Source organism: Paenibacillus sp. NPDC056722, assembly GCF_042790635.1.
GTDB lineage: Bacteria > Bacillota > Bacilli > Paenibacillales > Paenibacillaceae > Paenibacillus_AQ > Paenibacillus_AQ agri.
The window spans coordinates 401943-459613 of the sequence record NZ_JBHTYV010000001.1 but is presented as its reverse complement, the minus strand read 5'-3'; the positions used below and the strand labels follow the sequence as shown (position 1 = coordinate 459613).

At 49.2% G+C, this 57671-nt stretch carries 51 protein-coding genes (2 of these 51 cut by a window edge); 43 read left to right on the top strand and 8 right to left on the bottom strand.

What is annotated here, in order from left to right:
- The 11 genes from ACFRAM_RS02185 to ACFRAM_RS02135 form a co-directional block, all read left to right on the top strand.
- Window positions 1-825: the 3' portion of a polysaccharide deacetylase family protein gene (locus ACFRAM_RS02185; RefSeq protein ID WP_379464344.1), read on the top strand. The gene continues 159 nt to the left of window position 1, outside the view; only the last 825 of its 984 coding nucleotides appear in the window; its start codon lies beyond the left edge, outside the window; its stop codon occupies window positions 823-825.
- An 82-nt stretch (window positions 826-907) separates the two neighbouring features.
- On the top strand, window positions 908-2176 hold the full coding sequence (locus ACFRAM_RS02180) for a M16 family metallopeptidase (RefSeq protein WP_175371904.1): 1269 nt from the start codon (window positions 908-910) through the stop codon (window positions 2174-2176).
- Complete coding sequence (dut, locus tag ACFRAM_RS02175) at window positions 2145-2597, top strand: dUTP diphosphatase (RefSeq protein ID WP_217622374.1); 453 nt, start codon at window positions 2145-2147, stop codon at window positions 2595-2597. Before ACFRAM_RS02180 ends, dut begins: the two co-directional genes overlap by 32 nt.
- Window positions 2598-2888: 291 nt before the next feature.
- Window positions 2889-3785 (top strand): dipicolinate synthase subunit DpsA, encoded by an 897-nt coding sequence (gene dpsA / locus ACFRAM_RS02170; protein ID WP_175371903.1) that lies wholly within the window; start codon window positions 2889-2891, stop codon window positions 3783-3785.
- Window positions 3785-4381 (top strand): dipicolinate synthase subunit B, encoded by a 597-nt coding sequence (locus ACFRAM_RS02165; RefSeq protein WP_066362032.1) that lies wholly within the window; start codon window positions 3785-3787, stop codon window positions 4379-4381. The genes dpsA and ACFRAM_RS02165 overlap by 1 nt, the downstream gene beginning before the upstream one ends.
- A 280-nt stretch (window positions 4382-4661) precedes the next feature.
- Window positions 4662-5882, top strand: coding sequence for an aspartate kinase (gene dapG / locus ACFRAM_RS02160; RefSeq protein ID WP_175371902.1), 1221 nt, complete (start codon window positions 4662-4664; stop codon window positions 5880-5882).
- A 14-nt stretch (window positions 5883-5896) separates the two neighbouring features.
- Window positions 5897-6772 carry a 4-hydroxy-tetrahydrodipicolinate synthase gene (gene dapA, locus ACFRAM_RS02155; RefSeq protein WP_379464343.1) on the top strand — a complete coding sequence of 292 codons (876 nt, stop codon included), beginning with the start codon at window positions 5897-5899 and terminating at the stop codon, window positions 6770-6772.
- 630 nt (window positions 6773-7402) lie between these two features.
- Entirely contained in the window at window positions 7403-9082 is a 1680-nt protein-coding gene (locus ACFRAM_RS02150; RefSeq protein WP_175371900.1) for a ribonuclease J, read from the top strand.
- 309 nt (window positions 9083-9391) lie between these two features.
- Window positions 9392-10135: a ClpP family protease gene (locus ACFRAM_RS02145; RefSeq protein WP_379464739.1), complete on the top strand. Its 744-nt coding sequence runs from the start codon at window positions 9392-9394 to the stop codon at window positions 10133-10135.
- Window positions 10132-10344 (top strand): YlzJ-like family protein, encoded by a 213-nt coding sequence (locus ACFRAM_RS02140; RefSeq protein WP_175371899.1) that lies wholly within the window; start codon window positions 10132-10134, stop codon window positions 10342-10344. The genes ACFRAM_RS02145 and ACFRAM_RS02140 overlap by 4 nt, the downstream gene beginning before the upstream one ends.
- 78 nt (window positions 10345-10422) lie before the next feature.
- Entirely contained in the window at window positions 10423-13089 is a 2667-nt protein-coding gene (locus tag ACFRAM_RS02135) for an FtsK/SpoIIIE family DNA translocase (RefSeq protein WP_379464342.1), read from the top strand.
- A gap of 122 nt (window positions 13090-13211) precedes the next feature.
- On the opposite strand, the gene ACFRAM_RS02130 is transcribed toward ACFRAM_RS02135, so the two are convergent.
- Complete coding sequence (locus ACFRAM_RS02130) at window positions 13212-15176, bottom strand: ABC transporter substrate-binding protein (protein WP_379464341.1); 1965 nt, start codon at window positions 15174-15176, stop codon at window positions 13212-13214.
- Between the two features lie 169 nt (window positions 15177-15345).
- On the opposite strand from ACFRAM_RS02130, the gene sleB reads away from it, so the two are divergent.
- The 19 genes from sleB to ACFRAM_RS02035 all read left to right on the top strand — a co-directional run bounded on the left by sleB (window position 15346) and on the right by ACFRAM_RS02035 (window position 33126).
- Window positions 15346-16218, top strand: coding sequence for a spore cortex-lytic enzyme (gene sleB / locus ACFRAM_RS02125; RefSeq protein WP_379464340.1), 873 nt, complete (start codon window positions 15346-15348; stop codon window positions 16216-16218).
- Window positions 16219-16420: 202 nt separating this feature from the next.
- Entirely contained in the window at window positions 16421-17662 is a 1242-nt protein-coding gene (gene yfmF, locus ACFRAM_RS02120) for an EF-P 5-aminopentanol modification-associated protein YfmF (RefSeq protein WP_379464738.1), read from the top strand.
- Between the two features lie 2 nt (window positions 17663-17664).
- The gene (gene yfmH, locus ACFRAM_RS02115) at window positions 17665-18945 is read left to right on the top strand and encodes an EF-P 5-aminopentanol modification-associated protein YfmH (protein ID WP_379464339.1); all 1281 of its coding nucleotides are present in this window, start codon (window positions 17665-17667) and stop codon (window positions 18943-18945) included.
- Window positions 18945-19712, top strand: a complete 768-nt coding sequence (ymfI, locus tag ACFRAM_RS02110; RefSeq protein ID WP_379464338.1) for an elongation factor P 5-aminopentanone reductase — start codon at window positions 18945-18947, stop codon at window positions 19710-19712. Before yfmH ends, ymfI begins: the two co-directional genes overlap by 1 nt.
- 144 nt (window positions 19713-19856) lie before the next feature.
- Entirely contained in the window at window positions 19857-20120 is a 264-nt protein-coding gene (locus ACFRAM_RS02105) for a DUF3243 domain-containing protein (protein WP_175371893.1), read from the top strand.
- Between the two features lie 178 nt (window positions 20121-20298).
- Window positions 20299-21066 (top strand): DUF3388 domain-containing protein, encoded by a 768-nt coding sequence (locus ACFRAM_RS02100; protein WP_066361996.1) that lies wholly within the window; start codon window positions 20299-20301, stop codon window positions 21064-21066.
- A 26-nt stretch (window positions 21067-21092) separates the two neighbouring features.
- Window positions 21093-22079 carry a RodZ domain-containing protein gene (locus tag ACFRAM_RS02095; RefSeq protein ID WP_379464337.1) on the top strand — a complete coding sequence of 329 codons (987 nt, stop codon included), beginning with the start codon at window positions 21093-21095 and terminating at the stop codon, window positions 22077-22079.
- An 84-nt stretch (window positions 22080-22163) separates the two neighbouring features.
- A complete protein-coding gene (locus tag ACFRAM_RS02090; protein ID WP_175371890.1) occupies window positions 22164-22325 on the top strand; it encodes a hypothetical protein in 162 nt (53 codons plus the stop codon).
- 195 nt (window positions 22326-22520) lie between these two features.
- A complete protein-coding gene (locus tag ACFRAM_RS02085) occupies window positions 22521-23012 on the top strand; it encodes a YajQ family cyclic di-GMP-binding protein (RefSeq protein ID WP_066361986.1) in 492 nt (163 codons plus the stop codon).
- A 334-nt stretch (window positions 23013-23346) separates the two neighbouring features.
- Window positions 23347-23934 (top strand): CDP-diacylglycerol--glycerol-3-phosphate 3-phosphatidyltransferase, encoded by a 588-nt coding sequence (gene pgsA / locus ACFRAM_RS02080; protein ID WP_175371889.1) that lies wholly within the window; start codon window positions 23347-23349, stop codon window positions 23932-23934.
- Window positions 23935-23979: 45 nt separating this feature from the next.
- On the top strand, window positions 23980-25266 hold the full coding sequence (locus ACFRAM_RS02075) for a competence/damage-inducible protein A (RefSeq protein WP_379464336.1): 1287 nt from the start codon (window positions 23980-23982) through the stop codon (window positions 25264-25266).
- 270 nt (window positions 25267-25536) lie between these two features.
- Entirely contained in the window at window positions 25537-26601 is a 1065-nt protein-coding gene (recA, locus tag ACFRAM_RS02070; RefSeq protein WP_175371887.1) for a recombinase RecA, read from the top strand.
- 117 nt (window positions 26602-26718) lie between these two features.
- On the top strand, window positions 26719-27456 hold the full coding sequence (locus tag ACFRAM_RS02065) for a regulatory protein RecX (protein ID WP_379464335.1): 738 nt from the start codon (window positions 26719-26721) through the stop codon (window positions 27454-27456).
- A gap of 302 nt (window positions 27457-27758) precedes the next feature.
- Window positions 27759-29300 carry a ribonuclease Y gene (gene rny, locus ACFRAM_RS02060; RefSeq protein WP_175371885.1) on the top strand — a complete coding sequence of 514 codons (1542 nt, stop codon included), beginning with the start codon at window positions 27759-27761 and terminating at the stop codon, window positions 29298-29300.
- 87 nt (window positions 29301-29387) lie between these two features.
- A complete protein-coding gene (locus ACFRAM_RS02055; protein ID WP_175371982.1) occupies window positions 29388-30182 on the top strand; it encodes a TIGR00282 family metallophosphoesterase in 795 nt (264 codons plus the stop codon).
- 201 nt (window positions 30183-30383) lie between these two features.
- The gene (locus tag ACFRAM_RS02050) at window positions 30384-30644 is read left to right on the top strand and encodes a stage V sporulation protein S (RefSeq protein WP_036656334.1); all 261 of its coding nucleotides are present in this window, start codon (window positions 30384-30386) and stop codon (window positions 30642-30644) included.
- Between the two features lie 167 nt (window positions 30645-30811).
- A complete protein-coding gene (locus tag ACFRAM_RS02045; protein WP_379464334.1) occupies window positions 30812-31762 on the top strand; it encodes a dipeptidase in 951 nt (316 codons plus the stop codon).
- Between the two features lie 149 nt (window positions 31763-31911).
- Window positions 31912-32484 carry a phosphate propanoyltransferase gene (gene pduL / locus ACFRAM_RS02040; RefSeq protein WP_066361969.1) on the top strand — a complete coding sequence of 191 codons (573 nt, stop codon included), beginning with the start codon at window positions 31912-31914 and terminating at the stop codon, window positions 32482-32484.
- A 174-nt stretch (window positions 32485-32658) separates the two neighbouring features.
- Complete coding sequence (locus ACFRAM_RS02035) at window positions 32659-33126, top strand: DUF1801 domain-containing protein (protein ID WP_379464333.1); 468 nt, start codon at window positions 32659-32661, stop codon at window positions 33124-33126.
- A gap of 63 nt (window positions 33127-33189) precedes the next feature.
- Here the strand turns inward: ACFRAM_RS02035 and dapA (ACFRAM_RS02030) are convergent, their stop codons facing one another.
- Complete coding sequence (dapA, locus tag ACFRAM_RS02030) at window positions 33190-34083, bottom strand: 4-hydroxy-tetrahydrodipicolinate synthase (RefSeq protein WP_379464332.1); 894 nt, start codon at window positions 34081-34083, stop codon at window positions 33190-33192.
- Window positions 34084-34201: 118 nt separating this feature from the next.
- Between dapA (ACFRAM_RS02030) and ACFRAM_RS02025 the strand changes: the two genes are divergently transcribed.
- The gene (locus tag ACFRAM_RS02025) at window positions 34202-35098 is read left to right on the top strand and encodes a LysR family transcriptional regulator (RefSeq protein WP_175371882.1); all 897 of its coding nucleotides are present in this window, start codon (window positions 34202-34204) and stop codon (window positions 35096-35098) included.
- Between the two features lie 476 nt (window positions 35099-35574).
- The gene (htpG, locus tag ACFRAM_RS02020; protein WP_379464331.1) at window positions 35575-37455 is read left to right on the top strand and encodes a molecular chaperone HtpG; all 1881 of its coding nucleotides are present in this window, start codon (window positions 35575-35577) and stop codon (window positions 37453-37455) included.
- Between the two features lie 94 nt (window positions 37456-37549).
- Here the strand turns inward: htpG and ACFRAM_RS02015 are convergent, their stop codons facing one another.
- Complete coding sequence (locus ACFRAM_RS02015; RefSeq protein ID WP_379464330.1) at window positions 37550-38413, bottom strand: LysR family transcriptional regulator; 864 nt, start codon at window positions 38411-38413, stop codon at window positions 37550-37552.
- A 141-nt stretch (window positions 38414-38554) separates the two neighbouring features.
- Between ACFRAM_RS02015 and ACFRAM_RS02010 the strand changes: the two genes are divergently transcribed.
- Together ACFRAM_RS02010 and ACFRAM_RS02005 are read left to right on the top strand one after the other, a co-directional pair.
- The gene (locus tag ACFRAM_RS02010; protein ID WP_379464329.1) at window positions 38555-40285 is read left to right on the top strand and encodes an ABC transporter ATP-binding protein; all 1731 of its coding nucleotides are present in this window, start codon (window positions 38555-38557) and stop codon (window positions 40283-40285) included.
- A complete protein-coding gene (locus tag ACFRAM_RS02005) occupies window positions 40285-42024 on the top strand; it encodes an ABC transporter ATP-binding protein (protein WP_379464328.1) in 1740 nt (579 codons plus the stop codon). The genes ACFRAM_RS02010 and ACFRAM_RS02005 overlap by 1 nt, the downstream gene beginning before the upstream one ends.
- A gap of 82 nt (window positions 42025-42106) precedes the next feature.
- Here the strand turns inward: ACFRAM_RS02005 and ACFRAM_RS02000 are convergent, their stop codons facing one another.
- Together ACFRAM_RS02000 and ACFRAM_RS01995 are read right to left on the bottom strand one after the other, a co-directional pair.
- Window positions 42107-43732, bottom strand: coding sequence for a response regulator transcription factor (locus ACFRAM_RS02000; protein ID WP_379464327.1), 1626 nt, complete (start codon window positions 43730-43732; stop codon window positions 42107-42109).
- A 24-nt stretch (window positions 43733-43756) separates the two neighbouring features.
- Window positions 43757-45484, bottom strand: coding sequence for a sensor histidine kinase (locus tag ACFRAM_RS01995; RefSeq protein WP_379464326.1), 1728 nt, complete (start codon window positions 45482-45484; stop codon window positions 43757-43759).
- Between the two features lie 345 nt (window positions 45485-45829).
- Between ACFRAM_RS01995 and ACFRAM_RS01990 the strand changes: the two genes are divergently transcribed.
- Genes ACFRAM_RS01990 through ACFRAM_RS01980 form a run of 3 tightly spaced genes read left to right on the top strand, consistent with a single transcriptional unit; the run spans window position 45830 to window position 49327 of the window.
- On the top strand, window positions 45830-46753 hold the full coding sequence (locus tag ACFRAM_RS01990) for an ABC transporter permease (RefSeq protein WP_379464325.1): 924 nt from the start codon (window positions 45830-45832) through the stop codon (window positions 46751-46753).
- 15 nt (window positions 46754-46768) lie between these two features.
- Complete coding sequence (locus ACFRAM_RS01985) at window positions 46769-47686, top strand: carbohydrate ABC transporter permease (protein WP_379464324.1); 918 nt, start codon at window positions 46769-46771, stop codon at window positions 47684-47686.
- A 39-nt stretch (window positions 47687-47725) separates the two neighbouring features.
- Complete coding sequence (locus ACFRAM_RS01980) at window positions 47726-49327, top strand: extracellular solute-binding protein (protein ID WP_379464323.1); 1602 nt, start codon at window positions 47726-47728, stop codon at window positions 49325-49327.
- Window positions 49328-49435: 108 nt separating this feature from the next.
- Here ACFRAM_RS01980 and kduD read toward each other — a convergent pair whose 3' ends face one another.
- From kduD to kduI, 3 genes are read right to left on the bottom strand one after another with little or no spacing between them, the layout of a single operon-like run.
- The gene (gene kduD, locus ACFRAM_RS01975) at window positions 49436-50191 is read right to left on the bottom strand and encodes a 2-dehydro-3-deoxy-D-gluconate 5-dehydrogenase KduD (RefSeq protein WP_379464322.1); all 756 of its coding nucleotides are present in this window, start codon (window positions 50189-50191) and stop codon (window positions 49436-49438) included.
- Between the two features lie 49 nt (window positions 50192-50240).
- A complete protein-coding gene (locus tag ACFRAM_RS01970; RefSeq protein WP_379464321.1) occupies window positions 50241-51005 on the bottom strand; it encodes a DeoR/GlpR family DNA-binding transcription regulator in 765 nt (254 codons plus the stop codon).
- Between the two features lie 34 nt (window positions 51006-51039).
- Window positions 51040-51873 carry a 5-dehydro-4-deoxy-D-glucuronate isomerase gene (gene kduI, locus ACFRAM_RS01965; RefSeq protein WP_379464320.1) on the bottom strand — a complete coding sequence of 278 codons (834 nt, stop codon included), beginning with the start codon at window positions 51871-51873 and terminating at the stop codon, window positions 51040-51042.
- 319 nt (window positions 51874-52192) lie between these two features.
- Between kduI and ACFRAM_RS01960 the strand changes: the two genes are divergently transcribed.
- The 6 genes from ACFRAM_RS01960 to ACFRAM_RS01935 all read left to right on the top strand — a co-directional run.
- A complete protein-coding gene (locus tag ACFRAM_RS01960) occupies window positions 52193-52843 on the top strand; it encodes a hypothetical protein (RefSeq protein ID WP_379464319.1) in 651 nt (216 codons plus the stop codon).
- Window positions 52844-52910: 67 nt separating this feature from the next.
- Window positions 52911-53105, top strand: a complete 195-nt coding sequence (locus tag ACFRAM_RS01955; RefSeq protein WP_379464318.1) for a hypothetical protein — start codon at window positions 52911-52913, stop codon at window positions 53103-53105.
- Window positions 53106-53320: 215 nt separating this feature from the next.
- Complete coding sequence (aspA, locus tag ACFRAM_RS01950) at window positions 53321-54745, top strand: aspartate ammonia-lyase (RefSeq protein WP_379464317.1); 1425 nt, start codon at window positions 53321-53323, stop codon at window positions 54743-54745.
- Between the two features lie 133 nt (window positions 54746-54878).
- Complete coding sequence (gene fumC, locus ACFRAM_RS01945; protein WP_379464316.1) at window positions 54879-56255, top strand: class II fumarate hydratase; 1377 nt, start codon at window positions 54879-54881, stop codon at window positions 56253-56255.
- A 278-nt stretch (window positions 56256-56533) separates the two neighbouring features.
- Complete coding sequence (locus ACFRAM_RS01940; RefSeq protein ID WP_379464315.1) at window positions 56534-57340, top strand: DUF7638 domain-containing protein; 807 nt, start codon at window positions 56534-56536, stop codon at window positions 57338-57340.
- Between the two features lie 175 nt (window positions 57341-57515).
- Window positions 57516-57671, top strand: partial view of a class I SAM-dependent methyltransferase gene (locus ACFRAM_RS01935; protein ID WP_379464737.1) — the beginning only. Its footprint extends 1110 nt past the window's final position; the window shows 156 of its 1266 coding nt (coding positions 1-156); its start codon is at window positions 57516-57518; its stop codon lies beyond the right edge, outside the window.

The following is a 57671-nucleotide window of genomic DNA, read 5'->3' as shown; positions in this document are numbered from 1 at the left end:
CGAAGCCAGATCGAGGCCAATGCGGTCAAGCTCTCCGCTCCACCGGTGGATGCAGTGCTGGACAGGGTATGGAAAGCCATTCCCGGTTACAATGGTCTGGAAGTGGATGTGGAATCCACCTACAGGAATGCGCTTTTGCAGCCCAAAGAGCCGCTTAAATATGTATACCGACAAATCACGCCCAAAGTATCCTTGGATGATCTCGGGGCACAGCCAATCTTCAGGGGAAATCCAGGCAAGCCGATGGTCTCACTGATGATCAATGTGGCTTGGGGCAATGAATATATTATTCCGATGCTGGATATTTTGGATGAAGAAAAAGTGAAGGTGACGTTCTTTCTGGATGGGAGCTGGCTGAGCAAAAATCCGGAGCTGGCTGCAGAAATGCAAAAACGCGGTCATGAGATGGAGAACCATGCCTATACACATCCTAATATGAGCAGTTTGAGTCATGCGCGGGCCACAGCTGAAATTGAGAAAACGCAGAAGCTGCTGAAGCAGACGCTGGGGGTTACGAACAAATGGTTCGCTCCGCCGTCGGGGGATTTCAACCAGCAAACCGTAGAGATTGCTGCAAGTCTGGGACTCAAAACTGTGCTGTGGACCCTGGATACGGTGGATTGGCGCAATCCTTCTCCGGAATCTGTCATTGTCAAAATCACGTCTAAAGCAGAGCCGGGTACGCTGGTGCTCATGCACCCTACGGCGTCCTCCTCCAAGGCACTGAGAGGCATGATACAAGGCATCCGCAAGAAGGGGCTGAGTCTCGGCACGGTTAGTCAAACCTTGTCAGCGGAACGCATTCTGCCCCCAGAAGTTGAGTGAGCGTTCTATTTCTGGTACGATAAAAAGCACGTTGGAAATATCATTATAGATAGAAACAGGGTTACGCCAGGAGGGTTTTCAATTGGAAAAAATAGTGTTATCGAACGGTTTGCGGGTAGTCACTGAGACCATTCCTACGGGACGCTCCGTTTCCTTCGGGATCTGGGTCAAGACGGGGTCCAGGAATGAGAAGCCTGAGAACAACGGGATCTCCCATTTTGTTGAACATATGCTTTTTAAGGGGACGGACCGTTATAGCGCCAAGGATATTGCAGAGAAGTTCGATGCGATCGGCGGCAATGTCAACGCATTTACCTCGAAAGAATATACATGTTATTATGCAAAAGTGTTGGATGAGCATTTGCCGATAGCGGTGGATGTGCTTGCTGATATGTTTTTCCGTTCCAAGTTCGATGCTGAAGAACTGGCTAAGGAGAAGAATGTGATTCTGGAGGAAATCGCCATGTGCGAGGATACTCCGGATGATTTAGTGCATGATCTGATGTGCGAAGCGGCCTACCAGGACCACCCGCTGGCTTATTCCATTCTGGGACTGAAGGAACGCTTGCTGGAGATGACGCCAGATCACCTCCGCGCCTATATGAAGGAACAGTACACGATAGAGAATACAGTGATCAGTGTGGCCGGGAATATCAACGACGAACTGATTGATCTGCTGGAGCAGCATTTCGGTTCGTTCGACAACCACGGAACGTCTGCAGCGCTGACTGTGCCGGATTTCCATGGAGAACTGCTGTTTCATCGTAAAAAAACAGAGCAGAATCATATCTGTATCTCGCTTCCAGGCGTTCGCTCCGGCGACCCGTTGCAATATGCAATGGTGCTGATCAACAACGCGGTTGGCGGAGGGATGAGTTCGCGAATGTTCCAGGAAATCCGGGAAAAGCGCGGTCTGGCTTACTCTGTATATTCCTACCACAGCTCCCAGGCAGATAGTGGCTTGTTCACCGTGTATGCCGGGACTGCTCCTAAACAGACCAAAGAGGTCTTGGAGCTAACCAAAGAAATGTTGTATGAACTTGCGGATAAGGGGCTCAGTGAAGATGAGCTGGACAAAGGCAAGGAGCAAATGAAGGGCAGCCTCATTCTCAGCCTTGAGAGCACCAGCAGCAGAATGAACCGTATCGGTAAAAATGAGCTGATGCTCGGCAGACATGATACGCTCGATGATATGATTGCCAAGATCCAGCAGGTGACGATGAATGACATCAACGCTGTACTGGACAACATGTTCGCCGAGCCGTTGGCCATGGCCATGGTGGGCTCTACAGATAAAGCTATAGTTAATGTTAGGAGAGATGATCTTGTCTTACTTCGTTCAAATTCATAAACAACCAGGGAATGAGGATGTATCCCTACCACGTAAAATGTCAGAACAGGCCTCCGGTTACGATCTCTATGCTGCTGTTGACAGTGATGTCGTACTTGAGCCGGGTGCACGCGCGTTAATTCCGACGGGCATTTCGCTCGCCATGCCGGATGGACTGGAGGCGCAGATTCGCCCACGCAGTGGTTTGGCTCTGAAGCACGGTATTACCTGCTTGAATACGCCTGGCACCATTGATGCCGATTACCGCGGAGAAATCAAGGTGCTGCTGATCAATTTAGGCCAGGAGCCGTTTGCCATTGCTCGTAATGAGCGTATCGCCCAAATGGTCTTCCAAGCGGTGCCGGCAGTGACACTGGTTGAAGTAGAGGAACTGTCTGCAACCGTTCGTGGTGAAGGCGGATTCGGGCATACAGGGAAATAAACGATAAACAAGATACAATAATAGCTACATATTTGAAAAAGCTTACGGGAGCTGTGCTGTTTAAAGCTCATTCCGTGAGCTTTTTTTGCGTTGTTAGCGGACTTATTGAGATAGCTCAGGACATTAAGTCGGCGTATCCCTCAACGTATCAACCCTGCGTGTCAACTACTGTTTGTCTTTTGCAAAATTCAGGTTTTACAGGTATTTCTACTCCGCTTTTCACCCATCCCGAATGCCCAGCATAAGATGCCTTATAGCCTTGGAGTGTAATGTGAAAGGAGCGTCATCCCTATGCTTACTGGCGTCAGGATCGTGTTCCTGGGCGGGGACGCAAGACAATTGGAAGTGATTCGGAAGTGTGTGGAAATGGATGCAACGGTAAGCGTTGCCGGGTTCGATAAATGGGAAGCCCCTTGCCCGGGGGCGAGCCTGGAACAAATGTCAGTGGCGCTGCTGGGAAATGCCGATGTGCTCGTGCTGCCAACTGTGAGCTGTGATGATGAAGGCAATATTAGTGCGCTTTTCTCTTCTGAGCCACTTAAACTGCTGGAGGAGCACGTAGCTGCTTTGCCGCCACATTGTAGCATCTATACCGGAATGGCGAAAAACTATCTGCGCAGGCTGTGTACTAAACATGAATTGAAGCTGATCGAACTGCTTGGCCGTGATGATGTGGCGATTTATAACTCCATTCCCACGGCGGAAGGAGCACTGGTCATGGCGATTCAGAATACGGATTTTACCATTCATGGATCCAAATCCATGGTTCTGGGAATTGGAAGAACTGGTTTTACGATGGCACGGAGCCTCCAGGGGCTCGGGGCAAAGGTGAAAGTAGGCGTTCGGAGACAGGAGCATTATGCAAGGGCGGAGGAAATGGGCTGGGAGCCTTTTATGACAGACAATTTAGTGGCCCATGTTTCGGAGGCGGATCTGATCTTCAATACGATTCCGGACATGATCATTACGGCCCAGGTCCTGTCCCGGATCCCCAGACATTGCTTAATCGTTGATTTGGCCTCTGCCCCGGGTGGTTGTGATTTTCGCTATGCGGAGAAACGAGGAATCAAGGCATTACTGGCTCCCGGGCTGCCGGGAATCGTTGCCCCACGGAGTGCCGGAATCATCATGGCGAATGCACTGGTACAGTCGATATCGGACGGGACTTTGAACAGGGGGGATGTATAATGAACTGGCACGGAAAAACAGTAGGGTATGCCATTACCGGCTCACATTGCACTTTTGCCGAGGTAATGCCGCAGATCCAACGCTTTATAGATGATGGTGCGAACGTGGTACCCATCGTTTCAGGATCGGTACTGGCAACGGACACACGGTTTGGCACATCGGAAAGTTGGCTAAAACAGTTGAAAGATATAACGGGGAATGATATCATTTCTACAATTGTTGAAGCGGAACCGCTGGGTCCTTCCAAGCTGCTGGATGTGCTGACGATTGCGCCCTGCACAGGCAATACCACAAGCAAGCTGGCTAACGCCATGACGGACAGTCCTGTATTAATGGCGGCGAAATCGCAGATGCGCAACGGCCGTCCGCTTGTGCTGGCGATCTCCACCAATGACGGACTGGGTCTGAATGCTGCCAATATTGCGAAGCTGCTTGTGACCAAAAATATTTATTTTGTACCGTTCGGCCAGGATAGTCCCCACGGCAAGCCTAACTCACTTGTGGCCCGGATGGAACTTATTCCGGAGGCCTGCTATGCCGCTCTGCAGGGAAATCAGTTGCAGCCCATGATCATCGAACGGTTTCATTCAGCATAATTAAAGAAACGATTTGAGACTGCCTTTAACTTTTGAAGGGGAGATGCACAAGGGATGTGGTGAATGTTGATGCCACGGACCATCGACGATTGTTGATTTCATCGCTTGACAATTATACAGCTCGGCTGCTGCCGTCCTCATTTACGAGGGCGGTACAACCATTTTTCAAACAATATACCGTTGAATCACGACTTTCGCAGCGAACATTGCTCTTCTAAAAGAGCCTGCTTTCTGCGTATTTATTAGTGTGCTTGCTTCGATAGTAATGGAGGAATAATACATGGGTATTTTGGTGCAAAAATTTGGTGGAACGTCACTCTCCACGCCTCAGGCGAGAGAGCATGTCATCCGTCATGTCAAACGGGAACTGGCTAGCGGGTATAATCTGGTGATTGTGGTCTCGGCCATGGGACGACGTGGGGAGCCCTATGCCACAGATACACTGCTGGATTGGGCTGTTCAGAACGGTAACGCGCTTGGTGACCGTGAGAAGGATCTGCTGATGTGCTGTGGGGAGATTATCTCCGCCACGACGCTCTGCGGGTTACTGGAGAATGAGGGTATTCCTTCAACGGTGCTGACCGGAGCCCAAGCAGGGTTCGTGACGGACAACAGCTATGGCAATGCCAGAATTCTGGATGTGCGGCCGGAGCGTATTCTTCGTGAACTCAGAGACCAGAAAGTAGTCATTGTAACCGGGTTTCAGGGACAGACAGAAGCCGGAGATTTCACAACGCTTGGACGAGGCGGAAGCGATACATCGGCAACTGCGCTCGGGGCGGCGCTACGTGCAGATATGGTCGATATCTACACCGATGTGAACGGAATTCTGACAGCAGACCCTCGTATAGTCGAGGATGCTAAGCCTTTGACCATTGTCAGCTATACGGAGATCTGCAATATGGCCCATCAGGGAGCGAAGGTTATTCATCCACGGGCTGTGGAAATCGCCATGCAGGCGCAAATTCCCGTGCGTGTGCGTTCTACCTTCTCCGATACGGAAGGGACTTTGGTTACGCATCCTGAGGGCTTCAATGATGTGCAGGCAGGTATCGTAGACCGTTTTGTTACCGGGATCGCTTATGTCAGCAATGTGACGCAGATTTCGGTGGAATGTCCGGATGGAAACGGGACGGGAATGCAGCTGCAGATTTTCAAAAGCATGGCGGACAACGGAATCAGCGTTGATTTTATTAATGTCACTCCTACCGAAGCTCTCTATACGGTCTTTGATGATCATTCTGAGAAAGCTATCGCAGCGCTGCAGGAGCTGGGTCTTCGTCCGAAGAGCTTGTCCGGGTGTGCCAAGGTATCCGTCATTGGCGGCGGGATTAATGGTGTTCCCGGCATTATGGCGCAGATCGTGGAGGCGCTCAGTTCGCAGAACATTCAGATTTTGCAGTCAGCGGATTCCAACACAACCATTTGGGTGCTCGTGAAGAAGGAAGACATGGTACAGTCGCTGCGAGCGCTGCATGCCAAGTTTGAATTACACCGTTAAAGGAGGAATTCAAAATGGATTTCGGGAGATTGATTACAGCAATGGTCACCCCCTTCGACGAAGCGGGAGAAATCAATTGGGAAGAAACTTCGCGGCTCGTTGATTATTTGATTGAAGAGCAGAAATCCGAGGGTCTGGTCGTTTGCGGGACAACTGGCGAATCTCCGACCTTAAGTGATGAGGAGAAGCTGAAGCTTTTTGAATTCGTATTGGAAAAAGCTCGTGGACGCTGCAAAATTATTGCTGGTACAGGCAGTAACAACACGAAGCACTCTGTTCATCTGACGAAGGAAGCGGAGCGGATCGGCGTAGATGGCGTACTGGTGGTAGTGCCGTATTACAACAAGCCTAACCAGGAAGGGCTGTATCAGCATTTTGCGGCCATTGCCAGGGAGACGGAACTTCCGGTTATTCTGTACAATGTGCCTAGTCGGACTGGAGTCAGTCTAAGCGCGGCTACAACGCTGAGGCTTGCAGAAATACCGAATATCGTTGCCACCAAGGAATGTGCTTCGGTAGACCAGATTACCTGGATAGTCGCGGCTTGTCCGGAGGATTTCCATGTGTACACTGGCGATGATTCTGCAGGGCTGGCAGCACTGGCTGTGGGTGGTCATGGCATTATCAGTGTGGCAAGCCACATTGTCGGCTCCGAGATGTTGGAGATGATTGAGACGTATAATTCAGGGAATGTACGGCGTGCTGGGGAGCTTCATCGGAAGCTGTTCCCGGTTTTCAAGGGCTTGTTCGAGTCCCCCCAGCCATTGCCGAATCCCGCAGCTGTGAAATACGCACTGGGTCTTAAAGGTGTGAATGTGGGCTCCGTAAGACTTCCGCTTATTGGCCCGACAGAGGAAGAGGCCGCGTTTATTGAAGCTCTCCTGAACTGATAGTCGTGAAAGGAGACAACAGCGGCTGGAAGTCCAAACATTTTCCCGCGATGAGGATTTAACCTTAAGTAAGAATCATAAGTTCAATCTTTAGATTTGTAACAAAAGATGACTATCTTCAACCGGTTCTCCATGTGGGGAGCCGGTTTTTTACAATATGAAGGGCGTTTTTTTATAAAATAATGGCGATGTTTTGAGGAAAGAATAGAGATACGGATTGGACGACTTGTCTTTTGCCAAAAAAATCATGTATAATGATGTTAAGTGACTGGGTGCGGTTAAAATTAAATATGCGGTAATCTTCCGTCAATGTTATACATTGTGAGACAGGATAGGTCCTTGAATAAGTCTGTTCAGAGCATGGCAGGGGCTTCGCGCAAGGGGCGCGGCGGTGAATTTTGACGGTTTGACCGCTTCAATGGTGCACTTCATTGCCCGGGTTCGGGAGCTTTCGCATTGCATGTTTATATAAGGTCTTACGGAATTTTCCTGTCGATTGAGTGGAAGCTATCGGCTGTTTGAAGAATGTATTCATTTACAGAATGTATTCAACGCCGCTGAAATAATGAAGTTTCAGTATTTAAAAAATAAAATGTATGACGTCCAACATCATAGGAGGGTTAGATTCATTTGTCCAAGAAAAATAACAATGATAAATTAACGATTTTCGCTTTGGGCGGAGTCGGAGAAATTGGTAAGAATATGTATGTCGTTCAATATGGTTCCGACATCGTCGTAGTTGATGCGGGTTTGAAGTTCCCGGAAGAGGATATGCTCGGCATTGATATCGTCATTCCGGATATCTCGTATTTGACAGAGAACCGCGACAAGGTAAGAGGAATCGTGCTGACACACGGACACGAAGATCACATCGGCGGTCTTCCTTATGTCCTGAAGAATTTGAACGTTCCGGTATACGGAACCAGACTGACTTTGGGCCTTGTCGAGAACAAGCTTAAAGAAGCTAATCTGCTGGGTGAAACCAAACGGATTCTGATCAACGAAGATTCAGAGATCCAACTGGGGAACTCACTGAAGGCAACCTTCTTTAGAACCAACCATAGTATTCCCGACTCTGTCGGCGTATGCATCGAAACACCAGAAGGTAATGTCGTGCACACAGGTGACTTCAAATTCGACCACACCCCAGTCAATGGTCAATTTGCGAACCTGCACCGGATGGCTGAAATCGGCCGCAAGGGCGTACTCGCTCTGATGTCCGACAGTACCAATGCTGAGAAACCGGGATTTACACCTTCGGAGAAGAATGTCGGCATCGTGCTTGAAGATATTTTCCGCAAGGCAGAGCAACGTGTTGTGGTTGCAACTTTTGCTTCCAACGTACACCGTATCCAGCAAGTTGTGAACGCCGCTGAATCCACTGGACGTAAAATTACAGTTATCGGACGCAGCATGGTTAATGTTGTATCTATCGCTTCTGAGCTTGGTTATTTGCATGTACCGGATGGTATGCTGATTGAGCCTGAAGAAATGAACCGGATGGCTGCTAACCGCGTAGTGGTATTGTGCACGGGTAGCCAAGGCGAGCCAATGTCAGCATTGACTCGTATGGCACGCTCCAGCCACCGTAAGGTGGATATCCTGCCGGGAGATACCGTTATTATTGCGGCAACTCCGGTACCGGGTAATGAGAAGTACGTAGGCCGTACCATTGATGAACTGTTCCGTCTTGGTGCCAACGTTATTTATAGCGGCTCCAATTCCGGCGTTCACGTATCCGGTCACGGTAGCCAGGAAGAGCTGAAACTAATGCTTAACCTGATGCAGCCGAAGTATTTCTTGCCGATCCACGGTGAATTCCGTATGCAACGCAGACATGCGCTTCTGGCAGAGTCCGTGGGTGTAGACCCAGCGAACATTTTCATCACAGAAATTGGTGAAGTTGTTGAGATCCAGGGCGGAGCAGCACGCAAAGCAGGTAAAGTAACTGCCGGCAACGTACTGATCGATGGTCTGGGTGTAGGTGATGTGGGTAACATCGTATTGCGTGACCGCAAGCTGCTGTCTCAGGATGGTATTCTTGTAGTTGTAGTTACCCTAAGCAAGCAAAACGGGGCGATTGTCTCCGGACCTGACATTATCTCGCGCGGATTCGTATATGTGCGGGAATCGGAAGGACTTCTGGATGAAGCGAACCGGATCGTCTCCAGCACGCTTCAACGCCTGATGAGTGAGAAGGTCAATGAGTGGGCATCCCTCAAGACCAGTGTTAAAGATTCGCTCGGCCGTTTCCTCTATGAGCAAACACGCCGCAGACCGATGATCCTGCCAATTATCATGGAAGTGTAATATACATTTTCTTTCAGTATAACTTATAAATCAAGCCTCTTTCTCCCGGAAATATTGGACGGTTTCCAGGGTGAAAGAGGCTTTTTTGCGCCCATTTCAGCAAAATTTATTACGGTGATGCTTTTTTTTACTGTCTTGCGTTGCAGTTTCATGCCTTGGTATGGGTCTGTATTTAAAGCCGCTGAATAACAGGGTGCCCTGAAATGTCATACTAGGATAGTTAATATGACTGAAGCACTTAACGGAAAGGGCGTGTCAGGAATCATGAATAATATGACAGGTAGCAATGCGGGGAGCAATGAGGAAACCATGCCAGGGCAGGATGCACCAGAGCCAGGGCAGGCACTTCCTCCCGGTGCCGTAGGAACATTGAAGGAACTGGGACAGACGGCTGTTCCGGTAGCGGAACCGGATATTTTTTGCATCACCATTATCGGGCAAATTGAAGGGCATATTGTCATGCCTCCGCATAATAAAACAACCAAATATGAGCATATCATTCCGCAACTTGTAGCCGCTGAGCAGAACAAAAGTATCCATGGCCTGCTGATTATTCTCAATACCGTAGGCGGCGATGTCGAGGCTGGACTGGCTATTGCGGAAATGATTGCTTCGCTGACCAAGCCGACGGTGACGGTTGTGATTGGTGGCGGACATAGCATCGGCGTTCCGATTGCTGTAGCCTCCAGTTATTCAATCATCGCGGAGAGTGCTACGATGACTATTCATCCGATTCGCATGAACGGACTTGTCATCGGCGTGCCCCAAACTTTTGAGTACATGGAGAAAATGCAGGAGCGTGTAGTCAAATTCGTCACTTCCCATTCCCGTATTACGGAGGAACAATTTAAAGATCTGATGTTCAAAACAGGAGAACTCAACCGGGATATAGGAACAGCTGTCGGCGGGTTGGATGCAGTGCGATACGGGCTGATGGATGAGGTTGGAGGAATTGGTGCGGCCCTTAGTCGTCTTAATAGCATGATTGCGGAACGATCAGGTCCCACGACGGCGGGTACGAACGCACCGCTGCATGGAGGGATACCACAATGACCTTGTTTACAGTGATGCCTATGGAGCAGGTGTGGGAGGGCGCATTAACTACCGGTTCAGGACAGCTTGAAGTCCACTATCAGGGCATGCTTATGCAGGTGGAGCCTCTAGACGAAGGACGTGCGCGAATTGTAAGGCTGCTGAATTGTCCGCTTGCCACATATCTTGATTCTTCGCTCGCCCCCGGAGCGATTATTTCATTAACATAATTACTCAATATATGACAAAACAGAACATAGGTACGCCACGCCATTATATGGTATAATGTTGTTCCGGGGGTGTATGGTGTGGCTAAACGTAAACAGAAGAAGAAAAAAGCGCTGCTGGGCAGTGTTCTAAAATATGAAATCTATGGAATTATGCTCATCACCATATCTGTCATTGCATTATCCGGAGAGGCTGCAGTGGGACGTTCTCTTTCCAGCCTGGCCGGCTATTTGCTTGGCAGATTTTATTTTGTGCTGCCACTGGTTGGCATATTTTTAGGTCTAATGGTGATGATTCACAGGAGATGGCCATCTACCTGGAACAGTCGCCATACCGGTGTACTGCTTCTTGTAATGTCTATGACCTTGATGAGCACTATTTCTGCGATGGAGCAGAAGCTTGGACCGCTAAATATGCTGCATCCAGGGAATGTGTTCACCCAAATACATAATGACCTTAATGGCTCACTTACTCCTGCAGCTAATAGCAGCAGTGTATATATGCTGGGTAAAGATATCAGTGGAGGATATCTGGGCGGTCTCGAATATGCGACTCTTTTGTGGCTCTTCGGAAGTCTCGGAGCCAAGCTGTTAATGATTGTGATGCTGGCGATCAGCTTCATGTTAATCACCAATCTGTCCTATGTAGAGCTGTTTATGCTGTTGCGTGTTCGTGCGGTTAAGCTTGCTGAGGATCTGCGCAAGCGTGCGGCTAACCGTCCGCAGGCTGTGCCTGTATCGGCCAAGCCTTCCCGGGCCAAAGCTTCTGCTCCGCGTCAAGTTCCTCAAGAGATCGAGGATGACGAGGAGGATGAGCAGCAGCTGCCGAGACGGAAGGCACCGCTGTTGTTCCAGAAGATCTCGCAGTGGACCTCTGGTGCTTCGCGTGAGCAAGGGACGGGAATTCCAGTAAAAGGCGAAGATATTGAATATAATCCTGCTGACGGTCCGATTATCTCAGGGCTATCCTCAGGGGTACCTGTTTCTCCGTATGACGAAGTGGAGGAGGATTTCGACGATGAGGCCTTTGACACACCAATTATTCGTGATTTCTTCCAGCATATCCGTACGGAAGGCTTGAACGACGAGGATCGTGAGGAGTGGAGCGAATTCTCTCCGGCAGCAAGAAACGGTATCAAGACAGGTTTACAGGAGCCGGAAATTATTGCTGATCCCGAGGCAGATGTCAGCGAGACATTCAGAGCTAATGCCGCAGAGGGATCGCCGGGCCTTGCCGAAGTAGAGGGGCTTGTGACCGCGCCAGTTTCGGATATGACCGAAGAGGGAGGAACTCTGCCTGCTTCTCCGCCACCACCACCTCCGAAGCCGTACAAGCTGCCTTCATTCAGGCTCTTGTCGAAACCGAATAATGGCGGCAAAGCTGGAGACCAGAATGATTATATGCAGACAGCCCGCAAGCTGGAAGCTACGCTGGAGAGCTTCGGAGTTCGAGCCAAGGTGTTAGAAGTGGTACGCGGTCCTGCGGTTACGCGTTACGAGATACAGCCGGATATCGGGGTGAAGGTGAGCCGAATCGTAAACCTCACGGATGATATCGCATTGGCTCTGGCGGCTAAGGATATTCGTATGGAGGCACCGATTCCGGGTAAATCTGCGATCGGGATTGAGGTGCCGAATCCGGAAGTATCCGTGGTCACCATGCGCGAGGTCATGGAGACCCAGACCTTCACCGAAGCAGAGTCCAAGCTATCCATTGCCTTTGGACGGGATATTTCCGGACAGACGATTATCGGCAATCTGGCGAAGATGCCCCACTTGCTGGTGGCCGGTGCCACCGGCTCTGGTAAATCGGTTTGTATTAACGGTATTATTACCAGTATTTTATATAAAGCGAAGCCTAATGAAGTTAAGTTCCTGATGGTCGATCCCAAGATGGTGGAACTGAATATTTACAACGGGATACCGCATCTTATGGCTCCGGTTGTCACTGATCCGAAGCGGGCTAGCCTGGCCTTGAAGAAAATTGTAGTGGAGATGGAAAAACGGTATGAGCTGTTTTCCAAATCCGGTACCCGGAACATGGAAGGCTATAACAATCTGATGAAGGACAATCCGGCCGCTGTACTGCCGTATATCGTTGTTATTGTGGACGAGCTTGCCGATCTCATGATGGTAGCCGCGAACGATGTGGAGGATGCCATCTGCCGGCTGGCACAAATGGCCCGGGCGGCGGGAATACACTTGATCATCGCGACCCAGCGTCCTTCAGTGGATGTTATTACTGGTGTGATCAAAGCGAATATTCCATCACGGATCGCCTTTGGCGTATCCTCACAGGTGGATTCGCGGACCATTCTTGATATGGCTGGCGCAGAGAAGCTGCTAGGTCGGGGAGACATGTTGTTTATGCCGATGGGCTCCTCCAAGCCTATTCGCGTTCAGGGAGCCTTTATGAGCGATCAAGAGGTGGAAACGATTGTACATTACGTCAGCAGTCAGGGTGAAGCCACCTATGATGAATCCATTGTGCCTGAGATCGATGATAGCGGAGCCCAAGAGGATGAACCGCAAGATGAATTGTACGACCAAGCGGTACAAATTGTTCTTGAAGCCAAGCAAGCATCCGTATCCCTGCTTCAGCGCCGCATGAGAGTCGGCTACACCCGCGCTGCGCGCTTAATTGACTCTATGGAGGCCCGCGGGGTGATCGGCCCTTACGAGGGCAGCAAGCCGCGTGAGGTGCTGGTCTCGTTGGAACAGTATCAGCATAACCGGATCAGTTCATAACAGAACTGTTGACGCATTGAACAACAACATGAGAAAGCCCGCTCCAGGACAGGATAACCTGTTCTGAAGCGGGCCTTTTTTAACCTTTATAGGAAGCAACGTTGTTACCCTGTTAAGCAAGTTTATTTTACTGTAGCTAGAAGACTGTTCACGATATAGTCAAGCTGGGCATTAAGGGAGTAAATATCATTGTAGTATGACAATCCGAAATCGATTGGGAGCAAATGTCCATTTTTGACCGCTGGAATGCTGTTCCAGAGCGGGTCACTTGTAAGATCAGCCATGCCATTATAGGACGAACGGAAAATATAGTCACCGCTATACTTGGCAAGTACCTCGAACGATATTGATTCCGCTTCTGCACCTGTTGAAACATCAATTTTCTGCTGAATCAATTCAGGTGCTTTCATGCCCAAATATTCGTACACCACCTGTGAACCCCGGCCGAACTGCCTGCTGTTAACAACAGCCATGCTGCGGTCTTTACCGCCTTCCATAATGGACACGGTCTTGTCCAGAATTCCAGCAGCTTGCAGCTTTTGTTTGCTCTCTTCAACCTTTTTATGGAAATCATCGAAGAGGCTTTGGGCTTCATCTTTTTTGCCTACGACTTCACCAATCATAGCCACGCGTTCCTCTGCAGTCATTTTTTCATAAGGGATGAGAACAGTAGGTGCAATTTGGTGCAGTGCCTGGTAAGTCTCTTCGGATGGCACGATGATCAGATCAGGATTGAGATCAAGTACCGCCTCCGGGCTGGCTTCGAACCAGGTACCCAGCTTCTGCACATCTTTAAGTTCATTTTCAAAAGCTGCACCCTCAGATACATCGGAGACGCCAACCGGTTTAATGCCCAGTGCCAGTACATCGCCCAGCAAGTATAGAACGACGATCCGCTGCGGATGAAGGGGCACTTCAATATCGCCCTTAATCGTAGATACGGTGCGGGTCTGTGCTTCAGCAGGCGTATTCTGGTCAGTATTTCCTGAGTCCGCTACAGCCGTGGCAGATGCTGAAGGGGAGGGGGAAGCTGTGTTATTAGCTGGTGCCGGCGAGCAAGCGCCGAGCAGGATGCTGAAGCATAACATCAGCATTAGCAAGAGGGATGGTTTAGTATTTCTGTACATGTGTGACTCTCCTTTTGTTCTATATTGATCATGATTATCATTATCAATATATCGGAGGAAGAGAGGTGAAACAATGTCATTTCGGGCCTGTCCCAATGTCATATCCGGCCATATATGTGGCGCAGAGGCATTATTTTTGAAGCGAACGGGAGAGATTCCGAAATGTTTCTTGAACATTTTTCCAAAAGAATACGCATCTGAATATCCCGTACCGAGTGCGATTTGCTCAAGGGTGGCGTCCGTCTTCAGCAATAGAGTTCGGGCTTGCTTCATGCGGATCTCGGTCAAGTAGCGGGAAGGGCTGCATTGTAGCTGAGCCCGGAACAAGCGGGATAATGTTCTTGGACTGCTGCCGATAGCTTCAGCCAATTGTTCTATACTTAGAGGCTCATGATAATTTTCCTCCATATATCGTATGGCCAGGTTCAGCAAGTCCGGCTTCATAAGCTTGATTCCCTGAACATGGAGCTGCCATGCAAGTTCGTACACCCACTGATAGAAAAGCGTTTTGACTTGAAGCTGCTCCAGCAGACCGCCACTGTCCCAATTGCTTAACATACTCTCTGTCTTTTGATACAACGAGGTCGCGCTTGTTGGTTCAAAGCCGTATTGGCAGTGAAACGGATTATTTTGTTCCATCAGAGCAACCAGTTCCTTACCTGCTGGAAGCGCAAGGATCGCTCTATATAAAATTAAAACATATTCAAATTCAAGTTCGTCCTCCTCAAGAAAAAGCTCAACGAGCGTTCCCTTTCCGCCATGAAGAACATGGGCGTGGTTGAATTGATACGAATGTTTATCCAGCATCACACGGGCTCCGCCGCGTGCTGCGTACAGGAAAGCGCTGGATGGTAAACGATAGGGAGGTGCGTTATCCCCGGCGTTAAGTGTAGTGCGGCGAATATCCATGATTTTAATGTGGGCATGATTCCACAATATTAAATGATCTTTCAGGTGCATGTAGTCTTTTACCCCCAGGTTACTTTATTCCAGTATAGATGATAACCATTCTCATTAGCAACGAATTCCTGACCCTTCTCCATTGCCATGCATAGGAAGAGCTGACAGTCGTCATAATAACTTTAGCCATCCATGCAGAACTTACAAGAGAAAGGTAGAGCGATGCCCTATGAAGAATAAGAAGCTATGGTTACTTGCCGTACTGACCCTTGCTATAACCACCGCCCCTTTTGCAAACAGCATCATGTTCAGTCAAAAGAGCGCCGCAGCACGTAACGTGGAGAGCAACAGCGCTTCTCCTTCCCAAGAGGTGAGCAACTATGAGCAGGAAGCTTTACCGGCTTTTAGCACAACAACTGTTAAATACGGAGCTTCCGGCAAAGATGTATACGAGCTGCAGGGCCGCTTGAAATTCCTGGGTTATTATGCAGGAGCGATAGACAGCCAATTTGGATCTACAACTCTGGAATCTGTGAAGTGGTTTCAGTGGAAATTCGGTATGCCGGCTGATGGTGTTGTAGGTGCCAAAACTAAACTGAAGCTGTATAACGCGACAAAGGACTGGAGGCCAACGGAACCGCCAACCGGTACTGCCTCCAAGGCTCCGAGTGGTGGAGGGGGCGAGGGGAAAGCAGATAATAATTCGAATAATACTGCAGAACTGTCGTCGGGCAACACGATGGGCCTCTCGGAAAATGATCTTAAGATTATGGCGAATGCCGTATACGGGGAATCCCGCGGTGAGCCTTTTGAAGGTCAGGTCGCAGTTGCTGCCGTTATTCTGAACCGTGTGAAGTCACCAAGCTTTCCTAACACGCCGTCCGGTGTAATCTTTCAGCCTGGTGCATTCACAGCCGTAGCCGACGGCCAGATTTATCTGGAGCCGAATGAACAAGCGCGCAAAGCTGTGCAGCAGGCCCTCAATGGCTGGGACCCATCCGGGGGATGTCTGTATTATTTCAACCCGAAGACGGCGACCTCCAAATGGATTTGGACTCGTCCGCAGGTGAAGACCATCGGGCAGCACATCTTTTGTATGTAAAAGAGCACTGACCGCCCGCTAATGCAGGCTTAAGCTGAATAATCCGTAAGAGCAACCGGAGCCTAACCTTCGGTTGCTTCCTTACTTTGGAATGGTTTAGAATGGAAAGTACTTCATAAACATGATGTATAGCATTTATCTACGCCGTAAAGGAGTTTTGGACTTGACTAATAATGGTTTTCAACATGGCAGCGTCGCAGGCATGCGTATTCACGTATTGCCGACGAAGGCGTTCAAGACCTTCGCCATCTCACTTTATGCCGGCGTTCCGCTCAAAGAAGATACCGTAACTCCAACAGCGCTGGTTCCTTTCGTGCTGCGTAGAGGTACGGCCTCCTACCCGGAGACGACTCAGTTCCGTGAGCAGCTGGAAGAGCTGTATGGCGCGGGTTTCGGTTTTGATGTATACAAAAGAGGCGATTACCAGATCGTGCAGTTCCGGATGGATACGATCAATGATTCCTTTGTCCAAAGTAAGGAAAGCCTTCTGGGTGAGTCCTTTGCGTTTCTGGGCGAAGTTTTGACGAAGCCCGCGCTGGAGAACGGAACTTTCCGTCCGTCCTATGTTGCTACAGAGCGGGAAACGGTCCGCAAGAAGCTGGAAGCTATCGTGAACGATAAAATCCGCTATGCGGCTGAACGCTGTATCGAAGAAATGTGCCGCAATGAACCTTACCGCTTGCACCCGCTGGGACAACGCGCTGATCTAGACGGCATTACGCCGGAGAGTCTGTATAAGTCATACAACTCTTGGCTGGATGGAGCGATCCTGGATCTTTATGTGGTAGGAGATACGACCCCGGAAGAGGTAGAGAAGCTGGTTAAGCGTCATTTCGGCCGTAGCGATGCTGCTGTCGCAGCGTATTCTTCCAATTTCACTCCGGTATCCGTAAGTGAAGTCCGTACGATAGAGGAGAAGCTGGATGTCAGTCAAGGCAAGCTGAATATGGGGTTGCGCACTTCAATTACTTATAAGGACGATACTTATGCGTCAGCCTTGATGTATAACGGGATTTTGGGCGGCTACCCGCATTCCAAGCTCTTCGTTAATGTGCGTGAGAAGGAGAGTCTCGCTTATTACGCTTCTTCCCGTTATGACGGACATAAAGGGATCGGAACGATTCAGTCCGGTATTGAGATTCAGAATTACAGCAAAGCGGTAGATATTATCCGCCAACAGCTTGACGAGCTGAAACGCGGTAACATTAGCGATCTGGAACTGAATCAGACCAAAGCAATGATTCGCAATTTGCTCTCGGAGATTCAGGATTCCGCTTTTGAGCTGATTTCATTTGATTTTAACCGCCAGTTTTCCGGAAAAGACCGGTCTGCGCAGGAACTGCTGACGCAAGTGGAACAAATCGGATCTGGCGATGTTAAGGCCGCTGCGGAATCGTTCCAACTCGACACGATTTATTTCCTGACAGGGCAGAAGGAGGAATAGCGGTGGAACAGTTACGTTACGACAAGCTTCAAGAGACATTGTATCATGAGGTGATGGACAATGGACTGCAGGTGTATGTACTGCCTAAGCCAGGGTTCCGTAAAACCTACGCGACATTTGCCACTAAATACGGATCGGTGGATAATCATTTCCGGGTAGCCGGCGGGGAAGAAACCACGGTTCCTGATGGGATTGCCCACTTTTTGGAGCATAAAATGTTCGAGGAGCCGGAAGGCGATATTTTTGCTACCTTTGCCTCCAACGGTGCTTCCGCGAACGCATTTACAAGCTTTGACCAGACGGTCTATTTGTTCTCGGCAACGGAGAATATCGAGACTAACCTCAGCACTTTAGTTGATTTTGTGCAGCGGCCTTATTTCACAGATGAGAACGTGGAGAAGGAAAAAGGCATCATCGGACAGGAAATCAATATGTACGCTGACAATCCGGACTGGCGCGTCTATTTTGGCCTTATAGAAGCCATGTATGACAAGCATCCGGTTCATATTGATATCGCCGGGACCATTGATTCTATCTCAACCATTACAAAAGAGACATTGTATACGTGCTACAATTCGTTTTACCATCCGAGCAATATGTTGTTGTTCGTCGTAGGTGGTGTTGAGCCTGAGAAAGTTTTCGAGCTCATCCGCAGCAATCAAGCGGGGAAATCTTATGATATACAGGGCGATATTGAACGCATCTTTGAAAAAGAACCGGAGCAGGTAGCCACCAAGCGCAAAGAGAGCAAACTGGCTGTCTCCATGCCGAAGTGCCTGTTCGGTTTCAAAGAGAAGGAACTCGGTCTTACTGGTGAAGCTGCTGTTCGGCGAGATTTGACAACCAAGCTGATGCTGGATCTGCTGCTGGGCAGCAGTACGGCATTGTACCAGAAGCTGTATGACGAGGAATTGATCTCCGACAGCTTTGGTCATGAGTTCAACAGCTCGCCGCAATATGCATTCTCTGCTATCGGCGGCGATACGAAGGACCCTGATTTGCTGCTCAAGCGGATCAAGGAAGAGATTGAACCGTTGCTGCAATCCGGGTTTGCCGAGAAGGATTTTGAGCGGGCACGTAAAAAGAAAATCGGCGGCTATCTCCGTATGCTGAATTCTCCGGAAAATATTGCTCATGAATTCACCCGCTACCAGTTCCGTGGTGGAGATCTCTTTGAAGTGCTTCCGCTGTATGAATCCATCACATTGGATGAAGTCAATGCACGTCTGCGCAGTCACGTAGATTGGGAACAGCTGGCGGTTTCGCTGGTGGTGAGCCCTTAATGCCGTTTCAGGGAGAGAACAGCAAGCCGATTGGAGAAATGACTGTGCTTATTACCGGCGGAAGCGGGGGAATCGGCGGCGCTATTGCCGAACGCTTTGCATCGGTGGGCATGAATATTGTAATCCATTATATGAACTCTCATGAAGCGGCGAATGACGTTGCCCGCCGCTGCATGGCCCTGGGGGCAAGAGTTATGACAGTGACTGCGGACGTCAAAGACCGCAGTCAGCTTTTGCGTATGGCAGAAAGACTGGAGAGCTGCGGACTTCAGCCAGACATCCTCGTTAACAATGCCGGCAAAGCTCATTACGGGATGCTGGCAGACCTTTCCGAAGAGGAATGGGAAGAGATTATGGCGGTTAATTTGAAGGGGACTTTCCTCTGTAGTCAAATTTTTATGCCGTATATGGTATCACAGCGTTTTGGACGAATTATCAATGTGTCCTCCGTGTGGGGGATTTCCGGTGCCTCCTGTGAGGTGGCCTACTCGGCCAGCAAAGGCGGGATCAATGCTTTCACCAAGGCGCTGGCCAAAGAGCTGGCGCCTTCCGGTGTCACGGTGAATGCTGTGGCGCCAGGAGCGGTGGATACGGCGATGCTAGCCAATCTGGAGAAGGAAGAGGTACGCATGCTGGAGGAAGAAATTCCTGTTGGACGGCTTGGCGCGCCTGATGAAATCGCTTCGCTGGTGTATTTTCTGGCGCTACCTGAATCCGGGTATATTACAGGACAAGTTATCAGCCCGAACGGGGGCTGGATTACCTAAAAGTCTCGGGCTTGGAGAAAAGCTCCAGCATAAGAACTTTGCATCCGAGACATATTATTACTGTTGATTTTAAATCTCACGCAAGACGGCGGTTCTTTCGCGTTAAACGAAGGGACTGACCGTAACCATGAAGGAGGATTTAAGATGTCAACAGAGAATACGGTAATCAAAAACTTCGATACCTGGAAAAAATTTCTGGGTGAACGGGTCGTTCAGGCCGAGAAGATCGGGATGAGTGAAGATACCATCTCCAAGCTGGCTTTTGAAATCGGGGAATTCCTCGACAACAAGGTAGATCCAGCGAACTCTTCGAACCGGGCGATCAAAGAGCTGTGGGATGTCGGCAATGACGAAGAGAAGCAAACAATTGCTAAACTCATGGTCAGACTGGCGAAAAAACACGCATAAGCTCGCGGAAAAAGCTCCCCTCGGGGAGCTTTTCTGTAATTATTACAGTACTGACCTTGCCTTTCATTTTTTTTTTATATATCATTAACATGACCCGTGTAATGCAGCACCTTGTCGATTCAGAGGTTTTTTTGACGTCTGGACAGGTGCAGGGAAAAGGAATCTATGAGGTGTACAAGTGGAACATAAACAGTGGTATATGGAATATAAGATACATAAGAACAGACCTGGTCTGCTCGGTGATATCGCTTCTATGCTCGGGATGCTGGAAGTCAACATTATTACGATTAACGGTGTAGAAGGCAAGACTCGGGGGATGCTGCTCGAGACGAACGATGAAGAGAAGATAATGCTGATGGGCGAGATGCTCAAGAAGGTTGATAATATTACCGTTACGGCTTTGCGTCCTCCACGGCTCGTGGACAAGCTGGCTGTTCGGCATGGACGATATATAGATCGGGATTCGGATGACCGCAAGACGTTCAGGTTTACGAGGGATGAGCTGGGGCTTCTGGTGGATTTTCTCGGAGAGCTGTTTAAGCGTGAAGGCAATCAAGTAATAGGACTGCGTGGGATGCCTCGTGTAGGCAAGACGGAGTCCATTATTGCTGGGAGCGTCTGTGCGATGAAGAGATGGACCTTTGTGTCTTCGACACTATTACGGCAGACCGTGCGCAGCCAACTTGCAGAGGATGAGATGAACCCTCATAATGTGTTTATTATTGACGGTATCGTCAGTACGATCCGTTCCAATGAGAAGCATTACAATCTGCTGCAGAACGTGATGAGCATGCCGAGTACGAAGGTTATTGAGCATCCGGATATTTTTGTGCGTGAATCGGAGTACAGCTTTGATGATTTTGATATCATTATTGAACTGCGAAATTCTCCTACTGAGGAGATTTTGTACGAGACATTCACCGGAAGCTACAATGAGGACCTATAAACATGAGAGAACAAGGAGGTGATGGTATGTCGGAACTGGGCCGGCAATTGAAGGAGGCGCGCCTGCAAAAAGGTATGAGTCTTGACGATGTCCAGGAAGTTACGAAGATCAGAAAGAAATATTTGGAAGCCATCGAGGCGGGGGATTATAAGGTGCTCCCTGGAAGTTTTTATGTCCGGGCGTTCATCAAAACTTATGCGGAAGCAGTTGGGGTTAACCCTGACGAGCTGCTAGAGGAGCATGGCAATGTACCAGCACCTCCAGTGGAAACCACCCCAATGGAAACGGTCATTCAAAAGCGCAGCCGCAGACCTGAGACGGAACGCAACGCCAAGTGGTTGCCGACGCTATTAATGTGGACTTTTCCAGTCCTGATTATTGTTGTCATCTATATGTACGCATCTAATCTGAATAAAGGCGAAAGCAATCAGGTGGATCCGACTAAGGTAACGGATGCTCAGCAGGACCCGGCGACGGCTCAGACTCCACCGCCGGCAGCGGGCAATACAGCGAAGCCTACGGCCACCGAGGGCACTACCAGCGTGGAACCTACGCCAGAGCCTACATTGCAGCCTACCCCTTCGCCAACGCCGCCTCCACAGGCTGTTACGGTCACTGAGGATCGCAAATCAGGCAAGAGCACAGTCTTTAAGGTATCTGCACCTCCAGGAAGTGCGGTGCAGGTGAAGATTGCAGCTAACGGAGTCAGCTGGCTTGAAGTCTACAAAGGCTCTAACTCCAAGGGTGAGAAGCTTTCCTTCGGCAATACTGCTGCGGGAGATAATATGACATTTACACTTGATAGCACAGGAATGTACATCAAATCCGGCTATTCGCCAGCAACAATTATTACGGTCAATGGTCAACAGGTGACAGACGGTAAGTCTTCGTCCCGCATTTTGCTTGAGCTGGATGAAGCATCCGGCAGTAATGGTTCTGCGAACAGCGGTACAACGGATAGCGGTGCAACGGATAGCGGTGCAACGAATTCGGAAACCACTTCAACGCAGTAAACGGCAGGAATGCATAGGCTTTGGCTTTATGGGGAACATAAGAAGGATTTACAGTTCTCACGCCAAAGCGAGGTGTATTCTATCATGACTGTCAGCTGGATTGTAGCAGGGCTAGGTGTAATCGTTACGCTCCTGGGATATTACCTGACACCAAATGCCTGGGGTTATGGAATCCTCGGGTTCGGACTGGCGCATATTGTGCTGGGGATTCTGGACATGTTTCGGTCACCTTCCCGCAGCAGATAGGTCCTGCACTCAGGGAATCAAGCGTCTCCCGAGCCTTCGATGCCTCCGGGAGGCGTGTTTTTGTAGGGAATGGCAAAGCTCCACACTGTGGGGCTGTTTTGCATGTCGGGTCATTGTTTTCTTCCATAATTAGACTTGGACAAATCTTTCTCATATAATAATAAAAGAATAAATGTAAGCAAAGGACGTGAAGTAATGGCTTCGGAAAGTTCGTTTGACATTGTATCAAAAATGGACATGCAGGAATTAACCAATGCTGTTCATCAGACAGAGAAGGAAATCGATAATCGGTTTGACTTCAAAAACAGCAAAAGCAGTTTGAAACTTGAGAAAGATGCGCTTATTATTTCCTCTGAGGATGAATATAAGCTGAACGCTGTCATCGACATTTTGCAGTCCAAGATGGTGAAGCGCGGCATTACTCTCAAGAACCTGGATTTCGGAAAGGTAGAGCCTGCGTCACTGGGAACAGTACGTCAACGCCTGGGCCTGAAGCAGGGGATTGATCAGGATAACGCGAAGAAGATCAATATTCTGATTCGTGATTCCAAGCTGAAGGTGAAGAGCCAAATCCAGGGTGATCAAATCCGGGTAACTGGTAAAAGCCGTGATGATCTGCAACAAATCATCCAAATTCTGCGCAAAGCTGATTTGCCGCTCGATTTGCAGTTTAACAATTTAAAGTAAGATACCTGTGCCCCGCTGTGCTGTACCAGCACGCAAGCTTGCGGGGTGCTTTCTGTTTTTGGAAGAGCGGGTATAAACATCCCGGATTCGCATCATCATAACAAGACGGGTAATGGTTACTTTTGTGGCTCAATTTACATATGGATATTGCAGCAGTTTTTTTGAATAGATAGAGAGAGTAGAATCCAGCCAACTGTCCATGATGTCCACAGCATTCCAGGGATAAATGAGATGGGGCAGCCGCTATTGCCTGCGGCCGTTTTATGGCTATAATATACTTGCGTAAGAAATGGTTAGAACAAGATTTGGATGATTGATTAGGGGAGGAACTTCAGTGAATTTGCCCAACCGCATCACGCTTGCTCGTATTTGTCTTATCCCTATTATGATGTTTTTTTTGCTGGTGGATTACAGCTTCTATCCGGAGCCGCTACACTGGGGCTCATTCCAGCTTTCTGTTAACCATCTGGTAGCGGCGGTGATTTTCTTGCTGGCAGCTAGCACGGATGGAATAGATGGCTATATCGCCCGAAAATATAATATGGTCACTAATCTTGGTAAGCTGCTTGATCCGCTCGCGGATAAGCTGCTGGTTACCGCTGTGCTTATTTCGCTAGTGGAGCTGGGCAGATGCGATTCCTGGATCGCCATTGTCATTATTAGCCGCGAATTTGCAGTCACTGGGCTTCGTCAGGTTGCACTGCTGGAAGGCAAGGTAGTAGCTGCCAGCAAATGGGGCAAGATCAAGACGATTGTTCAAATTGTCGCCATCTCACTGCTGCTGCTTAACAATTTCCCGTTTCAGTTCATCAGCATTCCGGTCGACGATATTGCTATCTGGGCCGCAACGTTGATCACCATCTATTCGGGGATCGATTATTTTATCAAGAACAAGGATTTGCTACAGCTCCATAAAGCATAATAATCGAACGGTTCACTCTATATAATCAGGAGGCTTCAGCCCGTTATGAAAGCAGAAATCATCGCAGTCGGCACTGAGCTTTTGCTCGGCCAGATCGTCAACAGCAACGCCCAGTTCTTATCAACGGAGCTTGCTGCGCTAGGAATCGATGTTTATTTTCAGACGGTAGTCGGAGACAATAGCAACCGCCTGCAGCAAGCGATCGAAATTGCCCGGAGCCGTGCGGATCTGATCCTCTTCACCGGCGGTATCGGCCCCACCGAAGACGATCTTACCAAAGACGCTCTGGCTGCGGCGCTGGGTCGTGGTTTGCATATCGATACCTTGGCCATGGATCATGTACAGCGCTTTTTTGACGCACGTAAGGTCGTAATGACAGAGAACAACCGCAAGCAAGCTTTGATTATTGAAGGCACAACTCCACTTCCCAATGAGATTGGCTTGGCCGTGGGCGTAGCTCTGGCGCATGAGGATAAGTATTATATTGTTCTGCCTGGACCTCCGCGTGAGATGAAGCCAATGTTCACGGACAAGGCCAAACCATGGCTACTGCAGCATGCGCTGACGGACGAAATGCCGATTTACTCGAAAATGCTCAAGTTTGCCGGTATCGGTGAATCCTTGCTGGAGGACAAGCTGATTGATTTGATCCGCAATCAGACGGATCCAACGATTGCTCCCTATGCCAAGGAGGGCGAGGTGACGGTCCGCATTTCCACCAAGGCCCCTTCAGAGCATGACGCGCTGAAGAAGCTGGATGTTCTGGAAAAGCAGATCAAGGATATCCTTCCGGAACATATGTATGCGAACATTGACGTACCTCTGGAACAATTGATTGTGGACTGGATGGCGGATGCAGGGCTGACTTTGAGTGCGGCGGAGAGCTGCACTGGCGGCCTGCTGATGGAAAGCATTACGAATATTCCCGGCAGCGCGTCGATGTTCGCCGGTGGCATCGTTTGTTATTCTAACGATATCAAGAAGAAGCTCCTGAACGTACCGAGTGATTTTCTGGAGGGCACCAATGCTCCGGGCGCCGTTAGCCGTGAGGTTGCTGAGGTGCTGGCCGAGCAGGTGAGAATGATTGCGGACAGCGATTTCGGACTGTCGGTTACCGGCGTTGCCGGACCGGGTTATTCTGAACGCAAGCCGGTGGGACTCGTCTTTATCGGAATTGCCGAGCGGAACCGCCAGACTGAAGTGTATGAGCTGAATCTGCAGGGTACACGCGAGAATATCCGGCTGCGTTCGGTAAAAGCACTGCTGTATCGTCTCTGGCGCAGGCTGGAGGAGCGGCAGGTGGAGACTCCGCTGGAAGGCTCCGACTTGTAATCTCTTTGGAAGACGTTGTATAATTGACACATACGGAAGAACCGTGGCGCAGAGCTTTCTATGCCGCGGTTTTTTGTTTGAGAATCATGGTAAGATGATTCTCCTGGCCGCGAAGCTCTTATTATTTGCAACCGGAAGGGGGCTTACAATAAAAGGGAGAGATAGGCCGAAAGTCAAAAAAAACGAATGTATGTTCGAAAAAAAGCTTGGCAAGGTCTTCAAAACACGTTATTATATATATTATAAACAACAGTGAAGGAAGTGGTCTGATTGTCAGATCGTCGTGCGGCGCTTGAGATGGCGCTTCGTCAAATAGAAAAGCAATTCGGTAAAGGTTCTGTAATGAAACTAGGCGAATCCACCCACATGCAAGTGGAAGTTGTACCTAGTGGAGCTTTGGCACTGGATATCGCATTGGGGATTGGCGGATTTCCGAAGGGACGTATTATCGAAGTATACGGACCGGAGTCTTCCGGTAAGACCACAGTTGCGCTTCATGCAATTGCAGAAGTACAAAAGCTTGGGGGACAAGCTGCATTTATTGATGCGGAGCATGCACTTGACCCGAGATATGCTAACAAGCTGGGCGTGAACATAGATGAATTGCTGCTTTCGCAGCCGGATACAGGCGAACAGGCGTTGGAAATTGCTGAAGCGCTTGTCCGCAGTGGAGCGGTAGATATCATTGTTGTTGACTCCGTGGCAGCTTTGGTGCCAAAGGCAGAGATTGAAGGCGACATGGGAGATTCTCACGTAGGTCTGCAGGCTCGTCTAATGTCTCAAGCTCTGCGGAAGCTGTCTGGTGCGATCAACAAATCGAACACCATTGCGATCTTTATTAACCAGCTTCGTGAGAAGATTGGTGTTATGTTCGGTAACCCTGAGACAACTCCTGGTGGCCGGGCTCTGAAATTCTATTCATCCGTTCGGCTTGATGTACGTCGCGTAGAGAGTATCAAGATGGGCAACGATGTTGTGGGTAACCGGACGAAAATCAAGGTTGTTAAGAACAAGGTAGCGCCTCCGTTCAAGCAGGCGGATGTTGATATTATGTACGGTGAAGGGATTTCCAAGGAAGGCAGTCTTGTGGATATCGGTACAGAGATGGATATCGTAAACAAGAGTGGTGCCTGGTATTCCTATGAAGGCGAACGTCTTGGTCAGGGACGGGAGAACGCTAAGCAGTTCCTGAAAGAACATCAGGACATCGCCCTCGTGATTGAGAACAAGATTCGTGAAGCCAGCAATCTGACGACGATTGTGGCTGCTCCAAGTGAATCTGAGATTGCAGCAGAGCAGGAAGAAGAAGAAAATCTGCTGATGGAAATCGAATAGTCTGAATTGAATATTCGCTAAGTATAGGCGCCCTGTGAACGACATAACAGGGTGTCTTTTCATAATCATAAGACGTTGAAGAAGGTATACGATAATTGCAATGAGGTGACAAGCAACATGGTTATACAACTTGATTCGGAGCCGGAAGAGCAGGGGGAGCAGGTGTTATCTGATTTTCCGGATGATGGGGTGCTTGAAATCACGCGGGTAGAGCGGCAGAAGAAGTCGGATCACCGCTACATCATTCATTTCGGCCCGTATACGATGACCGTTCATGAAGATGTCATGATTAAATACCGGATGATCACGGGCAATTCTTTTATCAAGGCTGATCTGGAGGAGATTGTAGTTGCGGATGAGCGCCAGCGCGCTTATGTAGAAGGTCTCCGCTATCTGGAGCGCAAGCCGCGAACTGCGCAGGAGATGGCCCGCCGTTTACGGCAGAAGGAAATAGGAGAGACTATTATTGCGGAAGTGGTGCAGCGGCTGCAGGAGGAACGTTTTATTGATGATCCGCTGTACGCCAAGCAGTGGGCGGAGCAGCGCCTCACGAACCAGCGCAAGGGTAAGATGTGGATTCGGCAGGAGCTGCGTGAGAAAGGAATCGATAAGTCACTGATTGCAGAAGCGCTGGAGAATATCAGCCCGGAGGACGAATTGGCGAGTGCACTCCAGACAGGACGAAAGAAGTGGAATATGATTCGCGGGGAAGTCGTCGACAAAAGGCGCAAGACGGGAGCCTTCCTTATGCGGCGCGGTTTTCCGGGAGAAATGGTGCGCCAGGTGATCAACATCTTGCTCGAAGAAGAGAATGCAGAAGGGCAAGAAGAGGATCCATACTTCATGGATTACTAGACTTGACTTTACTTAAGGGATGAGCTCTCTTGACAATGTCTTTTTATAAATAATAAAATATAACATGAATCGGCAAAAGTAAGAACCCTTTTTCCTTCCCAAAAAGGTGATTCTGTTTGCGGTTCGCATACAACTCATATGATATGTAATCGCCGGATATGGCGGGCAGTGTGCATGTGCAGCATGTGCAGTATGGCAATCGGTGAGGTTACCGGTTTTTTGTATGGTGATGAAACGGATAGTTGAACAACTGCACAAATTCCCAAGGCATACCTTGGAGGAACCAACGAGGAGGTGAACAGATGCCAACTTGGGCCTGGATCATTATCGTTCTCGTTGTAGCTGCCTTATTCTTTGGGTTCGGTTATTTTATTCGTAAATCCCTTGCAGAAGCTAAAATTTCAAGCGCTGAGAAAGAAGCCGTAGTCATCGTGGAAAACGCGAGGAAAGAGGCAGAAGCGCTGAAGAAGGAAACGGTATTGGAAGCTAAGGACGAAGTCCACAGAATCCGTACCGAGGCTGATAAAGAAACTCGTGAACGTCGGAACGAAATCCAACGACAAGAGAGACGTTTGCTGCAAAAGGAAGAATCGCTGGATAAAAAAATGGAATCGCTCGAGCGAAAAGAAGAACAAGTAGCTAACAAAGAGAAACGAATCGATGAAACCCAACAACAAATTGATGTCATTTACAAGAACCAAGTTACTGAATTGGAGCGTATTTCCAATCTGAGCATCGACGATGCAAGAAGCATTATTCTCAGCAATGTAGAACAGGAAGTTCGCCACGAAACCGCACAAATGATCAAGGAAATCGAACAGCAGGCGAAGGAAGAAGCGGATAAGAAATCCCGCGAGATCATTACGCTCGCCATTCAACGCTGTGCAGCTGATCACGTTGCGGAGACAACCGTCTCGGTTGTTACGCTGCCGAATGAAGAGATGAAGGGACGGATTATCGGTCGTGAAGGCCGCAACATCCGGGCACTGGAGACTCTCACCGGTATTGACCTCATTATTGATGATACGCCGGAAGCAGTTATTCTATCAGGATTTGATCCAATCCGTCGCGAAGTGGCCCGTACGGCACTTGAGAAGCTGGTTGCAGATGGACGTATCCATCCAGCCCGCATTGAAGAGATGGTGGAGAAATCCCGCAAAGAAGTGGACGAACGGATTCGTGAATACGGTGAGCAGGCTACCTTCGAGGTGGGTGTTCACGGCTTGCATCCAGACCTGATCAAGATTCTGGGCCGCTTGAAATTCCGTACAAGCTATGGACAGAATGTATTGAAGCACTCCATGGAGGTCGCTTATCTGACAGGGCTTATGGCCGGTGAGCTTGGGGAAGACATCGTGCTTGCAAAACGTGCCGGATTGCTCCATGATATCGGCAAAGCGCTGGATCATGAAGTAGAAGGCTCACACGTAGAAATCGGCGTCGAACTGGCGAAGAAGTACAAGGAACATCCGGTAGTTATCAACAGTATTGCGTCCCACCATGGTGACTGTGAAGCCACTTCGGTGATTGCAATGTTGGTTGGTGCGGCTGACGCTCTGTCGGCAGCAAGACCTGGCGCTCGTCGGGAAACACTGGAAACGTACATCAAGCGTCTGGAGAAACTTGAAGAAATTTCTGAATCTTTCGAAGGTGTTGAGAAATCATACGCCATTCAGGCGGGCCGTGAGGTTCGCGTAATGGTACAACCTGAGAAGATTGACGATGCGGAAGCTTTCCGTCTGGCTCGTGATATTACGAAGATGATTGAGAATGAACTGGATTATCCGGGACATATCAAAGTCACTGTAATCCGTGAGACTCGGGCGGTAGAATACGCTAAATAAGCAAATGAAGAATAGTGGCCCCCAAACGGGGCCATTTTTCTGTAAATACGAGTTTCAAACCAAGTGCAAGTCTAGGAGGAGAGTCTTATTAAAGTACTATTTATTGGTGATATCGTCGGCAATACCGGAAGAAAAGCGTTACGTGAAATGCTGCCTTCCCTGAAAAGCAAATACCAACCCCACATCATTATCGTCAACGGTGAGAATGCGGCTGCCGGCCGTGGGATAACGTCGGCTATTGCCAACGAATTCTTCAACTGGGGTGTCCACGGCATCACGATGGGTAACCATACATGGGATAACCGTGATATCTTTGAGTTTATTGATGATGAGCCCCGGCTGATTCGTCCGGCGAACTTTCCTCCCGGCACACCAGGACGTGGATATACGGTAGTAAAAGCTAACGGCAAGCAACTAGCGATTGTGAACTTGCAGGGACGCACCTTTTTGCCGGCTATCGACTGTCCGTTCCGCACGGGCGATGAGATTGTGGAAGAGCTGCGCAGACAGCACAAATGCATCCTGGTTGATTTCCATGCGGAAGCGACCTCCGAGAAGATTGCCATGGGCTATCACATGGATGGACGTGCGTCGATCGTTGTCGGGACCCATACGCATGTGCAGAGCAATGACGATGTAATTTTACCTGGGGGAACTGCGTACTTGACCGATGCAGGCATGGTTGGTTCAAGAGAAGGAATATTGGGTATGGAAAAAGAAGCGGTCCTATACAAATTCAAGACGCAGCTTCCGTCACGCTTCGTCGTGGACGAAGGGAAGTGGCAGCTGCACGGTTTATTTGCAGAACTTGACGAGGCTACTGGAGCGGCTACCAAACTGGAGAAGATCCGCATGCGCGAAGGCGATTGGATCATGGATTAAGAGGAACGGTCAAAATGTAAGATGAATCGGGCGAAAGCAACGTTTTAGGATGAAGTGTGATCTTTTTTATATCGAAAAAGAGTATCTTTTGTACCAATTTGAGTAGAAGTAGCCCGCAAAAAGAAGGAATTATTTCTTCTCCCGCGAATAACATCTACAGAGTGGAAGAACACCATCATTTTTCCCAGGGGAGGTACTTACATGGATGTATTAAAAGTATCAGCTAAATCCAATCCAAATTCCGTCGCCGGTGCATTAGCAGGTGTTCTCCGTGAACGTGGAACGGCCGAATTGCAGGCAATAGGAGCTGGAGCACTGAATCAGGCAGTGAAAGCTGTAGCCATCGCCCGGGGATTTGTGGCACCAAGCGGTGTTGATTTGATTTGCATTCCTGCCTTTACCGACATAGTTATTGATGGAGAAGATCGGACGGCGATTAAACTTATTGTTGAACCGAGATAATAGAGATTGATCTGTTTAAAGCCTGTTTACTTTGGTAAACAGGCTTTTTTGCTGCATATTTACAGATAACACCCCGGGCCTCGGCATAGAATCTGAAGGAGGCTCCATCGTCCGGAAAGTGGAGGGTGGCAGCAGAAAGTGAGGGGAATGCTGTGAGGAAAGCAGACATGAAAGTGGCAGATTTCCACTGCGATGTACTGAGTAAAATGCAGAATTTCGGCGATATTGACTTTCGGAAGGATCCGCGTCTGGATGTAACAGCCGAGCGGCTGGCAGCAGGGAATGTGAATCTGCAATGTTTTGCTATCTATTTGTCGGAGCACAGGGGGAAGCTGGGGTTTGAGCGGATATTGGGTCAGATCGATCTTTTCCGTGAAAAAGTAGTAAGGTCAGGAGGCTTGCAGTGGCTTCGCTGGAAAGAGGAAGTGGGAAGTCAGGTCCTTGGAGCGACTAGCGCAGGAATGCTCTCTGTGGAGGGCGTAGACGGTCTGGAGGGCAATCTGTTCTATGCCCAGCTTTGCTTTGAGTTAGGGGTGCGATTTCTGGGGGTCACCTGGAATTATGCTAACTGGGCTGCAGATGGGGTACTTGAGCGACGAAATGGAGGATTTACGGAAAAAGGCAGGAAGCTCGTGGAGTGGTGCAATCAAAGCGGAATGCTGCTGGATGTATCGCATCTCTCTCCATCGGGTTTCTGGGAGCTTACAGAGCTGAGCGATCGGCCGTTTATTGCCTCTCATTCCAATGCAGCGGCGATATGTGGACATCCACGCAATCTGGTTGATGAACAGATTAAAGCTCTAATTGCAATGGATGGAAGAATGGGGCTGACCTTTTTTCCGTGGTTTGTAGAAGATGGAGGGAAGGCTGGACGAGAAGACCTGCTGAAGCATATTGAACATGTATGCAGTCTTGGCGGGGAACGGATTCTGATGTTCGGCTCGGATTTTGACGGGATTGACACATGGGTGGAGGGCCTGGAGCATCCGGGAAAATACCCGGAATTTGCGGAGCTGCTGCTCCGGCATTATCCTGAAGAGCTTGTAAGCGGGTGGTTGTACGGGAACGCTATGACTTTTTTAGGAGAGAATTTGCCTTCAAAGGGGGAGCAAGCGTAGTCCAGAATTGGAATTTATTGTTTCTCTATGTGTCCAATACAAGAAATTATCTTAAAAAGTGACAAGGTTCCTTTAGGTTTTGGGTATTTAGTTGTATAATGTTCTGTGGCTTGTACAGATACTAGAGAAAATTCAAGGAGTGACTTACAATGAGCAAGACTGTACCCGTAGGTGTGTCGGCTAGACATATTCACCTTACGCAAGAGCACGTGGAGGCTTTGTTTGGCCCAGGCTACCAATTGACTGAGTTCAAACCCCTCTCCCAACCCGGCCAATTCGCTGCGAATGAAACTGTAGCGGTAATCGGCACCAAAGGCAAATTTGACAAAGTAAGAATTCTTGGACCAGCTCGTCCGGCTTCCCAATTGGAAGTGTCCCGTACTGATGCATTCGCGCTTGGCGTGAAGGCTCCTGTTCGTGAATCCGGCAATATCGAAGGCACACCGGGCATTACCCTGAAGGGCCCTGCTGGCGAAGTGGAACTGGAAACCGGCGTTATTGTGGCAGCTCGCCATATTCATTTTCATACTTCCGATGCTGAAGCTTGGGGCATCGCTGACAAGCAACTGCTGAAGGTTCGCCTTGGCGGCGAGCGCGGTCTCGTGCTGGAGAACGTAATCGCGCGTGTATCCGACAGCTTTGCACTGGATATGCACATTGATACGGACGAAGCCAATGCAGCCGGTGCCAACAATGGCGATACTGCTGAAATTGTCGACTAGTCTTAATACGTATACAGTTTGAAGAAGCGGGGGAGTAATCCTCCGCTTTTTTGGTGTTCTTTTTTACGAAAATAGTAGCCCGTGTACAATTAATCGTTATTTTTAGTTTGGTACAAGGTTTGGTATGATAGAGCGGATGGTCACAATTGAAGTTACGAGAATGGAGGGTACATAATGAAGTATGATGCCAGCAGTCCGGAGGACTATATTCGTCAACTGCCAGAGGAGCGAAAGCAGGCCATAGAGGCGCTGAGAAAAACGGTATTAGGCAATCTGCCGGAAGGCTTCCAAGAGACTATGGGCTATGACATGATCGGTTATGTCGTCCCACACAGCATCTATCCATCTGGTTATCATGCCAAGCCCGAGGAGCCCCTACCGTTTATCAGCTTAGCTTCCCAGAAGAACCATATCGCTTTTTATCATATGGGCATATATATCTTTCCCGAGGTGTTGACCTGGTTTAAGGAAGAGTATCCGAAGCATGTCCAGACCAAACTTGATATGGGAAAAAGCTGCATACGCTTCAAAAATCCAGCGGTCATTCCTTACAATCTGCTCGCGGAGCTGTGCCGCAAGATTACACTGACAGATTATCTACAAAAATATGAGGACGGATTACGTACGCTCAAGAAAAAATAAAGGCTGCCTTCAGCCGTCAGAAACGGAGCGGGCAGCCTTTCAATATGGCTGATTGCGTAACTGTTAAAACCCGGATACAAGCGCTCCGGCCTGATACGCACGAAGTTCTTCCTGCAGTCCGGTGCTGATGGACATCAGCGGAAGGCGAAGGGTATCGGAACCAATGACTCCAGTATGGCTAAGCAGCCATTTGATGGGAGCGGGATTGGATTCTTTGAATAGCAGAGAGATCAGTGGAGTCTGGCGTTCGAAGGCTTCTTTGGCCTGCTCGAGTTGTCCGGAAGCAAAATACTCGTAGATCTCGATGAATTCTGCCGGACGTACATTCGCCGAAGCCAGCATTCCGCCAGCAGCGCCGCGTCCCAGCATATCCAAGAAATGCTGATCATCGCCGCACAGAATGGGCTTGGAGCCGTATTTGGTCAGCTCGGTGACCAGCAGTGGCGAACCTGAGCAGTCTTTTAGACCAACAACATTGTCCATCTCCAGAATCGTCCGTGCTGTATCGACAGTCATGCCAACACCGGTTCTTCCGGGAATATCATAGGCCATGATCGGTACGCCAACCTCTGCAGCCTTGCGGAAATGCTCAATAATGCCTTGCTGCGAGGGACGGCTGTAATAAGGAACTACAACGAGTGCGGCATCTGCGCCCAAATGACCGGCCAGCTCTGTACGTTTTACAGTGGATGCGGTATCGTTCGTTCCAGTACCAACCATAAGCGGGATAGAGGATTGCTTTAAAAGCTCACGGGATGCATTGACCAGGAGCTGAAATTCTTCCACGGTAACCGTCGGCGATTCGCCAGTGGTTCCGTTTACAACCAGACCCTGAATATTATGCTTAATGATGTTGTTCACATAATGCTCATACGAATCCAGATCAACTTCACCGGCTGTATTGAACGGAGTGACCACGGGGACATATACTCCAAAAACCTGTTGTTCTGTAAGCATGATTATCGGCCTCCAACATTTTAGTTGCTGTAAGATTACTTTACCATGGAATAATTCATCGGTGTTATCTATAATAAATGATATGGATCATCATTATTATTGATGTTAGGGTGAGATTATGGATTTGACATACTTGAGAACATTCCGTGAAGTAGCTAAGCGTCAGAGCTTTACCCGTGCCGCCGAGGAGCTGGGTTATGCCCAGTCGAGCGTTACGATGCAGATCCAGAAGATCGAGAAGGAGTATGGTGTTCCGCTCATGGAGAGGCATGGACGCCAGCTGCGCTTGACTCCTCCGGGGGAAGAGCTGTTAAAGCTGTTTGTGGAAATGCTGGATCTGTATGATCGTTCCAAAGAAACGATTGCTCAGCAAATTGGCGGGACACTGACGATCGGAACGATAGATTCCCTGGCCGCGTTTTATTTGCCTCCTTTTCTTCAGCAGCTGCGCACCCGGTTTCCGGGATTGAACATTCATCTGCAGACACAGCAGGAAGCCAATCTGGTCAATAAAATAAAGGACGGGGAAGTTGATATCGGACTTATGCTGGACCGCAGCACGGCAGATTCCTTCCTGAACCGGACGATTATCCGGGAGGAGCCACTGGTACTAATTGCTCCCGTTGGTCATCCACTGGCCGCACTGGACAGCGTTAAGCTCAAGCATCTGAACAATTGTGAATTCATTGTTTCAGAGGAAAGCTGTATTTACCGGAGTCTGTTCGAGAATTTGCTCAAGGAGCACGGCATTGTGTTCCGCATAGGCTTCGAGCTGTCCAACCTGGAGGCGATCAAGCGCTGTGTCATGAACGGACTGGGCATTGCGCTGCTTCCACGGATTGTGGCCCAGGAGGAGATTGAGCGGGGCTATCTGGCCGAGCTGAATTTTAATCATCCTGAAATCCATTTTGATTTGCAATTGCTAATCCACCCCAAAAAATGGAAGTCTCAACCACTGCAATCTCTGATTCAGATGCTGATGCAGGATGCGGGAACGCAGGCAGCAGGGCTGTGAAAGTGATGCCAACAGAGGCCGGAAATTCAGGGTTCACCAGAGCGATACCGATGCTTATGTCTAGTAACTTAAGGTCAATAAATATAGCAAATATGCAGTAATATATTGACATCTAAATTTATTATATGGTATATAAAAAGAAGTGTTAGCACTCACTTGAGTGGAGTGCTAATTATTTGTTTATTTTGATCATATGGATTGAACTGAAAATTTTATATAAGGGGAGCGGAATGGAGGGGGGATTTTGGAACTGTAGGAGCGACAGCGTCCGCCTAAAAGCTTTCCATAGGAAAGCTAGCATCGGAAGCATTGGCTGTCTCCGGATTTTATCCGCGAATAGCGGTACAATTCCAAGAAATCTGGAGACAACAGCGGCCGGAAGTCCAAACATTTTCCGCAATGACAGCCTGAGACCTTATTAAAATCCTAAGTTTATTCCATACAGATGTTTATCCTGAAAGGAGATCAATTTATTCATGGCCAAAAAAAAGTTTAAAGCCGAATCCAAGCGCCTGCTGGAGATGATGATCAACTCCATCTATACGCAGCGGGAGATTTTTCTCAGAGAGCTGATCTCGAATGCCAGCGATGCTATTGATAAAATCTATTACAAAGCATTAGCTGACGATTCGCTGGTCTTCAATAAAGAAGATTACTATATTAAAGTGACTGCTGATAAGGCAAACAGAACGCTGACCATTACCGATACGGGTATCGGTATGACTGCGGAGGAATTGGAGAACAATCTTGGCGTTATTGCGAAGAGCGGCTCCCTGGCCTTCAAGGAAGCGAATGAAGCGAAGGACGGTCATAACATTATCGGTCAGTTCGGTGTTGGCTTCTATTCCGCCTTTATGGTTGCAGACGATGTAACGGTTATCAGTAAGGCGCTGGGCAGCAGTGAAGCGTTCAAATGGGAATCCAAAGGCGCTGACGGCTATACCATCGAACCGGCTGAGAAAGACAGTGTTGGTACCGAGATCACACTGAAGATCAAGGCGAACACCGAAGAAGATCAATATGATGAATACCTGGAAGAGTATCGTCTGAAGTCTATCATCAAGAAATACTCTGACTTCATCCGCTTCCCGATCAAGATGGATATCACCACCAGCCAGCCTAAGGCTGACAGCGAGAACGAGTTCGAGGAAATCTCCGAAGAACAAACCGTGAACAGTATGGTGCCGATCTGGCGGAAGAATAAGAACGAGCTGACGGACGAGGATTATAACAATTTCTATGCCGAGAAGCGCTACGGTTTCGACCAGCCGCTCAAGCACATTCACATCAGTGCTGACGGTGCGGTTGTCTATAACGCGATTCTGTTTATCCCGGAGAATACGCCGTTTGACTACTATACGAAGGAATATGAGAAGGGCCTGGAGCTGTACTCCAACGGCGTCCTGATCATGGACAAATGTAGCGATTTGCTGCCGGATTACTTCAGCTTCGTCAAAGGGATGGTAGATTCCGAGGATCTGTCTCTGAACATTTCCCGTGAGCTGCTGCAGCATGACCGCCAGCTGACTTTGATTGCCAAGAACATTAAGAACAAGATCAAGAGCCAGTTGCAAAGCCTGCTTAAGGACGAAAGAGAGAAATACAATCAGTTCTACAGCGCCTTTGGCAGACAGCTCAAATTCGGCGTATATAACGATTACGGCATGCACAAAGACACGCTGCAGGACCTGCTGATGTTCTACTCTTCCACTGAGAAGAAACTGGTTACACTGGACGAATACGTGACCAGAATGCCGGAAGATCAGAAATATATCTATTATGCTGCAGGTGAATCCGTAGAGCGTATCGAGAAGCTGCCACAGACCGAACTGGTTGCTGATAAAGGCTATGAAATTCTGTACTTCACCGATGATATTGATGAATTTGCGATCAAGATGATTACCTCTTATAAGGAAAAAGAATTCAGATCCGTCTCCAGCGGCGATCTTGGCATCGAGACCGATGCTGCGGACAAGCCTACCGATGCTGAAGAGAATGAGAACAAAGAGCTATTCGAAGCAATGAAGGGCATTCTGTCCGGCAAGGTTAAGGATGTCAAAGCTTCCAAACGCCTTAAGACCCACCCGGTCTGTCTCTCCACTGAAGGTGAGCTGACCATCGAGATGGAGAAAATCCTGAAATCGATGCCGAATGGTCAGGAAGTGCAAGCAGACAAGGTGCTGGAGATCAATATCAATCACGAGGTTTTCCAGTCTCTGAAGGCGGCTTCGAACAATGATAAAGAGAAGCTGAGTCTCTACACGAACCTGCTGTACAACCAAGCTCTGTTGATTGAAGGTTTGCAGGTAGGCGACCCTGTGCAGTTCACGAACGATATTTGCAAAATCATGGTGTAATTGGCGTGGCCAATTAACATCTCTATAAAGAGTGAATAACCCGTCACTGGTGTATACCAGGACGGGTTATTTGCTTTCTCTATAAGCTTAAGGCTTACCCAAAGCAGTCAATAAATTTGGCTGCCAGCGAGGAGAGATATTTGTCCTTCATCCAGATGGCAGCGACGCGGGTGCGGAGCGTCTCGCTGCGGATCTCCTTGTATAACAAGTTGCTGTTGTTCACGAGTCCAAAGGCAGATTTGGGAATAATACCGATACCCAGCCCGGCGTTGGCCCAGAGCAGTGTGGTACGGGCATCATCATTCATGCAGAAGAAGGAGGGTTCAAAGCCCTGATCAATACAGGCTTCGCGGATCAGCTGTTCGAACCGCCGATAAATGATCAGCGGCTTGTTCTGCAGCTCACCAACCTCCATGAATGCTTCACCCTCGCTCCAATCGTAGTCGGGGGTCATCACGGCGATCATAGGCTCTGCACTGCTGTATTTGCATTCCAGGTTCGTAGTGTTAAAAGGAGTGCGGACAATGCCGACCTCTACGATGCCTTTATTGAGAAGGTCTATTACCATAAAAGTGTTGCCTTCATGAATTTCAAATTTGATACCAGCATACATTTTGTGGAATTCGCGCAGTCTATCCTGAAGCAGGGTCGCGCCGGAGGAGGAGACGGTCCCAACAGTAATAGTCCCTTTCATACCTTTAGCGAAGTCATTAATCTCCCGGGTAGTGGAGTCGGCCAGCTCCAGAATCTGCTGCGCCCGGTTTCGTAGAATGATGCCTGCATCGGTGAGCTGTACGCTACGGGGACCACGTTCAAAGAGCTTGACGCCAAGCTCATCTTCAAGAAGCTTGAGCTGCTGGCTCAGAGGTGGCTGGGCCATCTGCAGCTTGCGTGCAGCTGAAGTGATTTGACCTTCCTCGGCGATAGCCAAAAAGTATTTGAGCTGCCTGATGTCCATGGGGAACCTCCAGTTGAGATATGTATATCGTATCGCACTGATACGAATCAAATATTATTAATATGAAAAAAGATATGACATAATCATAACTGGTCTTATAGAAAAATCAAATACTACTTCTTAGGTTAGGTGTGGATTCCTGTGTTCAAAATTGCTGTGTATTTAAAACCGTATCGAAAAGAAGCCATCATCGGCCCCATCTTCAAGCTGCTGGAGGCGATCCTGGAGCTGCTGCTGCCAACCTTTGTTGCCCTGATTATCAATAATGGAATCGGGCATCAGGACAGCGGATATGTGTACCGGATGGGCGGGCTGATGCTCCTGATGTCGCTCCTCGGCTTCGGCTGCTCGATGATCTGCCAGTATTATGCTGCCCGGGCCTCACAGGGTTTTGGTACCACGCTTCGCAACAAGATGTTTCGTCATATCTCGTCATTGTCTTATGCCGAACTGGATACCTTCGGGACGCCTTCGTTGATCAACCGGATCACGAATGACGTGAATCAGCTGCAACTGGCCGTTGCCATGCTGATCCGCCTGGTGATCCGGGCACCGTTTATCTGTATCGGAGCGATTATCATGTCCATGATTCTCGACTTCCGGTTGTCCCTGATTCTGCTGGCAGCCACGCCCGTATTCGGGATTATTCTATATTTGATTATCAGTCGGACATCTCCACTATATCGCCTGTATCAGAAGAAGCTGGATGCATTGGCACTGGTACTGAGCGAGAATCTGTCCGGTCTGCGTGTTATTCGCGCTTTTGCCAAGAGCCGCCAGGAGCGCGCTCGTTTTGCAGAGTCCTCCGATGATTTGACAGCTACGGCGATTCGGGTTGGACGCATCTCTGCCTGGCTGGGACCGCTCACCACATTAGTGGTGAACGCAGCGATTATAGCTATCCTCTGGGCCGGTGGCTTTCACATCGATAGCGGCCGTCTCTCACAAGGGGAGATCATTGCTTTTATCAACTATGTTACGCAGATCCTACTGGCACTGATTGTGGTCTCCAATCTGGTAATCATTTTCACCAAGGCATCGTCTTCAGCGAGCCGGATCAATGAAGTGCTGGCGGTAACTTCCTCGGTACAAGACACCGGTCTTAGCGAGCCTGCCGGTCACCGGGAGGTACCCAAGATTGCCTTTGACCAAGTGTCCTTCGGATACAGCAGTACCGGTGAGCTGGCACTGGATAATATCTCTGCGGTTATAAATAGGGGGGAGACGATTGGACTGATCGGCAGTACCGGTTCCGGGAAGTCTACCTTTGTGAATCTGATTCCCCGTTTCTATGATGCAGTGGAGGGCAGCATCACTGTGGATGGCCTGGATGTTAGAGAGTACCCGCTCTCCCGGCTGCGGGAGAAGATTGCGATTGTTCCGCAGAAAGCACTGCTATTCACGGGCACTATCGCGGATAATATCCGCTGGGGTAATGAAGGGGCAACGGAAGAGGAGATCCTGCGGGCAGCCGAAGTAGCCCAGGCGGCTGAATTTATTCACAAGCTGCCGGAAGGACTGAATACCAAGGTGTCCAGAGGAGGAATGAATCTGTCCGGCGGACAGAAACAGCGTCTGACTATCGCACGCGCTGTCATCCGTAAGCCACAGGTTCTGATACTGGATGACTCATCTAGCGCGCTTGATTTTGCCACAGATGCAGCACTGCGCAAGGCGCTAAAAGAATACAGCCGGGAAATGACCGTGCTTGTGGTGTCCCAACGGGTAAGCACGGTACGGCAATCGGATAAAATTATCGTATTTGAGGAGGGGCGGATTGCCGGCATCGGAAGTCATGAAGAACTGATGGACAGCTGTGCAGAGTATAAAGAAATCTGCCTGTCCCAGTTATCGAGTGAGGAGTCTGGATAATGAAAAGAAATAATACGTGGAAGAGACTCATCGTCTATACATCCCAGTACCGAAGCCTGATGATTCTCGCGGTCATCTGTGCCATTCTAAGCGTAGTGGCCAGTTTAATTGGACCGCTCCTGATCGGTAAGGCAATTGACTTTATGATCGGTCCGGGAAAAGTTGATTTTTCGGCCGTTCTGCGCCTGCTGCTCATTCTCGGTGCTATTTATCTCGTCGGCAGTCTCTTTGGATGGTTGCTTACGGCGCTGATGAACCGGATCGCTTACCGGACTATCAATGATATGCGGCGTGAGCTGTTTGACAAGCTGAACATCTTGCCGCTGAAATTTCATGATAATCATCCGCAAGGTGATAGCATCAGCCGTTTTGTCAACGACATGGATGCTGTCTCGGACGGGTTGCAGCAAGGCTTTTCTACCCTTCTGACCGGTGTGGTTACGATTGCGGGAGCGATAGGGCTGATGCTCTACATCAGTCCGCTCATGACCCTGGTGGTGCTCTTGTCCGCTCCGGCTTCGTATTTTGCAGCGCATTTTATTACGACCCGTTCGCAGCAGATGTTCCGGGATCAGGCTAAAATTCTTGGTGGGCTGAACGGTTATGTGGAAGAGCTGGTCGGCGGGCAGAAGGTTGTTCAAGCTTATCAGTATGAAGAGCGTGCTTTTGCAGCGTTTGCTGAGCAGAATGAAGCGCTGTACCAGACAGGTGTAAAATCGCAGTTCTATGGTTCACTATCGAATCCAACGACCCGACTGGTAAACAATCTGACATTCTCGGTCATTGCGATGATCGGCAGTGTCATGGTCATTATGAACCACCTGACAGTAGGGGATCTCTCCAGTTTCTTGATCTATTCGAACCTGTTCGCTAAGCCGTTCAACGAAATCACTGGAGTGATTACACAATTGCAAGCAGCGACGGCCTCGGCACAGCGTATCTTCGCGATAATGGATTTAGCACCGGAAAAACCGGATGCCGAAGGGGCTGTGGAGCTGCAAACCAGCCAGGGAACGATCACGTTCGATCAAGTGCGTTTTGCTTATGATCCGGAGCGGCCACTCATTACCGGGTTCAGCCTGGAAGTGAAGCCGGGAACCCGGGTGGCGATTGTAGGGCAGACGGGAGCGGGGAAGACGACGCTGGTCAACCTGCTGATGCGCTTCTATGATGTCGATAGCGGGACCATCGCGATTGACGGAGTAGACATTAACACCATCACCCGGGACAGCCTGCGCCGCAATTTCGGGATGGTGCTGCAGGAGACTTGGTTGTTCGGTGGGACCATCCGCGAGAATATCGCGTATGGCAAGCCCGAGGCCAGTTATGAAGAGGTGGTTGCTGCGGCCAAGGCTGCCAATGCACATGGCTTCATCAGGCGTCTGCCGGAAGGGTATGATACCCGGATCAGTGGCTCCGGGGACAATCTGTCACAGGGTCAGAAGCAGTTGCTGACGATTGCCCGGGTCATGCTGGTGGATCCGCCAATGCTGATTCTGGATGAGGCGACCAGCAGTATTGACACCCTGACAGAGGTACGGATTCAGAAAGCGTTCCTGAAGATGATTGCCGGGCGTACCAGCTTTGTGATCGCCCACCGCTTGTCAACGATCCGTGAGTCCGATCTCATCCTCTACATGAAGGACGGCGATATCGTGGAGAGCGGAACTCATGATGAGCTGCTGGTGAGCGGAGGCTATTACGCCCGCTTGTACAACAGTCAATTTGCCGCTGTGTAGTGTCGTGATTGCCTAATGTTAAAAAGCGTCCACTCCCTAATGAAATACCGGGAGCGGACGCTTTTATGTTCTCTTAGGAGTCTCAGCTCCATTCGGTTACGGATTTCAGCTCTTTCAGTTCTTTTAGATTTTTACGGTATTCGTTGGGGCTGCAGCCGTTGTCCATCTTAAACAGCTTGGAGAAATGTGAATAGTTCGAATATCCGACCTTGCTGGCGATGGTGTAAACCGATTGCCGGGTGGTTTCCAGCAGATGCTTAGCAGCCGCCAGTCGGGTCTGGATGATATAGTTGCCGAGTGAGATCCCTGTCTCCTTCTTGAAGAGCCGGGCCAGATAATCCGGGTTGAGATAGACAATCTCTGCGAGGCTGTTCCGTGTCAGATCATTACCGCAATGTGTTTTGATGTAATGAGTGATTTCTTCTACGACTGACTTAGGCTGCTCGGCAAAATTGCGGTATTCCGCTGCTGTGTTGACTAGATAACCGATATATTGCTGCATATCCTCAATTGAATTCAGGGAATGTATGAACAGTTGGTCCCCGGCTCTGCCCATGTAGAGCTTATGTGCTTCGATCTCCTTGCTCTTGAGATGAGCGTATACGAGCTGTACAATGTCCAGCCGCAGCAAGCTGAGCACCGAGGTGTTGACGATTTGGCCCTGAATCAGCTCGTGCAGATAGCTTAAGGTCAGCTCCAGAAACGCAGTGTAATTATTCTCATTCAGCAGCTGCTCTAGCAGGATCAGATCGGGCGGGTTATAAATTGCTTCGGATTTGCGGTAGTGCTCCAGCAGAAAGGTCTGGTTACGGTGCTTGATCATTTCCTCATTCATCACCAGCAATTCCTGAATTTCCTTGCGGATCGCCCCGAGCGTCAGGGATTTGCCAATGTTGCAGCAGGCGTCGCATTTCAGGAATTTGTTGGCCTGGGCAATGAAGACGGAGCAGTGGCCTTCGAGCATTCCAGGGTCAGGACTACTGTTCCATTTTAGAATAATCATCCAGTTACAATCCTTGATCTCTGTAATTGCTTCCACTTGAAAGAGGGGATGCTGGTACAATTCATGCATCACATTTAACAGCGCATAGTCGAACAGGTTCTTGTCTTCTTTGCCCAGACTTCGATCATAGGGAAACAGATTAACCAGAACGGGAAGGAATAGATCACAGGGCTGATAAGGAAGGTTCTGCTCAGCTAGATAAGGGGCAAGATTGGCAGGGTCCGCCGGAAAAGATTTACCAGTGATCAGCCTGCGCCAGCTGTGCTCAATCATCTTGCTTCTGTTTTTCTGCCACAGCACGCCTTCACGGATCGCTTTTTCGTTATTTTGCTGCTCCTTAGCCTTGGCAACAGCCTTATGGATAATCAGGGTAAGCTTGTCGAACTCAATCGGCTTCAGGAAATAATCGAAGCTTTGCAGTTCTATCGCTTTCTGCGCATAATTGAAGTCAGCATAATTGGTCAGGAATATCGTCTGGATGCTGTACTGCTCGGAACGAATCCATGCAAGCAGCTCCAGCCCACTTCCCTGAGGCATTTCGATATCACAGATCAGAATATGCACCGGATGCTGAAGCAGGATTTCACGTGCTTGTGCTACATTGTAAGCGGTATAAATATGATCAATAGACAAAGCGGACCAATCAATCCTTTTCTCCAGTGCCGTAATTACAAAATAATCATCATCCACAAGCAAAGCATTCATCGGCAAATTCCCTCCTCGTCAGCTTCATGTCTGTGGTACTTTGGGAAGCAGTATGGTTACGCAAGCCCCGCCGCTCAGCATATTGGAGAAATGAACCTCCGCCTGCCGCCCATACAGCAGCTCCAGTCTTTGCTGGGTATTCGTGATCCCGATCCGGTGTCCATCGGTTTGATCTAGTAGGTCTCCCCGCGACAGCTTCTCCAGGATTTCCGGCGGAAAGCCCGGCCCGGTATCGGTGATCCGGATACAAGCCTTGTCACCTGCTTCCACATTAAAAGGGGTAAACACCGACAGCCTGATTTGCAGCTCCTGATCTCTTGAGACTGCATACTTTACGGAATTCTCAATGAAGGTCTGAAGCACCAGGGGCGGAATCTGCAGTCCTTCCATACTCACAGGACGTTCGATATGATAAGAGAATGCATTCCGGTAACGAGACTTTTGAATATCCAGATAGATTCGCACGTGCTCGATTTCATCCTCCAGCCGGACGAAATTTTCTCCGCTCTGAAAAATGTACCTAAAATACTTAGATGTAGCCATCGACATTTCTTCAATTTCTTCATACATTTGAATTTGGGCCATGCTGTAAATGCTGGTCAGACAATTCAGGAAAAAATGGGGTTTGATTTGCATTTTCATGTAATCGAGCCGAATCTTCTGCTTCTCGAGCTCCTGTTCATACATCTCGATTTTGAACTTTTTTAGCTGATCCACAAGCTGCTTGAACTGTCCATTAGCCTGCTCGAGCTCGATGATGGTGCTACTCTCGAAATCAGCCGGTTCGCCCTCCGCATTGATGCGGCCCAAATTCTCTGAGAAGCTCTGGATGGGGCTTAGCACCTTGCGCATGAACAGTATCATTACAGCGCTCAGAGTGAAGATCAGCAGGAAAAACAGGACAAGAATCAGTAGCTGGGCAATCATGATTTTCTCAAAGGTGCCGAATTTAATGACCATCTTGACGCTTAATGAGGCGTTGGCAAAATCGCTGATCACCGTAGTCCGGGATTGGATCAGGTCAAGAAAGGATGGCTTAGACTCTTCCTGCAAGGTTGGTTCCTGACCTTTTTCATAGTCTGGTCCCGAAACGATCGTGCCATGTTTATAGACTAGGGAGGCATAGCCGTCGGCACCCAGGTTCATTTGCTGTAGAGGAGCAATCAGGTCATTCGCGGAGATGAGCCCCACCAGGTAGCGGTCATGATACGGTACAAAGCTAATAATGAAATACTTGCCATTGGCGAGAATAGGGGTCCACTTCGCATAGAACTTGTCGTAAACCCCTTTGTTCTCGGTCAAAGAGATAATTTGCCTTTTGACTTCCAGATAGTCGCTGTAGGAGAGGGTCATCGGCGCGCAGTTTAGAAAGAAGTTATGGTTCTCCAGATAGAAGAAAAAGTTATACCCCTGACCGTAGTTTCTTTGCAGCTCCGCAAAACGCATACGCAGCTTCTCGTTCGCCTCCCGGAAGTCAATGCTTTCCACGGGGGAGTTACTCATAGTCTTGATGTTATCATCATTGGCTAAAGCCCAACCCATAAAGTGACTGATGTAGTTAAAGTCATAGTTAATGCGGTTGATATAGAGCTCAGCGGTGTCTTGCAGATACCGGGTGGACTGCTGTTTGACTATGGAGATGGAGGCAATGCTGATCGCGAGGTCCACAACTAATGCGATGAAGGAAATGACGAGCATAATTCGTACGTAATATTTGATGGAATACGGCTTGCTCGGTTTGTGTTTTGCCATAGGCCAGGGGCGCGGTCCTTTCTGGATCCATAGTAATGAATGCGTTTTATATGGTAATAAACACATTATAAGTCTTTCATTTTAAAAAAACATGGCTAAAAATACGCTTTTGACAGCAAAGTCCGGAAAGAACATGGAAAAGTCTGGATTTCAATATGCTTTTGTCATGCGGCAGGGGAGGGATAAATTTTGGAGGGAATATGGAGCTGGAAATGTCCGAATAGCGGTGCTATGAGGTCCGATATTGTTGCACTGGGACCGTTATACTGAAGATGTTCAATCGATTGAGCAGCGTGAGCGGAGGAAAGCTTAGGCCACATCTTTTGGGGAAGGGAATGGATTCATATGTCATCCGGTCAATTCAGTACAGGACGGACATGGGCACAAATCAGGCGTAACTGGGGGCTCTATGTACTGCTTTTTCCCGCTGTAATACTGACCCTGCTGTTCGCCTACAAGCCGATGTACGGGGTTCTCATTGCATTTAAGGATTACAGTCCGGCTTCTGGAATAGGAGGCAGTCCTTGGGCGGGGCTCAAATACTTTGAGAAGTTCTTCAACTCCTATCAATTTTCTGCAACCCTGAAGAACACGCTGGTGATCAGCCTTTACAGCATGGTGACTTTCCCGATTCCAATCATGCTGGCATTGATGGTTAACCAGATGCGGCCGAACCGGTTCAGACGTTTTTTTCAAACGGTATCTTACATGCCACACTTCATCTCGACGGTCGTTATGGTGGGCTTGATGCTAATCTTGTTCTCTCCTAGCACGGGCTTGGTCGGCAATCTCTACAATCTGTTTGGTGGAGATCCTCCCGATCTGATGGGTTCGTCTGCCTTGTTCAGCAGTGTGTATGTCTGGTCCGATGTGTGGCAGCATGTCGGCTGGGACAGCATTATTTTCATCGCTGCACTGTCTGCGGTGGATCCGAGCTTATATGAAGCTGCAACCGTGGATGGAGCCAGCCGCTGGCACAAAATCCGGTACATCGACATTCCCATGCTAATGCCAACGGCGGTGACGCTACTGATCCTGCGGGTCGGCGGACTACTGGGTGTCGGATTCGAAAAGGTGTACCTGATGCAGAACGATCTGAACTTACCATCCAGCGAGATTCTATCTACCTATGTTTATAAAATAGGGCTGCTAAGCAGCCAGTACAGCTTCTCGTCGGCAATCAATCTGTTCAATACCATCATCAACTTTATTCTGCTGATCATTGTGAACCAGATCTCCAAGAAAGTTAGTGAAAACAGTCTATGGTAGGAAGGGGGTGCACAAATGAGCGAATTGGAACCTGTAATCCAGCAGCGTCGGAGCATCAGAAACCGCTCTTCCGATTGGGTCATGGAGTTTGGCGTTTACATTGTTGCCGTGTTGTTCCTTGTAATGCTGATCTACCCGCTGTATTTTATTGTAATCGCTTCATTTAGTGATCCGTCCGCCGTGGCAAACGGCAAGGTATGGCTCTTTCCCAGCGGTTTCACACTGGATGGGTATAAGGAGCTGCTGAAGCATGACAACATCTGGATCGGCTATAGAAATACTATCCTGTACACAGTAGTCGGCACGGCGATCGGGTTAGTTGTTAATGTCTCAGCGGCGTATGCGCTATCTCGCAGAGACCTTGTCGGACGCAAGTTTCTGTCTCTGTTCTTCATCTTTACGATGTTCTTCAACGGCGGGCTGATTCCGACCTTTCTGACGATTCGGGATTTCCATTTGTATGACACGTTTCTTGTGATGGTATTGCCCTTTTCCGTAGTCGTGTTCAATATCATCGTAGCCAGGACCTTCTTCCAATCCAGCATTCCCGGTGATTTATGGGAGGCGGCCCAGATCGACGGTTGTGGCAACCTCCGGTACTTTACTCTGGTAGTACTGCCGCTGTCCAAAGCAATCATAGCCGTGCTGGCACTCTGGATTGCCGTAGGGTATTGGAATTCCTTTTTTAACGCGCTGATCTATCTGAAGAATCCGAATCTGTATCCGCTGCAGTTGATCCTGCGCAACATTCTCATCACCAACCAAATGCAGTCGGGAATAGGAACCGGTGAAGCTGCGCAAATTGCCCTGCGACTCGCCAGCATGATGCGCTATTCCGTCATTATTGTAGCTACGGTACCAATTATGTGCATTTATCCATTTGTGCAAAAGTACTTTAACCAGGGGGTGATGATCGGCGCCGTGAAGGAGTAGACAAGAACTTCTTATAACAATGAAACGGGGGATAATGTGATGAGTAAATCTACCAAAGCTTCAGTTAAAAAAATGGCGACGATGATGCTTGCGGCTACATTACTGTTTGGACTCACAGCATGCGGGGGAGCAAATGACAATACTGCGGCCAAGACACCGGGCAGCTTTAACAAGGAAGGCTTACCGATTGTGACAGAGCCGGTGACCCTGAAAGTTCTGACCATGCGCTGGGGCAATATGGGCGATACCTTCACTAACAACCAGTGGCTTAAGGATCTGGAGAAGAACTCGAATGTTAAAATCGAATGGCAAGTGGTATCCTCCAACGACTGGGCTGAGCAGAAATCCATCATGCTGGCCAGTGGTACGCTGCCTGACATTATTATAGGTAACCAAACGTTCACCGATTCGGATATCGTGAATAACCTGAGTTATTTCCGCCCGCTGGATGATTATATCGCCCAGTATATGCCTAACCTTAAAGCGGCTATGGATGAGACACCAGAGCTTAGAAAGATCAGCACTTATCCTGATGGAAAAATATACTCTTTGCCAACCAGGCTGCCGGCCCGGCCGCAGAGCAAGAACCAGCCAGTCATCAACAAGGCATGGCTTGACAAACTGGGACTGAAGGTCCCGGACACGATTGACGATCTCCACAACGTACTGAAAGCTTTCAAGGAGCAAGACCCTAACGGAAACGGCAAGAATGACGAGATTCCTTTTACGGAGAATGGACTGGGGGATTTTCTTACACCTTTTGGCATCACAGATATCAATTTAAACAGCATGATGGTCAGAGACGGCAAGCCGCTCTTCATCCCGGTGTCCGAGGAATATAAAGAAGGCCTCAAATGGGCACATCAATTATACAGCGAGGGCTTAATCGACAAAGAGCTATACACGCAAGACAACAGCATGACATCAGCCAAACAGCAGAATGCGGATGCCGCTATCGTCGGCTTCACGTATCAATGGACGCCGGATGCCGTATTCGGCAAGTGGAAGGATCAATATATTGCAATTCCACCGCTTACCGGTCCAGACGGGAAGAAGTATCAGCCTGGAGATCCGAGTGGTCTGAGCTACAACCGCAACGAGATGCTGATTACGACGTCTTGCAAAAATCCGGAGATCGCCGCTCGTTGGGCGGACCAGTTCTATACGAATGAGGCCAGTATTCAGAATTTCTGGGGCGCAATCGGTACCGTGATCCAAAAGAATGACGATGGCACGTATACCCTGATGGACCCGCCAGCCGGTACCAGCGCGGATGCCTGGTATTGGGAGCAATCGCTGCGTGATTTTGGACCGAAATATGTAAGCCCTTCGTTCGAGAAGGACATCGTATTGAATCCCGAAACCGGGGATGGACTGAAGCAGGAACTCGACAAACTGGGTAACAAATTCGTGACGACGCCGTTCCCGAACGTAATGTACACAGCGGAAGAGTTCAAGGAATTGCCGACACTGACTACGGATATTGATGGCTACGTGGCCACCATGCGCGCCCAGTGGGTCACCAAAGGCGGGATCGACGATACCTGGGATATTTACGTCAAAAAGCTCAATGACATGGGCCTAGCGCAATTGATTAAAATCCGGACAGATGCTTACGAACGCTATATGAGTGTAAAGTAGGAAACTTGTAGGTGACATTGGCATCGAGGAAATAGGAGGATAATTTTTAAAAAAAGGGGGTTCCTTGCCGCAGATGGCAGGGGACCCCCCTTTGAGTTGTTCAGTTTGCTATCTGGCCAACCAGCCGCCATCTACGGCCAAAAGATGGCCGTTCATATAGTCGGAAGCGGCTGAGGCCAGGAAGACAGCCGGACCTTTAATATCGTCCGGTGATCCCCAGCGACCTGCAGGGATGCGCTCCAGAATTGATTCAGCCCGCTTCTCGTCGGCCCGAATTGGCGCGGTATTGTCTGTAGCCATGTAGCCCGGGGCGATGGCGTTGATGTTGATCCCATGAGGTGCCCATTCATTGGCCAAGGCCTTGGTCAATCCGGCGACGCCGTGCTTGCTGGCGGTATAGCCGGGAACGATTATGCCACCTTGGTAGGAGAGCATGGAGCAGATGTTGATGATTTTACCGGACTTGCGTTCTAAGAAGTGGCGTCCGGCAATTTGCGAGAGCAGAAAGACGGTATGCAAGTTAAGGTCGATGACATCGAACCAGTCCTGTTCGCTGTGCTGCTCCGCGGGTGCCCGGCGGATGATTCCGGCATTATTGACGAGAATATCGACATGCCCGGTAAGGGTCAGGGCTTCGTCAAAGACAGCCTGAAGCCCGCTGTGCTGACTGAGGTCTGCTTCGATGCCCAGCGTCTTGACACCAAGGGCTGTGGCAGCTTCCAGTGTATGGTCGCTAGGATTGAAGGAGACCGAGACGATATCCGCGCCTGCTTCGGCTAACCCAAGCGCGATGCCCTGTCCAAGTCCGCGGGCGCCTCCGGTAATGAGAGCCGTTTTGCCGGACAAGCTGAATAAGGAAGACATATGAATTACACTCCTTTTTAAGCCTCTGAAGGTAGTTAATATCTAGGTATTAATTCTGCGATCCGCACTCCAGGGTTACACCGGCGCTCCGGAACTGTTGTGCGGTTTCCGCTGGGAGGCCACTGTCAGTAAGGATGAGATTTACTTCCTCCAGCGAGGCGAACGTACGGAGTGCGGTGTGGCCGAATTTGTGATGGTTCACCACCGCGATTACTTGCCGGGCCGTGGCAACCAAGGCTTGTTTGAATTCGATTAAATCTCCGGTATAGATAGACAGACCGTGTTCGAGATGAACGGCGGTTGCCGAGAGAAAGGCTTTTTGAATATTCAGCTTCTGCACATAGGCGACAGCTTCGGGACCAGCCAACATGTTGCGGACACGGTACCCTCCGGGAACGACGAGACGGATGTGCTCCTTGGGAGCCAGTTCGCCGATGATATGCACATCATTAGTGATGACGGTCAGCGGCCGGTTGTCGAGCCGCCGGGCGATCTCGAGCGTTGAACTGCCCCCGTCCAGCGCGATAATATCATCCTCTTCAATGTGGGCCAGTGCACGCTGCGCGATCTCGCTTTTCTCCTCGGCGTATTTGTCCAGCGGCTCCCGGGACGGCAGAATGCCGAACTGGTCGCTCTGCGCCAGCACGGCACCGCCGTGCACACGGACAATCAGCCCCTGTTCCTCCAGTCGGGTCAGGTCTTCACGTATCGTTTTACCTGTGACCTGGAGCTTGTCACTCAGTTCATTGACCGTTACATCCTTTTGGTTCAGCAGAACCTCCATAATCATCTCATGCCGTCGTATCGGGTTCATCCTTGTGCCTCAGCTTTCCGTAAATGTAGTGATTCTATTGTAATTCTTTTATGGATACGGGGTCCATATCATCATATCTTTTATTATCACCGGCCATGCTCCAGATAAATGTATAATTGCTTGTGGCTACGCCGCTGTGGATCGACCAGCTTGGAGAGATGACCGCTTGCTCGTTGCTCATGACAATATGGCGGGTCTCGTCTGGCTCACCCATAAGGTGAAACACTGCTGCGTCTTCCGGGAGTCCAAAATAGAAGTAGGCCTCCATCCGGCGTGGATGAATATGGGCAGGCATCGTGTTCCACATATTGCCCGGTTTCAGTTCAGTCATGCCCATCACCAGTTGTGCGCTTTGCACACCATCAGCGTGGATGAAGCGGTAAATGGTGCGTTCGTTGGAGTTCTTGATATCTCCCAGAGCGCTGGAATCGGCCTCGGCCAGTGTGGTCTTAGCGGTAGGATAGGATTGATGCGCAGGAGCAGAGTTCAGATAGAACTTGGCTGGCTGAGCGCTATCATTGCTTTTGAAACTAACTTCCTTAGAGCCCTGACCTACGTACAAACATTCCTTCGTGCCCAGTTCATATGAGGTACCATCAACAGTAACTGTCCCTGCGCCACCTACATTAATAACACCAAGCTCACGGCGTTCCAGGAAATACGTGACACCGAGTTCCTTTAGATCTGTTGTCAGTTGCACTTCTTGCGTCACCGGCTGCGCGCCGCCAATGATCATGCGGTCTTCATGGGTCAGCACGAGCTTCAGCTCATCGGGAACGAAGAGGACGGGAATATGAAATTCCTTGCGCAGGCGCTCAGTATCGAATTGTTTGACTTCTTGGGGATGGGATGCGTAGCGTCTTTCCATGGTGTGATCAGTCTCCTTTTTGAATCGGAATTGGTTTCTATATGTTCAAATTACTCCATTTGTGTTCATTTATCAAGTGTAAATACTTTTTAGGTTCATTTGTTTGGAGCTGGATGATGGATAGGAGAAGAACTATTGACAATCTGTCATAGCGCTGTTATTTTTAATGCATTATTAATAAAGTACATTTATAAAGTGTATTTATATATTAATTGGGATAAATCTAATGAACATTCATTGCAAGATTATTTAGGGTTCTTTTGAATGGAGTATGGTCAGTAGTTGTATATGTATGAAGATGAGGGAGGTCCTGGAATATATGCTGTCACACAACTGCGGCGCAAGCGGAGAGGAGCAGTCGGGGTGGACGGAAGAGGATTGGCATTGTTGGGAAGAGCATGGATATTTTCTGCGGCGGCGGGCCGTTCCGAAATTTTATATTCTGCGTCTTCTTTCCTTGATGCCAGCTGAAGCAGACAGACAAAGGGCCTTATGGAATAAGGATTTATCCGTAATACGATCTCATCCATACATGTGGGATATTCTGCTGCGTTATAAGGTATATGAAGCTTTTTCCGGACTATGGAAGCAGCCTGGACTATGGTTGTATCTCGAAGGGCTGAGAATTAGGGGAAACGATGCCCAGACAGCTTCAATGCAGAGTCCAAAGATAGAGGGCTGCATTTCTTTGTTAGCCCAGCAAGTGGAGTTTCATTATGCTGATCACTCTGGCAGAAGGCTTGCAATAGCTGTTGAGGTGGGGGATTTACTGATATATGCCAGTGATAAACTGGTTTTGCTTAGTCAGACTTCGGATTTGCTGCCAGTGACCATGGTTCCAGCGCAAGATAGTGAGGATTGCAGGAGCGACCGGATTCTATTCTGGAATGAGATCCACCAGGCAGGACAACACGGGAGGGTGATTCTGAACGAGCTTGGTGAACGATTGCTGGGACTGTCCGCTTGGTAATCTGAGATGAATAGAGTGTGTCTCTTGAGCTGGAAAGTCCAGATCTAAAATTATGGAGGTAACGAAGATGTGGATACTAACAGGAATAGTGCTGTTGATCGTACTGTGTGGTTCGGTACTGGGGCTGGCGGCGATACCGATCAAGATGCATCAGCGGCAGCAGCCAGCTGCCGTTAAGGGCGGCAATGGAAATCACAAAGCTGATAAGTCTGCTGAGGAGCGCGATCCCTTTCATTCACTATTTGATGTGTATGGGGCTTAACTCACTGGTACTGAAAAATAAGCTTTTCTTTGTCTAAGAGGCACATTTTCCTCGCAGCATTACGGTTTTCGTAATCTTTATTGTATATAGGTGGAGACAATACTTAAAATAAAAGGTATTATCCTAGTAGGCAATAGGGAAATATAGGATGGACTTTCGTCTTGAACTATGGCCTAAACCTAAACTATAAAGAAAACAATGCGGAGGTATGAACGGTGTCAGAGACTGAATTTCGCGTGGAAAAAGACTTTCTGGGCAGTAAACAGGTAGAAAAGCACGCCTATTACGGTATTCAGACGCTACGTGCGGTCGAGAATTTTCCGATTACCGGCTATCGGGTGCATGGTGAATTAATCAAAGCGATGGGGATCGTAAAGAAAGCCGCAGCACTGGCCAATATGGAAGTGGGCAGACTGTACAAAGGACTCGGAGAAGTGATTGTACAAGCCGCAGGAGAGATCATTGATGGCGGGTGGCATGACCAATTTATTGTGGACCCTATTCAGGGTGGTGCCGGCACTTCGCTCAACATGAATGCCAACGAGGTGATCGCTAACCGTGCACTGGAGCTGCTGGGCAAGGAGAAGGGCGATTATCTGCAGCTCAGCCCGAACTCCCATGTCAACATGGCTCAGTCGACGAATGACGCCTTCCCTACGGCGATACATATTGCCACACTGTCACTGCTGGAACAACTGCTGGCCACCATGCGGAGTATGCATGAGGTATTTCTGCAGAAAGCCCAGGAGTTCGATCCGGTGATCAAAATGGGCCGGACACATCTCCAGGATGCTGTACCGATCCGCCTCGGCCAGGAATTCGAAGCCTATAGCAGAGTGCTGGAGCGCGATATCAAGCGCATCGAGCACTCCCGTCATCATTTATATGAAGTGAACATGGGGGCAACAGCGGTCGGCACCGGGCTGAATGCCGATCCTGATTATATCGTGCAGGTGGTCCGTCATTTGACGGAAATCAGCGGGTTCCCGCTTGTGACTGCAGACCATCTGGTGGATGCCACCCAGAATACAGATGCTTACACAGAAGTGTCGGCGACACTGAAGGTCTGCATGATGAACATGTCCAAAATCGCCAATGACCTGCGGCTGATGGCCTCTGGTCCACGTTCCGGATTCAATGAAATCTCGCTTCCGGCCCGTCAGCCAGGCTCCTCGATCATGCCGGGTAAGGTCAATCCGGTTATGGCAGAGGTCATTAATCAGGTAGCCTTCCAGGTTATTGGAAACGATCACACGATTTGTCTTGCTTCTCAAGCGGGCCAACTGGAGCTGAACGTAATGGAGCCAGTGCTGGTCTTCAACCTGATCCAGTCGATCAGCATTATGAACAATTCGTTCCGGGTCTTCACGGACTATTGCTTAGCCGGAATTGAAGCGAACAAGGAGAAGCTGGAACAGGAAGTGGAGCGCAGTGTCGGCATTATTACCGCTGTCAATCCGCACCTGGGTTATGAGGTCGTCTCCCGAATTGCGCGTGAGGCCATTCTGACCGGGGAATCTGTACGAGAGCTGTGTCTTAAGTACAATGTACTGACTGAGGAAGAGTTGAACATGATCCTTGATCCTTATGAAATGACCCATCCGGGAATTGCGGGAGCATCGCTGCTGCATAGAGAGTAGAGTTTGCCCGAAAAGCGAAAGTACGGACAGCAGCGCAGCGGAACATCGAGGCGGCGAACGTTCCTCTTTCGCTTTTCGGCGTTATGAAGAACCGCTAAAGGCCTGATTTCTATTCTAAAAATGAGGTGATGTCATGGATTATCGTATAGAAAAGGATACGCTTGGAGAAGTGCAGGTGCCAGCAGATAAATACTGGGGTGCTCAGACCCAGCGCAGCCTACAGAATTTCAAAATCGGCAGCGAAAAAATGCCCCGCGCTCTGATCTATGGACTGGCGCTGATCAAAAAGGCGGCGGCTCAGGCGAACGCGGAGCTAGGCGTGTTGGATAATGCCAAGATGCAAGCGATTGTACAGGCGGCGGACGAGATTTTGGCCGGGGACTTTGACGAACATTTTCCACTTGCAGTGTGGCAGACGGGCAGTGGTACTCAGACCAATATGAACGTTAATGAGGTCATTGCCCGCCGGGGGAATGAAATTCTAAAGTCCAGCGGCGCTTCGGCCGTGATTCATCCCAATGATGATGTGAACAAAAGTCAAAGTTCCAATGATACTTTTCCTACAGCAATGCACATTGCCGCATATCTTGCCGTAGAGCGGCAGGTGCTTCCTGCGATCCGGCAGCTGGCGGCTACGTTAACCGGAAAAGCAGAATCGTTCAAAGACCTTATCAAGATCGGTCGTACCCATCTGCAGGATGCGACCCCGATCACCCTTGGTCAGGAAATCAGCGCCTGGGCGGCTATGCTCGAGAAGTGCGAGCAGTTCATTGAAGTCAGCTCGAAGTCGCTGCTGGAGCTGGCGATCGGCGGAACCGCGGTGGGCACAGGCATCAATGCCCATCAGGAGTTTGGTGACAGGGCGGCGGCAGGGATTGCCGCAGAGCTGTCCGGTGAATTTACTTCCGCCGCCAACAAGTTCCATGCACTGACGAGCCACGATCAACTCGTGCATGTGCATGGCGCATTGAAGGCGCTGTCTGGCGATCTTATGAAGATCGCCAACGATGTCCGCTGGCTGGCGAGCGGCCCGCGCAGCGGCATTGGCGAGATCAGCATCCCGGAGAATGAGCCGGGCAGCTCCATTATGCCAGGTAAGGTCAATCCGACACAGAGCGAAGCGCTGACGATGGTAGTGTGTCAGGTGTTCGGCAACGATGTGACCATTGGGATGGCAGCCAGTCAGGGGAATTTCCAGCTGAATGTGTTCAAGCCGGTTATCATTCACAGCTTCCTGCAATCGTGTCAGCTTCTCGCCGACACAATGATTTCGTTTGACGAGCATTGTGCGCAAGGGATCGAACCCAATGTGAACACGATTGAACGGAACCTGCATCATTCCCTGATGCTGGTGACTGCACTGAATCCGTATATCGGTTATGAGAATGCAGCCAAGATTGCCAAACTTGCCCACAAAGAAGGCCTTACCCTTAAGGAAGCCGCCTTGCGCTTAAATCTGCTGACCGAAGAGCAATTTGATAGCATGGTCAAGCCGGAGGATATGATTTAATAAAGCTTGCTCTATCAGATCTGTTTAAGAAAATTAAAATTACGGTGAAAAGTGAGGGTGTTTTTCCCTAGCTTTTTCTTAAACTTTGAATCCATTGTTCTACATAAGTCTGACTGAGCAGTTTTCGAGATCGCAGCCATGGATTCGTTAGGACGGAAAATCCGTCTCATCCCGATCGATCCTGATCATCTACCGACCGATTTGCTTTGATGTGACGCTGAATATTAGGCATAATGTTCATAGGTGAAAAAACATCAATAGGCAAGGAGACGAACATCATGCAGCGAATCAGCAGGCAAAAGCGGATAGAAGGAACCAGGGTGCCCGGTATCATTAATAACAATCAGTATTTTTATATTAATGTGGATGTCTACGAGGACGGTATGGTCAACTGCTGGGAACTAGTAGATTTGACAGGGGCAAAGGAAAAGCTGGAAGCGGGTTGGCTTGTTACGAGAGTCCCGGAGGGCGAAAGTCTGTCAATCCATGGATTGGGTGCATACAAGATTGCGTCTGCTGAGTGGGCTTTTGATGAGACCTCTTACTTAAGATATCTGCAAGACACCGTCCGTACACTTAATCCTGAACTTGAGAATCTCTATACGATTTCAGTGCGTGACAAGCAGCATGGGCGCCGTGTGATCCATTCACCCAATGCTAGCGAATTCTACGTGCAAACCGAACAATTTTATCAGACAGCTGCAGGTGACGGCTTCACGATGTTTCTGAAGCATGAGGGCCAGAATTATATCGCCAATATTGTCGTCTATGAAGACGGTCTTGTATCCTGTTACACGCCGGCATTTGAATGGAAGATGACTTTGGACGAGGTCGGGGACTTGTTTCGGAATGGCACGTTGTTCACCAGCTTCACAGAGTCTACTACGGTTAGATTTGATAATTTGGGGATCATTACATTTGATGAAGTCTTGTATAGTGCTGAACCGGAGGAGAAGTACAAGGAGCTGGCCAATGCATATCAGAAGCTCAGCGGCAGCGAGACCTCTTTGGAGAAGTGCCGACAGGCGTATTACAGCTACTTGGAGTATCCCGCTGACCATGCCAGGGCCGGTGTTGAGGTATGATCTTAAATCCAATCGCGGGTTTGAATAAAATATAATGCTATTCAACCGAAAGCACGTCCCACTTGGGCCGTGCTTTTTTTGCGATATCGTAATACTTTTACCCTGTTCAGGAATACGAATTTCAGTGAAAATTAACATCAAGAGAAGCGAATTTGCAAGTAAGGAGAAGATGGTAATGGCGATCCTCCAGTTGAGGTCCACAAACCCGCAGTTTTCATTTTTAATCAAAAAGAATCCCGGTTCCGGTATGATGCTTCGTCCTATTCGTAAAGGCATAGCCTATGGATGGTATACCGATGCTCAGACGTATAATGTGTATTTTAAGGATGCG

What these genes read in the sequence shown, in the direction of transcription:
- dut (WP_217622374.1), top strand. Translation starts at nt 2,145, where the DNA reads ATGATCTTGTCTTACTTCGTTCAAATTCATAAACAACCAGGGAATGAG.
- dpsA (WP_175371903.1), top strand. Translation starts at nt 2,889, where the DNA reads ATGCTTACTGGCGTCAGGATCGTGTTCCTGGGCGGGGACGCAAGACAA.
- ACFRAM_RS02165 (WP_066362032.1), top strand. Translation starts at nt 3,785, where the DNA reads ATGAACTGGCACGGAAAAACAGTAGGGTATGCCATTACCGGCTCACAT.
- dapG (WP_175371902.1), top strand. Translation starts at nt 4,662, where the DNA reads ATGGGTATTTTGGTGCAAAAATTTGGTGGAACGTCACTCTCCACGCCT.
- dapA (WP_379464343.1), top strand. Translation starts at nt 5,897, where the DNA reads ATGGATTTCGGGAGATTGATTACAGCAATGGTCACCCCCTTCGACGAA.
- ACFRAM_RS02145 (WP_379464739.1), top strand. Translation starts at nt 9,392, where the DNA reads ATGCCAGGGCAGGATGCACCAGAGCCAGGGCAGGCACTTCCTCCCGGT.
- ACFRAM_RS02140 (WP_175371899.1), top strand. Translation starts at nt 10,132, where the DNA reads ATGACCTTGTTTACAGTGATGCCTATGGAGCAGGTGTGGGAGGGCGCA.
- ACFRAM_RS02130 (WP_379464341.1), bottom strand. Translation starts at nt 15,176, where the DNA reads ATGCACCTGAAAGATCATTTAATATTGTGGAATCATGCCCACATTAAA.
- sleB (WP_379464340.1), top strand. Translation starts at nt 15,346, where the DNA reads ATGAAGAATAAGAAGCTATGGTTACTTGCCGTACTGACCCTTGCTATA.
- yfmF (WP_379464738.1), top strand. Translation starts at nt 16,421, where the DNA reads ATGCGTATTCACGTATTGCCGACGAAGGCGTTCAAGACCTTCGCCATC.
- ymfI (WP_379464338.1), top strand. Translation starts at nt 18,945, where the DNA reads ATGCCGTTTCAGGGAGAGAACAGCAAGCCGATTGGAGAAATGACTGTG.
- ACFRAM_RS02105 (WP_175371893.1), top strand. Translation starts at nt 19,857, where the DNA reads ATGTCAACAGAGAATACGGTAATCAAAAACTTCGATACCTGGAAAAAA.
- ACFRAM_RS02095 (WP_379464337.1), top strand. Translation starts at nt 21,093, where the DNA reads ATGTCGGAACTGGGCCGGCAATTGAAGGAGGCGCGCCTGCAAAAAGGT.
- ACFRAM_RS02090 (WP_175371890.1), top strand. Translation starts at nt 22,164, where the DNA reads ATGACTGTCAGCTGGATTGTAGCAGGGCTAGGTGTAATCGTTACGCTC.
- ACFRAM_RS02085 (WP_066361986.1), top strand. Translation starts at nt 22,521, where the DNA reads ATGGCTTCGGAAAGTTCGTTTGACATTGTATCAAAAATGGACATGCAG.
- ACFRAM_RS02075 (WP_379464336.1), top strand. Translation starts at nt 23,980, where the DNA reads ATGAAAGCAGAAATCATCGCAGTCGGCACTGAGCTTTTGCTCGGCCAG.
- ACFRAM_RS02065 (WP_379464335.1), top strand. Translation starts at nt 26,719, where the DNA reads ATGGTTATACAACTTGATTCGGAGCCGGAAGAGCAGGGGGAGCAGGTG.
- rny (WP_175371885.1), top strand. Translation starts at nt 27,759, where the DNA reads ATGCCAACTTGGGCCTGGATCATTATCGTTCTCGTTGTAGCTGCCTTA.
- ACFRAM_RS02050 (WP_036656334.1), top strand. Translation starts at nt 30,384, where the DNA reads ATGGATGTATTAAAAGTATCAGCTAAATCCAATCCAAATTCCGTCGCC.
- ACFRAM_RS02045 (WP_379464334.1), top strand. Translation starts at nt 30,812, where the DNA reads ATGAAAGTGGCAGATTTCCACTGCGATGTACTGAGTAAAATGCAGAAT.
- pduL (WP_066361969.1), top strand. Translation starts at nt 31,912, where the DNA reads ATGAGCAAGACTGTACCCGTAGGTGTGTCGGCTAGACATATTCACCTT.
- ACFRAM_RS02035 (WP_379464333.1), top strand. Translation starts at nt 32,659, where the DNA reads ATGAAGTATGATGCCAGCAGTCCGGAGGACTATATTCGTCAACTGCCA.
- dapA (WP_379464332.1), bottom strand. Translation starts at nt 34,083, where the DNA reads ATGCTTACAGAACAACAGGTTTTTGGAGTATATGTCCCCGTGGTCACT.
- ACFRAM_RS02025 (WP_175371882.1), top strand. Translation starts at nt 34,202, where the DNA reads ATGGATTTGACATACTTGAGAACATTCCGTGAAGTAGCTAAGCGTCAG.
- htpG (WP_379464331.1), top strand. Translation starts at nt 35,575, where the DNA reads ATGGCCAAAAAAAAGTTTAAAGCCGAATCCAAGCGCCTGCTGGAGATG.
- ACFRAM_RS02015 (WP_379464330.1), bottom strand. Translation starts at nt 38,413, where the DNA reads ATGGACATCAGGCAGCTCAAATACTTTTTGGCTATCGCCGAGGAAGGT.
- ACFRAM_RS02005 (WP_379464328.1), top strand. Translation starts at nt 40,285, where the DNA reads ATGAAAAGAAATAATACGTGGAAGAGACTCATCGTCTATACATCCCAG.
- ACFRAM_RS02000 (WP_379464327.1), bottom strand. Translation starts at nt 43,732, where the DNA reads ATGAATGCTTTGCTTGTGGATGATGATTATTTTGTAATTACGGCACTG.
- ACFRAM_RS01995 (WP_379464326.1), bottom strand. Translation starts at nt 45,484, where the DNA reads ATGGCAAAACACAAACCGAGCAAGCCGTATTCCATCAAATATTACGTA.
- ACFRAM_RS01990 (WP_379464325.1), top strand. Translation starts at nt 45,830, where the DNA reads ATGTCATCCGGTCAATTCAGTACAGGACGGACATGGGCACAAATCAGG.
- ACFRAM_RS01985 (WP_379464324.1), top strand. Translation starts at nt 46,769, where the DNA reads ATGAGCGAATTGGAACCTGTAATCCAGCAGCGTCGGAGCATCAGAAAC.
- ACFRAM_RS01980 (WP_379464323.1), top strand. Translation starts at nt 47,726, where the DNA reads ATGAGTAAATCTACCAAAGCTTCAGTTAAAAAAATGGCGACGATGATG.
- kduD (WP_379464322.1), bottom strand. Translation starts at nt 50,191, where the DNA reads ATGTCTTCCTTATTCAGCTTGTCCGGCAAAACGGCTCTCATTACCGGA.
- ACFRAM_RS01970 (WP_379464321.1), bottom strand. Translation starts at nt 51,005, where the DNA reads ATGAACCCGATACGACGGCATGAGATGATTATGGAGGTTCTGCTGAAC.
- kduI (WP_379464320.1), bottom strand. Translation starts at nt 51,873, where the DNA reads ATGGAAAGACGCTACGCATCCCATCCCCAAGAAGTCAAACAATTCGAT.
- ACFRAM_RS01960 (WP_379464319.1), top strand. Translation starts at nt 52,193, where the DNA reads ATGCTGTCACACAACTGCGGCGCAAGCGGAGAGGAGCAGTCGGGGTGG.
- ACFRAM_RS01955 (WP_379464318.1), top strand. Translation starts at nt 52,911, where the DNA reads ATGTGGATACTAACAGGAATAGTGCTGTTGATCGTACTGTGTGGTTCG.
- fumC (WP_379464316.1), top strand. Translation starts at nt 54,879, where the DNA reads ATGGATTATCGTATAGAAAAGGATACGCTTGGAGAAGTGCAGGTGCCA.
- ACFRAM_RS01940 (WP_379464315.1), top strand. Translation starts at nt 56,534, where the DNA reads ATGCAGCGAATCAGCAGGCAAAAGCGGATAGAAGGAACCAGGGTGCCC.